The organism is Flavobacterium sp. UGB4466 (assembly GCF_903469665.1).
GTDB classification, from domain to species: domain Bacteria; phylum Bacteroidota; class Bacteroidia; order Flavobacteriales; family Flavobacteriaceae; genus Flavobacterium; species Flavobacterium lipolyticum.
This window is the reverse complement of sequence record NZ_CAGKLC010000012.1, coordinates 3,727-61,397: the sequence shown is the minus strand read 5'-3', so window position 1 is coordinate 61,397 and position 57,671 is coordinate 3,727. Positions and strand designations below refer to the sequence as shown.

The window sequence follows — 57,671 nt, the reverse complement described above, 5'->3', positions numbered from 1 at the left end:
AATGGAAATTTCGTAAATACGGAGATCGTTGAGGAAGAACCGGAGGAATTAATGACTTATTTTAATTCAGATGTTTCGGTTAATTATATTATGACTAAGCCTGAGACAAAGCAGGATAGGTAATGTTGGGCTTAGGATGTTTATTTGCCCGTAGCTTAAAGGTGTAAGTAACACTACTACAATTAAGCTACAGGTTTTAAGAAAGAATAGTTTTTGAGGATATTTGGAAGACATTAATTTGTTTTTAATTTGTCATCGTAATTCTCAATTCTATATATTATTTAACTTCTTTGGCGAACAGCTTCATATAAAAATGCACCGCAGGCAACAGAAACATTCAAAGATCCAATGGATCCAAACATAGGTAATTTTGCTTTTTCATCAACAATTTTCAGAACAGAAGGATTTATACCTCTGTCTTCAGATCCCATTATGATGGCTACCGGTTCATTTAAAGTTACGTCGTATATATTTTGGTCTGTTTTTTCGGTAGCAGCCACTGTTTTGATACCTGACCCCTGAAGGTAAAAAATGGCATCTTTGATATGTTCAACTTTGCAAATTGGAACATTGAATACCGCTCCTGCCGAAGTTTTAACCGTGTCTCCGTTTACTGGAGCAGAACCCGCTTTTTGTACAATGATTCCATTTACACCGGTACATTCAGCAGTTCTGATAATAGCACCAAAATTTCTGGCATCTGAAATCTGATCCAGTATTAAAAATAAAGGTTTTGATCCGGATTCGATTGTCGATTCAACCAAATGTTCCAGTTCAATAAAACCAATAGGGGAGATGGTCGCTACCGCTCCCTGATGATTATTTGGAGTTAATCGATTAAGTTTTTCTACAGGTACATAAGAGAAATTAATGTTAGCGCGTTTCATCACTTTCATTAAATCTTTCATTAATTCTCCGGAAATTTCTTTTTGAATAAATACTTTATCCACTTCTTTTCCTGCCTGAATGGCTTCTATAATGGCTCTAATTCCAAATATTTGATGTTCTTTTTCCATGTGACAAATATAGGTATATTGTTGGTATAAAAAAAAACCACTCTGAGTGAACAGAGTGGTTTAGTATATTTATAAAGGTTTAAGGATTAATTATCCCACCATACTTTTGTTAAAAATGTTACATAAGGAACGGGAACACCAGGACCAGCAGCTAAAGAAGCACCGTTAACATTAATTTCTTTTTGAGGATATGGTAATCTTCTTGGAGTAACTCCGTTAGTACGGTTAGTTGTAGGGGGAGTTAAAACAGGGAATCCAGTTCTTCTCCAGTCTACAAAAGATTCATAAGAAGCTTGATACATCGTGATCCATTTTTGTTCCATAATTCTTTGCAATGTATTGTTGTAAGCAACTAATGGGTTAGCAGTGTAAGTTGCTAAACCTGTAGCTCCTATTGCAGCAAAGTCATTTGTTATAGCTTTGTCATAAGCTATTTTTGAATTTACCAAATCGTTGGCTCTAAAATAAACTTCGGCTTTAACAAATTCTACTTCTGCAGCACTAATAAGAGTAACGGGAGAGTTAATTGAAGCATAAGCTGATCCTACGCGTGAAAATAAATTCTCTCCTGCGTCGTCTAAATCCTGCCCTGGAAGGTTACCAAGGTATTGCCCCTGTAGTCCTGCAAGGTTGTTTTTAACAGGTAAGAAGTATAGGGTTAGTCTAGGATCATTTAGTGCTTTCATATTGTTGACAATCGTACTACATACGGCCTGATCTTTTCTACCCGATAAAACATCAAATTGGTAGATTGGATTTGCATTATTTGCAGTAGTTCCAAACACTACTTTAGCATTGTCTGTATTTGTGCTAATTAGTTTTGGGTTAGTTTGTAAAAATGCCAACGCTTGTCCTGGATTTCTTTTACTAAGGTGATTTAATAATCTTAGTTTTAAAGAGTTTCCAAAGGCTTCCCATTTTGTAGCATCGCCACTATATAATAAGTCGGCAGTTCCTGGTTTGGCACCAGTATTGCTTTTCACGCTTACGATTGCCTGATCTAATATCGTAAGTAAAGAAGTGTAGATTGCTTCTTGTTTGTCGTAAGCAGGAGTAATATTTGATGCCCCCTTTAAACTTTGGGTATAAGGAATGTCTCCAAAAAGATCTGTTGCTACGCTGAAAGTGTAAACTTGAAGAATTTGAGAAGCTCCAAGGTAAATATTGTCCCCTGTGATTTTAGTTTGATCTTCAATTGATCTCAAGTCGATTAATATGTCATAGATGCTTGCCCATAAACCATCAGTATCACCTGAGGTGATGTTGTATTGTCCGTAATTTAAAGGCTGTCCTCTATGTCCGGAATAATGCTGTACAATACTTGCAGGCATTCTTGTTCCGTCTCCACCAAGAGTATAAGCTAAATTAACTTCTGCAGCTGATAATAAGGTTGCAAATGGAACTACTGTTGGATTGTTTGGGTCATTGTTTATGTCTAACTCATTTTCACAAGATACAAATACCGCCGCCAATGTAATTAAGCCGATATGAAATATTCGCTTAAAATATTTGTTGTCAATTTTTTTCATTTTCATTAATTTTAGTATTAGAATTGCGCTTTTAGGTTGAAACCAAAAGTTCTTGTAGTTGGGAATGCAAATCTGGACACACCTTGTGCATTACCAGTTCCAAATGAGCTTGATTCCGGATCGATATGAGGAACATCTGTCCAGATAAATAAATTACGTCCATATACTCCCAAATCCAAAGAACGAATATATTTATCTTTTAACTTGAAAGTGTATCCAAGAGTAACTTCTCTTAGTTTAACCCAATTGTTTTCATAAACATATTGTTCATTAGGATAAGCGCCTAATCCATACCAGTTTGCATCACGTTTCACCACAACATTATTTGGAGCTCCTGTGGTAGCATTTACTCCAGGGAAAATATAGTCGTCATTACGTGTTAAGGTTTGCTCACTAACACCATAAAAATCTAATAATTCACCTGTTCCACTGTATAAGTAACCACCTTGTCTTATGTCGGCAAGTGCTGTGAAATAAATATTTTTGTAGTTAATAGCTGTACTTAGACCTCCAGTCCAATCGGCTTCAGTATGACCAAGAATTTGTCCGTCTAATACAGAAGGAATACCATTGTCGTCTACTAATACCTTTCCGTTTGCGTCTCTTTCGTAGCCGGTTCCGATTATTGTTCCTAATCTTTCACCTTTTACAGCAAAAATAGCTGGGTTTCCACTAAATCCACCAAGATAAATTCTATCTACACCTGGATAAGTTTCGTCAACATGTGATCTAATTCTACTGAAGTTGAAGGACACATCCCATCTGAAATCTTTTGTTTGAATAGGTGTTGTTCTTAACATAAGTTCAAAACCTTTCGAGCTAGTTTGTCCACTATTGATGATTGTTGCATTAGCACCTGCTGCAGGAGAAATGTCTAACGGGATAATACCATCAGTATTTACGTTTCTAAAGTAGGATGCGTCAATACCTATTCTGTCTTTGAATAATTTTAATTCAACACCCACTTCGTATTCTGTTGTGAATTCAGGGGTTAAGTTTGGATTACTAATTGTATTTTGGATGGTATATCCGGCAAGGTTATTAAATGGGAATTCTACACCTGGTGTGAAACCATCTCCAAATATTGCTTTTCTGTAAGCAGGTTGTGTTAAATATGGATCAGCATCTCTACCTGTCTTCGAAACACCTACACGTAGTTTACCGTAAGTAAGTATGTCAGATTCGATTTTGAATGCATCAGTGAAGATAACAGAAGCACTTACTCCAGGGTAGAAGAAACTTCTATTGTCTTTAGGTAATGTTGAGCTCCATTCGTTTCTGGCAACTACATTTAAGAAAAGATAGTCGTTGTAGCTAAGAGACAGGTCACCAAATACTCCAAACAAGGTTCTTCTTGAATTGTATAAATAGGCAGGAGAGAATGTCTTGATATTGTTTGTATTGATAATTCCAGGAAGTATTAGTTCAGTACCAATAGTTTGTGATTGTTCAAAAGTTCTATTATTGTAATCTTGCCCGGCTGTTAAAATGGCTTTGAATTTCTCAGTAATATCTCTCTTGAATGTAGCGGCTAATGTAGAAGTTGTTTCTTGACGAGTAACATTATCGTAAGTCAAGTTTCCTAATGGATTACCTCCAGTGTTAATGTCTTTAAAGAGAATTCTTTTGTCGGCTAAATAGTCATTACCAAGACGATAAGATATTTTGAAATCTTTAGCTACGTCAAAGGCGAAGTTTAAACCTGTAATATATCTTTGGCTATCCGTACGTGCTGAGTTTTTGTTAGCAGTCCAGTATGGGTTGTCAAAGGCTCCTCCACGGAAGTTAATTTGTGTTCCGTTCGGTCTTTGATATCCGTAGCCTTTTAAATCCCATGAAACAGGAGCGTGGAATAAGGCGAAAAATGGATTTGATCCGTCTTGTCCTGCATAGGCAAGATCTCCTTTAGAAGCATTGTAGCTTAGGTTAACTCCGGCAGTAAATTTACTACTGAATTTATAGTTACTGTTAAAACGACCATTGAATTTTTGGTATCCCTGATTAGGAACAATAGAAGTTTGTTTTGATTGTCCGATAGATACAAACATATCGTAGGCATCTGTTGAATTTGAAAGAGATATGTTATTGTTGTAGGTTACTCCCGTTTGAAGAAATTGTTTTCTTGGATCAAATACTTTTAACTGAATTTGTTGTGGGCCTAATCCTAATGCAGCACCTGCAGCAGGACTTGTCACAGTTTGTCCTGTAATTCTAGGTCCAAAAGATCTAGATCCTCCTTCTTGGTATACACCATTCGCTCCCTGTGCATATTCAGTTTGAAAATCAGGTAAAACAAGAGCGTTATCCACACCTACAGAACTAGTGAATTCGATAACAGGTTTTCCTGCTTTATCAGAACCTGTTTTTGTGGTAATTAAGATAACACCATTCGAACCACGATTTCCATATAATACGGCTCCGGCAGCACCTTTAAGTACTGTTACAGTTGCAATATCATTTGGGTTGATATCGGCTGCTCTGTTGGGGCTGTTAAATCCTGTTACAACATTTTCGTTACCGTCGTTGGCATTACTCATTGGGATTCCGTCAATAACATAAAGAGGTTCATTGTTTCCTGTTATTGATTTGTTTCCTCCTCTGATTACTAATCTACTTGCCTGACCTGGAGCACCTCCTGAAGCAGTTACTTGTAGACCAGAAACTTTTCCGCTAAGACCATTTACAAGGTTTTGACTGTTTCCTTTATTAAGGTCATTTCCGGATACCTTTGTTGTGGCGTAACCAATAGCTTTATCTGCTTTTTTTATACCTAACGCTGTTACTACAACACTTTCAAGTTCCACCGAATTATCGGCCAACTTTATGTTAATAGAAGTTGAAGTAGCAGCTAGTTCCTGAGATTTCATCCCAATGTAGCTAAATACCAAAACCTGGTTTGAAGAAGCTTTGATAGAGTATTTACCATCAAAGTCTGTTTGTGTTCCTGTTTTTGTTCCTTTAATCAATACACTAACACCTGGTAAAGGCATTCCTGTATTGTCAGAAACTGTTCCAGAAACAGCTCTTTCTTGCGCAAAAGTAAGTTGCGCTACTAGTACTAATAAAAGTACTAGGAGTCCATTGAACTTTAGTTTCATTTTTATGTGTTTTGGATTAGTCTGGTAAAAATCTTAATTATTTGTTAATCTACCTAATATAAAAAGCTTTTTTTTTGTTCATTTTGCAGTTTTGTTGTGAGATGTGTTTTTTTAATGTTAAAAAGTAAGGGTTAATATTGTCTTGTTTGTTTTTTATTTAACATGTGTTAATGCTTGATTTTGCTAGGGTTTTCATGATTTTTATCCATGTTATAAGATGCTTTTTTGAGTGTACTTTTGCCTTTGTCATTTTGAAAATAAAAAAGAGGTCATCCTGATATGAACAACCCCAAAAAGTTAGACGCTATTTTGTTGCAATAGTCTGATAAAGCAAAAAAAATGAATCTTTGATTTTTTTTATATTGAGAAGTAAGTTGTGAAAATTAATTTGTAGAAAGATCTCTTGTCAAATAAGTTATTGTGTTTTAAGGGACTAGCTGTTTGAGTTTTGTTTTTTTATAGTTTTAGCAAAGTTATTCATGACAAAAAGGGCGCTCATCATATGATAAGCGCCCTTTTTAGGAGTTGTTTTGCAAGTGAAAAATACTATTATCTAGTACCTCCAGCCCACCAAACTTTTTCTTTGTATACGTAAGTACCGTCTCCGTATAGTTCTTTAACGTTTGAATTCGAAACAACGTCAGATTGGCCGTAAGCAAATCTTTGTGGGAATAATTCCGGTTTAGGATTTACCATAGGAATAAAACTTCCGTTACCCATTGCTTGTAGACGTCTAATGTCGTTATAAGATTCGATACCTTCATTTTCATAGAAAGAAATATGTTTTTCTACCATTATCTTTTTCAATAAAGCATCACCCGTTAAAACTCCTATAGAAGCAATATACGTATTAGCCTGACCTGCTGTAAAAGTAACTACTTGTTTTTTAGTATAAGCCGCTGTAATGGCATCATTCATAGTAGCCTGTGCTTCAGGTAAACCTAATCTAGCCTGAGCTTCAGCTTTCAGGAATAGTAATTCATGGTAGCTTAACAAGTAAATAGGGTTTCTTTCGTTTATGAAAGCCGAGATAGAATATAATCTTTGCCCATCTTTGTCTATGATTGAATTATTAAAAGGCTTGACAGCACCGCTAATTCTTGTGAAAGAAGCAGCAGTACGAGCATCAGCTGGTCCATTTGCAAGCATGGTGTCATAGAAGCTTTTTGCTACACTTATAGCAGCTCTGTCAGTATTGAATCTTGCATAAGGATTTGGGACACTGCTGTTTGTAACTTTAAATTCGTTGTCAGCATCTGCAAAAGAAGCATTTACATAGTCAATTACACCTTGATAATCTGCTTTTCTAAGAGATAATCTCATCGTGTATCTTGCCATTAACCCATTAGCAGCTTTGATCCATTTTGAAGAAACTCCACCGTAAATTACGTCTTGTGATCCTAAACTTGCGTAAGCTGAGGTTTTGTTTAGATTGGCAATCCCTTCTTTTAGATTTTTAAATACTTCTGAATAGATAGCTTCTTGTTTGTCAACTTTAGGTTGAAAGATTACTCCTGGTTTTAATGCCTCAGTATAAGGGATATCTCCAAAAAGATCTGTAAGAACTGCTAAATTATAAGCTAATAATATTTGAGCTACACCAAGAGTCTGATAGTTATCTTTTTCATTTCCTGTAGTACATTTCTCAACGATTACCTTCAATGCTCGTAGTTGTTCGTAGCTGTTATTCCAGTTATTGTTATAAGTGGAAGCTAGTTGTGGGTCGTTTCTTCTAATTTGTGCTTCATACATTTGGCCATGGCTTCCTGCATTTAGCTCAGAATATATTCCTCCGTAGAATGATGCATCCGATCCGGTTACAGCAAAAGCAGAGTTTACCATTACATCAGTAATGATGAAACGGGCAGCAACTTCAGTCGGATTGTTTATATTCTTATTTATCTCATCCATTTTGTCTTCGGAACAAGATTGGAATAAGAATAAAGCCATTACGGCTGTTATTGTTATTTTTAAATTTTTCATTTGATTTTTTTTAGATTAAAATGTAAAGTTCAGTCCAAAACCAATACTCTTAGTTTGTGGCATTGTCCATTGCTCAAATCCACCAGAGAAATTGTTGTTTCCTTGTGTTGCTTCAGGATCAAGGTTTGGCATTTTAGACCAAAGAAGGATGTTTCTCGCAAAAACAGAAGCTTTAAGATCTACTGTGTTGTTTAGTAATTTAGGGAATTGGTATCCTAATGTAACTTCTCTTAATTTTACAAAACTTGCATCAAAAATACCAGCTTCAGCAATTCCGCTTAAAGTTGAATATAGATCTTGTTGTGTTTTAGCTCTTGTACCACCTATAACAATATCATTTTGAGTTCCGTCATCTTTAACTCCAGGGTATACAAATTCTGTAGTTCTGTCTGCAGTTCTCGCATCTACACCGTAAGTGTTCATCGTATTGTTTGATCCGCTATACATTTTTCCACCGTTTTTCCAATCAACAACAGCTCCCAATGAAACTCTTTTGTAGGTAAACTGAGTAGAACCTCCTATGATGAATTTAGGAGCAACTTCTCCTAATGCTTTTATAGCACCAGCTCTAGGAAGACCATCTTTGTCGACTACAATATTGTTGTTAGCATCTCTAAGGTAACCTGCACCGTAAATAACCGGGAAACGATCTCCTACACTAGCTCTAAGTTGTGGAGTAGTAAATCCTCCTAAAAAGATGTTGTCTACACCTTCTTTTAAAGATAGAACGTAAGAATCTATTTTAGAGAAGTTTGCGTTAAATGTCCAGTTGAAATCTGCTGTACGAATTGGATTAGTGCTTAAAGTTATTTCGTGTACTTTGTTAAGCATTTTTCCACCATTTGTTACTTGAGCACTTGCTCCAGTAGAACCAGCTAATGGTACGTTAAAGATTTGGTTTGTTGAATTTTGTTCAGAGTACGTATAATCAAGTCCAACTCGGTTGTTGAAAAACTTCAAATCAACTCCAACTTCGTATGATTTTGTGTTTTGCGGTTTTAAGTTTGGATCATATAATAAATTGCTTGGTACATATGAGCTAGTACCTCCTGATAATGGATAATTGATTGGTGATCCTGACCAGAAACCTCCACGGTAATCAGGTGCATCATAATAATTACCTACGTAATTTCCTGCTTGTCCTACTTCTGCAATCGATCCTCTAAGTTTAGCATATGAAAGGAAAGATTTTCCTTTTAATCCTTCTAGTTCTGTTAGTACAAATCCTAAAGAGGCTGATGGGTAAATAAAAGATCTGTTTCCTCTTGGCATGTTAGAAGCAATGTCTTTACGGATAGTACCACTTAAGAAAACCATGTTTTTGTAAGAGAATTCAGCATTACTAAAGAAGCCTACTGTACGGATTTGTCTACGGTATTCGCTTGCAGTTACTGTTCTTGCGTTACCAATTGTTGGCCAACCACCAAAGTTTAGAGCAGTTCCAAGATCGTCATATTCTTTAGTGTTTTGATGATTGTATTCATTTCCAACTAATACATTCAAATTGAAATCATCTGTAATGTTTAAGTTGTAATTTACTGTTAGTAAAGAGTTGATTACATCGTTAGTTGTACCACGAAGTCTTGCACTACTACTTTGACCTGTTAAATCTTGTTTGTTTCCGTATTCAAAAATATCTCTGTAATTGGTAGTCCAAGAATCTATACCAGCTTGGTATTTAACGGTTAACTTTTGGCTTCCGTTTTCACTAATAACTGGAGAGTATTGAATGTAAGTATTTCCGTAAACACGGTTTGTTTTTTCGCTGAACTCGTTGTTTTTAGCAGCCCAGTAAGGATTGTTAAAAGTAGTTGGTCTGAAGTGAATTTGATCATAAGCATTTAGTGGATTAGCATAACCAATTCCCTTTAAATCATAACTTCTTGGAGCTCCAAATACACCAACAATAGCACCGTCATTTGCAGATGTACTTTTGTTGATTTTAGTTTGCACATAGTTGAAAGAAAAACCAGTTTTCCATTCATTGTTTAGTTTAGTGTCAACAACAGCTTTTGCTGTGTATCTGTTCATTCCTGTTTCAGGGATGATACCATCTTGTTTAGAATTTCCAATACCAAAAGAATAATTTGTTTTTTCTGTTGACTGAGAAATGTTTAACGTATTATTGATTGTAAATCCTGTGTTAAAGTAATCATTGATGTTGTCATAAGCCTGAGGAGTAACCCATGGGTCTAGTCCAGCTTTTGCTCTTTGAGGCACATAGTATTTACCAGGTCTAAGAACTCCACCATTGATTGCGTTGGCAACGTTTCCTCCATAAGTAAGGTCGTTTGGTAATTCTGAGATTTTTGGTCCCCAGTTCAAAGATTGAGTTGGATCGTAAACTCCTCTTGAACCTTGAGCGTATTCATTTTGAGTGCGCGGTTTTTTTGAAATGGTTTCAAAACTTGTTGAAGTATTGAAAGTGATAGTTGGCTTACCGCTTTGCGCTAAGTTCTTTCCACTTTTTGTAGTGATTAAGATCACACCATTAGAGGCTCTAAGACCATATAAAGCTGATGCAGCTTGTCCTTTAAGAACGTTGATAGACTCAATCTCATTTGGATCAATGTCGACAGCTCTGTTGGCAACGTCTGCTCCACTAACTCCATTTCCAGTGCTGAAGTCCGCTTGTGAAGCAACAGGCATACCGTCAATAACGTATAGAGGTGTATTGTTTCCTGAAAATGAACGGGCACCACGAATTACAATTTGAGAAGAAGCTCCAGGAGCACCACTTGAAGGAGTAATTTGTACACCAGCTAGTTTACCTTGTAAAGCTCCAGCAAGACTGTTGTTGTTTGCTCTTGTAATGTCTGCTGCTTTTACTTCCTGAGTTGCATATCCAAGTGCACGTGCGCTTTTCTTTACACCTAATGCCGTTACCACAACACTTTCCAATTCTACTGAATCGTCTTTTAATTTTGTGTTAACAGTAGTAGAACTAGCGGATACTTCTTGGGCTTTCATCCCAATGTAGCTAAAAACTAATACTTGATTTGGTGCTGCTTTGATAGAGTATTTTCCATCAAAATCTGTTTGCGTTGCTGTCTTCGTTCCTTTAACTAATACACTAACACCCGGTAAAGGTATTCCTGCATTGTCAGAAACTGTTCCAGAAACAGCTCTTTCTTGCGCGAAAGTAAGTTGCGCAACTAGTACTAAGAAAAGTACTAGGAGTCCATTGAACTTTAGTTTCATTTTTAAATATTTTGAATTAGTCCGACAAAAATCTTAATAATTAGTTAATATACCTAATCAAAAAAGTTTTTTTTTCAGTGAAACGGCATTTTTGCTGACAGGAGTTATTTTTTTATCGTTAAAATGCATTCAAAAATAGTGAATTATCAATTTTTTACTTAAAAAGCAATGGATAGTTTAGTTTGTGTCTGCTGAATTAAATGTTAAATTTTATTGGAAGGATGATGAATTTCAGTTTTTTCTGCGTTTTCAACAAAAAAACCACCCCGAAAGGAGGTGGTTTTGTGTTAAATTATGTTATTTTTTGGTATTTCCTATTTATCCCAAAAAATCTTTGTGCTTAGTTTGTCTCCTCCAATCGAAGTTGATGCAGCAGTATAGTTTGTTGCATTTAATGTTTGTTCTCTAATTGGATATGCCATTCTGGATGGTACTTTACCTTCGGCAGCTGCATCTGCACTTGCTGGTGCTGTTAGAACAGGGAAGTCTAGTCTTCTTGTGGATGTCCAACCTTCAAATCCTCTGTTGAACAATGCATACCATGCCTGTTCTCCTACTTTTTGCTGCCAGGTTCCTGTAGCTGTTGCATAAGCTATGGCTGGTTGAGCAAGATAGGCGTTTGCATCTGCCGGCGAAACTCCCCAGTCTTCCATAGAAGCTAGAATTGCTGCATTGTAATGTGAAGCAATAGTGCCTCCAACAGCTACACCTCTACCTACTGCTTCTGCCAGTAAAAATTGTACTTCGGCATAATCCAATAAAGTACCACTAAAGTCCGGAGCTTTAATTTTGTCACTTGCATGAGTGTATCTTGATTGAGAGTTTTTTATTCCAACAATTCCGCCTCTGTAACCTGTTACAGTGATTAAGTCACCTGCGGCATTTGTATCTTTATAAGTTGGTCTGAAGTAAGGTGTTTTTCTTGGATCATTTAATGCGACCAATTTGTCTACAAAGGGTTTTGCTACAACAAAGTCATTTCTTCCTGAGAATACCATATCTACATAAAGAGGGTTGGTGTTTGGAAGATTTAACATATAAGGAAGTTTTGCATTATCAGCATTTGATGAAAATCCGCCCGCTGCGCCGGAGATGATTGCTGCGTCTGCAATTGCTGATTCAAGTCCAGATGATTTTAAGTTGATCCCTAGTTTTAGTTTGATGCTATTGGCAAACTTAATCCAGGCAGTTAGATTGTCTTTGTAGATAACTTCGGCAGAGCCAAAGGCTGGTTTTGAGGTGTCTAATCCAGCGATGTCTTTGTTTAAACGTACGATTAAGTCTTTGTAGATATCTACGGCTTTATCGTATTTAGGCAGATAATCTTCCGATCCTTTTAGGGATTCTGAGTAAGGGACATCGCCAAAAGTGTCTACTAAAATTTGGTACGTATAAACCATTAATATGTCAATAAGGATCAATTGATTCTTTTTGATTATAGTTTTTTGTGCAAATTCCGGATCTGTAGGTGAGATTACATCTTTTTCCAGAAAGCCCTTCGCTTGAGATAAATCAGCAAGTGGTCCTGCATAAAGTCTGTCCCAGTGGTTGTCTGAAATTTTACGGGTTACCCAGTTGTAATTAGATTCATCCAGATAGGTGGTTTCAGTCCATTGTTGGTTTACTAGTCTGAATATGTTTCTGTTTACATTGGTGTTGACAAGTTGCTCTGTTAAGTTTTTTTCAGCATTTGTAAATAAAGTGCTAGGGGGTACTACAGAAGGGTTTTTTACATCTACATTTAAGTCTGTTAGGCTGCTGTCGTCACATGAAACTGTGAGAAGCATGATTCCTAATGCATATAGTATTTTTTTCATTTTGTTCTGTATTAAAATTTGAATGTTAAGTTAAAACCAATATCTCTGGTAGTTGGAAGAGATCCAACTGAATAGCCTCTTGAGCTGTTTCCTGATGATAGTCCACTTTCTGGGTCTGCGTATGGTAGGTTTTTATGAATGATCCATAAGTTAGAACCAACTAAACTTGCTGATGCCGCGTTTATGAATGTGTTTTCAAACATGCTTTTAGGGAAGTTGTAGGTGATAGATACCTCTCTAAGTTTAACAAACGAGGCATCGTATATAAAAGCTTTGTTTGGCGCAGCTTGATATCCCATGCTGTTTGCAATTGATCCGCCTTTTGTTTTTACAGTGTTTGGAGTTCCGTTAGGAGCTACTCCAGGATTTAAAAGACCATTTTCTCTAATGTCTCCTACAGCTGTTTCTTTGTATAATCCGGATGCAAGTCCGTAGTACATATCTAAAGAGAAGATATCTCCGCCTTTTTGAGTGTCAATTAAGAATCCAAAAGTTAAATTTTTATAAGTAAATTTGTTTCTTACTCCACCAATCCAATCCGGTGTAATGTTTCCGATTGTGTTGCTTGAAGATGTAGTGATCATGTATTTACCTGTGGTTTGATCTATTGTTGGCTGTCCGTTTGTGTAAACGAAATCAGTTCCTTTTAGGGCGCCATAAGCTTCACCGGGAGCTGCATTGACTGTAACACCACCTTGGAATGAACCTAATTGAAGATTATCTAGTCCATTTGGTAATGTGATAACTTTACTTCTATTGTTTGACCAGTTAACGATTATTTCCCAGCTAAAGTCTTTTGTTTTAATTGGAGTTCCGTTTAATTGAATTTCAAAACCTTTGTTTTCTATGTTTCCACCGTTAACAAGTGCGTTTGTGAATCCTGATCCTGAAGAAACAGCAGCTGCCACAATTTGATCAACTGAGTTTGTTTTGTAGTAGGTAATGTCAAACCCTAGACGTCTGTTTAATAAACTTGTTTCTAAACCAACCTCGAAAGATTTTGTTCTTTCCGGTTTAAGGTCTGGATTTTTGTTGATGCTACGGAATGGAAGCAATAAGGAGTTTGTATAAAGAGGTTGTCCTTGAAAGTTAGGAACTCTTGTATAGGTATTGTTTAGTTGAAGTGCATCGGCGTCATTTCCTACTTCAGCATAGTTTACTCTGAATTTTCCAAGATTTAACCAGTCTGCCTTTACTACGTTTGAGAAAAGGAATGATCCGGAAACTGCAGGATAAACATAAGAGTTGTTATTGTCAGGTAATGTAGAAGAAACATCTCTTCTGATAGAGGCATCTACAAAATAAGTATCTAAATAGCCAACAGATGCTTGAGCGTAGATACCATTAACACCTGAGGATATTTTGGCTTCTCTTGGGAATGGTAAGTCTAAACGTGAGTTAGATAAGGCATAAATTCCAGGGGTAACTAAACCTCCGATGGTTGAAGAAAGTACATTGTCTCTTTTGTTTCTTCTGATATTGGTTCCAATTACTCCATTTAAACTAATGTCTTCGCCAATTTTTTTGTTGAAGTTTAACATGAAATCATAGTTGATTTCCTGGAAGTCGATTTCGTTTCTTTGGTATCCTGATGATTCATTAACGGGAGAAAGACCAAATCCTGAAGCAATTGATCCGACAGCTCTTCTTTCTTCCTGAAGTTGTTTATAGGTGTCAAGTGAGACTCTTCCTAATGCACTTAACCATGGAGCGATCTCGTAATTTAGGGAAGCGTAGCTGAATAAACGGGTTCTGTCATCAGAAGAGTAATTTTGATAACGTGTGAAATAAGGATTGTCCCAGTATGCTGGTGTCAGACCTGAAGGATCTGTCGGGTCAGTCCAGTTCCAGGTTACGTTTTGACCGCCTGATGCAAAGTAAACATCTTTTTGCGCTTGAACGTCAGTGTTGGTTTGCCACCATTGTCTGAAGTTACCCATAACGTTATCGTTATAACCGGTTGAGTTTCTACCTACAGTGCTTTGAAGGGTAACGGCTGCATAGGCATTAGCGGTAAGTTTATCAGTAACTTTTTGGCTAAATCTTGCACTTATCTGATTTTTTTTCAATTCACTGTTTGGAAGAATGCCAGTTTGATTGGTGTTTACATAGGTTAGAGATAAACTGGATCTGTCAGTTGATTTCTCTAATGCGATACTGTTAACGAATGTATGTGCATTATTAAAGAAAGTTACAGGGCCATTTTTTGCAGCCGTCCATGGAGTAGCTTTTCCGTAGTTTGGCGAGAAAGGAGTAAAAGCATCCCATTGGTAAACTGGTTGGTTATCGAAGGCGTCTCCGTCAGAGGCATCATTTGATGTGTCTACCGTATCAGGTGTGCCTGTTCCTAAAAATGAGGAGCCAATGCCATATCCTGATCCATATCTGTTTTGGTATTTAGGAAAAGTTGATTTGTCTACACTTCCATTTGTGAACCCGCTTGAGAACGAAAATCCAATTTTGTTGTCTGATTTACCTTTTTTGGTAGTAACCATTACAACTCCATTTGCAGCTCTGGATCCATATAATGCTGTTGCAGCTGCTCCTTTTAGGATGTTGATGCTTTCAATATCTTCCTGGTTGATATCCGAGGCATTGTTACCGTAATCGTAACCACCTCCGCCAACTTGTTGCGAAGAAACGTTGGAGTTGGAGTTGTCAATTGGCACCCCGTCAATAACCCAAAGCGCCTGGTTGTTTCCGGTAAGAGATTTGTTCCCCCTGATTACAACGTTTGTAGAACCTCCAAAGTTGTTGTTTCTTTGAACTTCCACACCTGCGGCTTTACCTGATAGTAAATTGGCAACGTTAGTGTTTCCGGCTCCACCATTAACGTCTTTGCCTGAAATCTGTTGAGAAGCATATCCAAGAGATTTTTTTTCTCTTTTGATACCCATCGCTGTAGTTACGACAACTCCTTCCAGTTGCTGGGCGTCTCCGGATAGCTTTGTGCTTACTTGTGATGAGCTGGCGGCAATTTCCTGAGTCTTCATGCCGATGTAGCTAAATACTAAAATTTGACTTGTTGTTGCTTTGATGGAGTATTTACCATCAAAATCGGTTTGCGTGCCGGTTTTTGTTCCTTTGATTTGTACGCTTACACCTGGTAGGGGCATACCTGCGTCATCGGTAACAGTTCCCGAAACGGCTCTTTCCTGCGCAAAGGTTAGTTGCGCGAATAGTACTAAAAGTAGTACTAAAAATCCATTGAACTTTAGTTTCATTTTTATAATTATTTTGAATTAGTCTTACAATATTCATAATAATTTGTTAATAATCCTAGTATTGTGTTGTGGAATTTTCTCACAATGTTAAAATTTAACATTGTAACATATTGTAATTATTGTGTTAAATAATTGGGTTTATTGGGTCTTTTGCCTGTTATTGCTGAGATTAATCTGATATATTCGGCTTTATTATTTGGAATTTTCCGGTAGTTTTAATTTCTTAATACTTTGTTAACAATACGAATGTTGATTTGGTGAATTTTCTCACAAGGTTAAAATTTAACATTGTAGCATATGTTGACAATTGTGTTAAATAATTTAATTTCCTGAAGATTTTCCCCGCCATTGCTGAGATTAATTCGGAGTAGCCCGCTTGTTGTCTGGATGGTTGTGCCGATTCCGACTCCTGATAATTTTTGTAATTTATTAAGATTTTGACTGTTGGTTAAATCCTGGTAAATGGCAAAATCAATAATGGAATTGATATACAGGTTGTTAGAGACTTTGTACCTGTATTCAGTGATTAACATAGAGGCGAAATTGCCCTGAAGACTGTTTTCTGCAAAACCTCTAATAGAGTTTGTTCCTCCAAATCGGAACAATTCGTTGGTAATGTAGTTTTTACTTTTCAGATAAAGAATTTGTGGATTTATGTAGATGAAGTTTTTCTTGTTTAGTTCAAAATTATAAGAGAGGTTAAGGGTGGTGTAGAATTGTTTGCTGGATTCGACGATGTTAGGGCTGTTGTTGGTGTTTCTTTTTCCATAGCCCAAAAGAAGGTTAAGAGAGGCTTTTTTGGAGAATAAACTTTGGAGATAATCTGTTTTTTTATACTCAAGTGTAGAAGTGATGTAGGAATTTTTGTAGTCGCTTATTGTGGTGTTGTTTGTGTTTTGAATGTCGCTCGATTCTGTCGATTGATAGCCTAGGTATAATCGTGTATTGTAGTTTAAAAAATAACCCAGATCAATAGCGGTTTTGGTGTTTTGAAAAGTACTGTCCTGTTTGAAAATGTTTAATTGTGCTTTGATGCCCAGTGAGGATTGAAATATGTAGGGGATTTCAATTTTAGTATTGAAGGTTTTTTGCTGATTTCCGTCACTTTTCCAATATAGTGAAAATTGTTCTCCTGCGTGAAGAGTGTTTAATAAGGATAAGTCCAGATAACCATTCAGGGTTGTTTTTTTATTTTCGTCATTAGAAAAACCAACGTAGCCATCAAAAGTGTTCGCTTGTCTTTTTTCTACATAAGTGTATATTTTTGTAGAATCAGTTGTGAATAATACTTCAGGATATTTGGTTTGAGAGGTGAATTCAAATGCATTGATGTCGTTATACAATTGTTTTATGGTTTCCTGATTGAAAGTCTTGTTTAGGTATTTCTTTTTAAGCTGTTTTAGATGCCCTTTTGGAAAATAATCTCTTTTTGTCAGGTCAGTCTGAGTTAGAATAATGGAATTTACGATGCGTTTTTTTTCGGATTTATAGTTTAACTCCGCGTAAATAATTGAATTCTTTTTTTGTAGGTTTTCAAGTTTTAGTTTGTTTAAGGCGAAACCTGCTTTTTCGGCGTCTAATGTTTTTTGGTTTAGATAGCTTTCCAACTCTTCATATGCTAGAATTAAAGTGTCATTTTTGATTTTTGCTTCATCAAAAAAGCTGTGATTGGTTCCTATATATATATGGACTTCTTTTGTTTTGCTTTTTAAATCGATTTTGGAGATAAAAGTACTATCGTTTGTTTTTTTTGTTTCAAGTATAACATGGTCGAGATATCCCTGTCTGGTTAATTTTTTAGATACATTTTTAACTTCTTCGAAAAGTGATTTTATGTTAGTGTGGTTTTCTGAGTAATTCAGTGAATCAATAATTTGCGTTTCGGTTTGGTTTGTTCCTTTAATTTGTAAATGAAGATTTTGAGCATAAGAAGAGATGCCGACTAGAAAAAATAGGAGGGGTAAAAGTTGTTTCAAAAGCAATTGTTTCATTAAATTAAAAGTATTACAAATATCTATTGTTTGTTTGTAAAATCATATGCTTAAATAATGTTATTGAAAATTAATGAATTAACGTTTGTATAGTGAAAAATATTTTATACATTTGCAACCCCGTAAAAAGCGGGAATTTAATATACATAATAAATTTTTAGTATTAATTATGCCAACAATTCAACAATTAGTAAGAACAGGAAGAACTCAGATCACTAAGAAGAGTAAATCGGTTGCTTTAGATTCTTGTCCTCAAAGAAGAGGGGTTTGTACGCGTGTTTACACTACTACACCAAAAAAACCAAACTCTGCAATGCGTAAAGTTGCGCGTGTACGTTTGACAAATGGTAATGAAGTGAATGCTTACATCCCTGGAGAAGGACACAATTTACAAGAGCACTCGATAGTATTAGTGCGAGGTGGAAGGGTAAAAGATTTACCAGGTGTTAGATATCATATCGTTCGTGGAGCGCTTGACACGTCAGGAGTTGCAGGAAGAACGCAAAGAAGATCTAAGTACGGTGCTAAACGCCCAAAAGAAGCAAAAAAGTAATTTAAAACGTTAAGAGTTGGAGGTTAGGAGTTAAGGGTTGGGGCTTTAAGCATGTGCTTGAAATCTGTAACACATAACATTTAACGGATAACCTATAACTTTTTATTTAAAAAAAAGACATGAGAAAAAGAGCGGCAAAGAAAAGACCACTTTTACCAGATCCAAGGTTTAATGACCAATTGGTAACACGTTTCGTGAACAACTTAATGTGGGATGGTAAGAAATCTACAGCTTTCAAAGTATTTTATGATGCAATTGATATCATCGAATCTAAAAAGCAAAATGATGAGAAAACTTCATTAGAAATTTGGAAAGATGCTTTAACAAACGTTATGCCTCACGTAGAAGTACGTAGCCGTAGAGTAGGTGGAGCTACATTTCAAATTCCAATGCAGATTCGTCCAGACAGAAAAATTTCTATGGCAATGAAGTGGTTAATACTTTATTCAAGAAGAAGAAATGAAAAATCTATGGCACAACGTTTAGCGTCAGAATGTTTAGCAGCTGCTAAAGAAGAAGGTGCTGCGGTTAAGAAAAGAATGGATACTCACAAAATGGCAGAAGCTAATAAAGCATTCTCTCACTTTAGATTTTAATTCGTAAAGAAATGGCTAGAGATTTAAAATATACAAGAAATATCGGAATTGCTGCTCACATTGATGCTGGTAAAACAACAACAACTGAGCGTATTCTTTTTTATACTGGAAAGTCACACAAAATTGGTGAGGTACACGATGGTGCTGCAACAATGGACTGGATGGCTCAAGAGCAAGAAAGAGGTATTACAATTACTTCAGCAGCTACAACTTGTGAGTGGAATTTTCCAACTGAGCAAGGGAAATCGTTGCCTGAAACATTGCCTTATCACTTTAATATTATTGATACTCCTGGACACGTTGACTTTACGGTAGAGGTAAACCGTTCTTTGCGTGTATTGGATGGTTTAGTATTTTTATTTAGTGCTGTTGATGGTGTTGAGCCTCAATCAGAAACTAACTGGAGACTTGCTGATCAATACAGGGTTCCACGTATGGGGTTTGTTAATAAAATGGACCGTCAAGGATCTAACTTTTTGGCAGTTTGTCAACAAGTTCGTGATATGTTGAAATCTAATGCTGTTGCGATCACTTTGCCAATTGGTGAAGAAAACGATTTTAAAGGTGTTGTTGATTTAGTAAAAAACCAAGCTATTGTTTGGCATGATGCTACTCAGGGAGCTACTTTTGATATCGTGCCTATCCCTGAGGATATGGTTGCAGAAGTAAAAGAGTACAGATCGATTCTTATTGAGGCAGTAGCTGATTATGATGAGAATTTGTTGGAGAAATTCATGGAGGATGAAAACTCTATTACTGAGGAAGAAATTAATGTGGCGCTTAGAGCTGCTACAATTGATATGGCTATCATTCCTATGATTGCTGGTTCTTCTTTCAAAAATAAAGGGGTTCAGTTCATGTTAGATGCAGTATGTAAGTATTTGCCATCTCCAATGGATAAAGAAGGTATCGAAGGGATTCATCCTGATGATGCTGAATTATTAGAAGAAGATCAAACTAAAATCTTGCGTAAGCCAGATGTTAAAGAGCCATTTGCAGCTTTAGCATTTAAAATTGCTACTGACCCGTTCGTTGGTCGTTTAGCTTTCTTCCGTGCTTATTCTGGTCGTTTAGATGCTGGTTCTTATGTGTTGAATACACGTTCTGGTAGTAAAGAAAGAATTTCTCGTATTTACCAAATGCATGCTAACAAACAAAATCCAATCGAATATATTGAGGCTGGAGATATTGGAGCTGCTGTTGGATTTAAAGATATTAAAACCGGAGATACATTGTGTGATGAAAAACACCCAATTATTTTAGAGTCTATGAAATTCCCTGCACCGGTAATTGGTATTGCTATTGAGCCAAAAACAAAGGCTGACGTAGATAAAATGGGTATGGCTTTGGCTAAATTAGCTGAGGAAGATCCAACTTTTACAGTTAGAACTGATGAGGCTTCTGGTCAAACAATTATCTCGGGTATGGGTGAGCTTCACTTAGATATCTTGGTAGATCGTATGAAACGTGAATTTAAAGTTGAAGTAAACCAAGGTGAGCCTCAAGTTGAGTATAAAGAAGCGTTTACAAGATCTGCAACACACAGAGAAACTTACAAAAAACAATCTGGAGGTCGTGGTAAATTCGGTGATATCGTATTTACACTTGAGCCTGCTGATGAAGTTGATGGTAAGGTTCCAAAAGGATTACAGTTTATTAATGCTGTAAAAGGTGGTAACGTTCCTAAAGAATATATTCCATCTGTAGAAAAAGGTTTCCGTGAAGCTATGAAAACTGGTCCTTTGGCTGGTTATCAAGTGGATAGTTTGAAAGTAACTTTGACAGACGGATCTTTTCACCCTGTCGATTCTGATGCGCTTTCTTTTGAGTTAGCTGCCAGAATGGGTTATAGAGAAGTAGCTAAAGCTGCTGGTGCAATTGTTCTTGAGCCAATCATGAAAATGGAGGTTATTACTCCTGAAGAAAACATGGGAGATATCGTAGGTGATATCAACCGTCGTAGAGGTCAGGTTAATGATATGGGGGATAGAAATGGTGCAAAAACTATTAAAGCTGATGTGCCGTTATCAGAGATGTTTGGATATGTTACGACATTGAGAACATTGTCTTCTGGTAGAGCTACTTCAACAATGGAGTTTTCTCACTATGCAGAAACGCCTTCTAATATTTCAGAAGCGGTAATTAAAAAAGCAAAAGGTAACGCTTAATTCTTAAGAAAATGAGTCAAAAAATCAGAATAAAACTAAAGTCTTACGATCACATGTTGGTAGATAAATCTGCTGAAAAGATCGTGAAAACAGTAAAAACTACTGGTGCAGTTGTAACAGGTCCAATACCGTTGCCAACTCACAAAAAACTTTTCACTGTGTTGCGTTCTCCGCACGTTAACAAAAAAGCGAGAGAGCAATTTGAAGTAATGTCATACAAGAGATTGATTGATATTTATTCATCTTCATCTAAAACTATTGATGCTTTAATGAAACTTGAATTGCCAAGTGGTGTTGAAGTAGAGATAAAAGTATAATTTTTTTATATTTTTTATATAAAAAGCGAGTCAGAAATGTCTCGCTTTTTTTTGTTTTAAAATAATGCTTTTTTACGATGTGATTTTGAGGTTTTTTTATTTTTAATTTTTCTGCAAATTTTCATAAAGTCCTTTGTTTTAAGGGGATTCGAGTGTTTTTTGTTGTGGTTTTATTAATTAATTGTTAAGTGTGAAAGAGTTGAAAATGTAAAAAATGATTTCAGTATTGGAAAAAAACAAGGTTGTTTTTGAGGTTGTTTTGAAGCTTGGTTTTTGATAATGAGCTATTTAATTTTTCTAACTGTTTGGTATATTCAATTTTAATATCTACTTTTGCACTCCCTGTTTGGAAATTTCTGTTATTTTCAAATTGAAGGGAATTTTAGTAATTAATAATTAATATTTATGTCTGGGTTAATTGGTAAAAAAATCGGCATGACTAGTATTTTCGACGAAAACGGGAAAAACATTCCTTGTACAGTAATCGAAGCTGGTCCTTGTGTTGTTACCCAAGTCAGAACCAAAGGTGTTGACGGGTACGAAGCGTTGCAACTTGGTTTCGATGACAAAAACGAGAAACATTCCACTAAAGCGGCTTTAGGTCACTTTAAAAAAGCTGGAACTGTAGCTAAGAAAAAAGTCGTTGAATTTCAAGATTTTGCAACTGAGCAAAAATTAGGAGATCTTATTGATGTTTCTATTTTTTCTGAAGGAGAATTTGTAGATGTACAAGGTGTATCTAAAGGTAAAGGTTTTCAAGGGGTTGTTAAGCGTCACGGATTTGGTGGTGTTGGACAAGCAACTCACGGTCAACACAACCGTTTAAGAGCGCCAGGTTCTGTAGGAGCATCTTCTTATCCATCTAGAGTATTCAAAGGAATGCGTATGGCTGGAAGAATGGGAGGAGACAATGTAAAAGTTCAAAACCTTAGAGTTTTAAAAGTAGTGGCTGAAAAGAACCTACTTGTTATTAAAGGATGTGTTCCTGGACATAAAAACTCTTATGTAATCATTCAGAAGTAATGGAAGTAAAAGTATTAGATTTCAACGGAAAAGATACTGGAAGAAAAGTTCAACTTTCTGATTCAGTATTCGCAATTGAACCAAACAATCACGCTGTATACCTTGATGTTAAGCAATATCTTGCTAATCAAAGACAAGGGACTCACAAAGCTAAAGAAAGAGCTGAAGTGACAGGAAGTACACGTAAGATTAAAAAACAAAAAGGAACTGGTACAGCTCGTGCGGGAAGTATCAAAAATCCATTGTTTAAAGGTGGTGGAACAATTTTCGGACCAAGACCAAGAAGTTATTCATTTAAATTGAATAAAGGCTTGAAAAGATTGGCAAGAAAATCAGCTTTCTCAATCAAAGCAAAAGAGTCGAATATTATCGTTCTTGAAGACTTTAATTTTGAAGCGCCAAACACTAAAAATTTCATTAACGTTTTGAAAGCTTTAGGGTTAGAGAATAAAAAATCCTTATTTGTGTTGGGAGAGTCGAATAAAAATGTATATTTGTCGTCACGCAATTTAAAGGCTTCTAATGTCGTAACTAGCTCAGAATTAAGCACTTACGCTATTTTAAACACTAACAATTTAGTGCTTTTAGAAGGTTCTTTGGAGTTAATTGAAGAAAATTTAAGTAAATAATAGGAATATGAGTATCATAATTAGACCTATAGTAACGGAAAAAGTAACCAAAGAAAGTGAAGTTTTAAACCGCTTCGGATTCGTTGTTGACAAAAAAGCAAACAAAGTTCAAATTAAGAAAGCTGTTGAAGCTGCTTATGGAGTAACTATCGTTTCAGTTAACACGATGAACGTAAGACCGGATAGAACTACAAAATACACTAAAAGTGGTTTAATCAGTGGAAAGACAAATGCTATTAAAAAAGCAATTGTACAAGTACAAGAAGGAGAAACAATTGATTTTTACAACAATATCTAAGATAGAAAAATGTCAGTAAGAAAATTAAAACCTATTACCCCAGGTCAGCGATTTAGAGTTGTGAATGGTTATGACGCCATTACAACTGATAAGCCGGAACGCTCTTTGATAGCGCCGATAAAAAACTCTGGAGGTAGAAATAGTCAAGGAAAGATGACCATGCGTTATACGGGTGGTGGTCACAAGCAGAGATATCGTATTATTGATTTCAAAAGAACTAAAGTTGGAATTCCAGCTACTGTGAAATCAATCGAATACGATCCAAATCGTACTGCATTTATCGCTTTATTAGCTTATGCTGATGGAGAGAAAACTTATATTATCGCTCAAAACGGATTGAAAGTTGGTCAGAAATTAGTTTCTGGTCCAGAATCTCAACCAGAGATTGGTAATACATTGCCTTTAAGCAGAATTCCTCTTGGAACTGTTATATCTTGTATTGAGTTACGTCCAGGACAAGGAGCAGTTATTGCTCGTTCAGCTGGAACTTTTGCTCAGTTAATGGCAAGAGACGGAAAATACGCTACAATTAAAATGCCATCAGGAGAGACAAGATTAATCTTGTTAACATGTTCGGCTACAATTGGAGCTGTTTCTAATTCTGATCACCAATTAGTTGTATCTGGAAAAGCAGGTAGAACAAGATGGTTAGGAAGAAGACCTAGAACTAGACCAGTAGCGATGAACCCAGTTGATCACCCTATGGGAGGTGGTGAAGGACGTTCTTCTGGAGGGCACCCACGTTCAAGAAACGGATTGCCAGCTAAAGGTTACAGAACTCGTTCTAAGAAAAACCCGAGTAACAAGTATATCGTAGAACGTAGAAAGAAATAATAAGATATGGCACGTTCATTAAAAAAAGGACCTTTCGTTCATTATAAGTTAGACAAGAAAGTTCAGGAAAACATTGAAAGCGGAAAAAATGGAGTAGTAAAGACTTGGTCTAGAGCTTCCATGATTACTCCAGACTTTGTTGGACAAACTATCGCAGTTCATAACGGTCGTCAATTTGTACCGGTTTACGTAACAGAAAACATGGTAGGTCACAAATTAGGAGAGTTTTCACCAACTAGATCTTTTAGAGGTCATGCTGGAGCAAAAAATAAAGGTAAAAAATAAGAAGCAATGGGAGTTCGTAAAAGAGAAACAGCAGATGCGAGAAAAGAGGCTAATAAGTCTATTGCTTTCGCAAAATTGAATAACTGCCCTACTTCACCTAGAAAAATGCGCTTAGTAGCGGACTTGGTAAGAGGTCAGAAGGTAGAAAGAGCACTTAACATCTTAAGATTCAGTTCTAAAGAAGCTTCAAGAAAATTAGAGAAACTATTATTATCTGCAATCAACAACTGGGAGCAAAAAAATAGTGAAGGTAATTTAGAAGAAGCTGGATTATTTGTTAAAGAGATCAGAGTAGATGGTGGAATGATGTTGAAAAGACTTCGTCCAGCTCCACAAGGTCGTGCACACAGAATAAGAAAACGTTCTAACCACGTTACAATCGTGCTTGGAGCTATCAATAACACACAAAGCAATTCTTAAGCAGCATGGGACAAAAGACAAATCCAATTGGAAATAGACTTGGTATCATCAGAGGGTGGGACTCAAACTGGTATGGTGGAAATGACTACGGTGATAAACTTGCCGAAGATCACAAAATCAGAAAGTATATCCACGCTCGTTTATCAAAAGCTAGTGTATCTAAAGTAATCATCGAGAGAACTTTGAAACTTGTAACCGTTACTATCACTACTGCTAGACCTGGTATCATTATCGGAAAAGGTGGACAAGAGGTAGACAAGTTGAAAGAAGAACTTAAGAAAGTTACTGACAAAGAGGTTCAAATCAACATCTTTGAAATTAAAAGACCTGAGTTAGATGCTTATCTTGTGGCGACAAGCATCGCTCGTCAAATCGAAAGCCGTATTTCTTACAGACGTGCAATCAAAATGGCTATTGCTGCTTCTATGCGTATGAACGCTGAAGGTATCAAAGTTTTGATTTCTGGTCGTTTGAATGGTGCTGAGATGGCGCGTTCAGAAGGTTTCAAAGAAGGTAGAATTCCTCTATCAACTTTCAGAGCTGATATTGACTATGCTTTGGCTGAAGCTCACACTACTTACGGTAGAATGGGTATCAAAGTATGGATCATGAAAGGTGAAGTTTATGGAAAGAGAGATCTTTCTCCACTTGCAGGAATGGATAAAAAACAATCTGGAACTGGTGGTGGTAAAGGTGGCGATTCTCCAAGAGGAGACAGAAAGCCTTTTAATAAAGGTGGAAAACCAGACGCTCGTAAAAGAAAGTAAATTTTTAAACTAAAGAAAAATGTTACAGCCTAAAAGAACAAAATACCGTAAGGTACAAAAAGGTAAGATGAAAGGTAACTCTCAAAGAGGGCATGAACTTTCTAATGGAATGTTTGGTATTAAATCTGTACATGAAGATGGAATGTTCTTGACTTCTCGTCAAATCGAAGCTGCACGTATCGCTGCAACTCGTTACATGAAGAGAGAAGGACAATTATGGATTAAAATATTTCCAGACAAGCCTATTACTAAGAAACCTCTTGAAGTACGTATGGGTAAAGGTAAAGGAGCAGTTGAGTATTGGGCTGCTGTTGTTAAACCAGGAAGAATTATGTTTGAAGTTGGAGGAGTTCCATTGTCAGTTGCAAAAGAGGCTTTACGTCTTGCAGCGCAAAAACTTCCAGTAAAAACTAAATTCGTCGTTGCTAGAGATTTCGAAGCATAATTAAATTTATATTATGAAACAATCAGAAATAAAAGATCTTTCTGCAGCGGAGTTGCAAGAAAAACTTAGTCAAACTAAGAAAATATATGCTGACCTAAAAATGGCTCACGCTATTTCTCCAATTGAAAACCCACTTCAAATTAGAAGTGTAAGAAGAACAGTTGCAAGATTGGCTACAGAGTTAACTAAAAGAGAGTTACAATAATTGTATTCTGCTGAAAGATGGAAGAAAAAAGAAATTTAAGAAAAGAAAGAATAGGTGTTGTTACTTCAAATAAAATGGATAAGTCTATTGTTATTGCTGAAGTAAGAAAAGTAAAACACCCATTATACGGTAAGTTCGTGTTGAAAACTAAGAAATATGTTGCACACGACGAAACAAACGACTGTAACATTGGAGATACTGTAAGAATTAGCGAAACGCGTCCTTTAAGTAAAACAAAATGTTGGAGATTAGTTGAAATCTTAGAAAGAGCTAAATAATTATGGTACAACAGGAATCAAGACTAAAAGTAGCAGATAACACGGGAGCAAAAGAAGTTTTAACTATCCGTGTTTTAGGAGGTACCAAAAGAAGGTATGCCTCTGTTGGTGACAAGATTGTAGTATCTATTAAAGATGCAACTCCAAACGGTAACGTGAAAAAAGGAGCTGTTTCAACTGCAGTTGTTGTACGTACCAAAAAAGAAGTGAGAAGAGCTGATGGTTCTTATATCCGTTTCGATGATAATGCATGTGTTCTTTTGAACGCTGCAGGGGAAATGAGAGGAACACGTGTTTTTGGTCCGGTAGCAAGAGAACTTCGTGAAAAACAATTCATGAAAATTGTATCATTAGCACCAGAAGTGCTTTAATTCGTTTTAAGATGATAAAGCTAAAAATTAAATCAGGAGATATCGTAAGAGTTATTGCTGGGGACCATAAAGGTGCTGAAGGTAAAGTATTACGTGTTTACCGTGAGAAAAATAAAGCGATAGTTGAAGGTGTAAACATGGTTTCAAAACATACAAAACCAAGTGCTAAAAACCCTCAAGGTGGTATCGTTAAGAAAGAAGCTTCTATACAAATATCTAACATTTCACTAATTGATCCTAAAACTAAGGAAACAACTAGAGTTGGTATTAGAGTAGAAGGAGATAAGAAAGTAAGATTTTCAAAAAAATCTAATCAAGTACTATAGTAATGGCATATACACCTAGACTAAAAGAAGAATATAAGAGTAGAGTAATCTCTGCTCTTAAAGAAGAATTCGGATATACAAACGTAATGCAAGTTCCTAAACTTGAAAAAATCGTTTTGAGCCGTGGAGTTGGTGCAGCTGTATCTGATAAAAAACTTATTGACTATGCAGTTGATGAGTTAACAAAGATCACTGGACAAAAAGCAGTATCTACAATTTCAAAGAAAGACGTTGCGTCATTCAAATTGAGAAAAGGGATGCCTATTGGAGCAAAAGTTACTTTACGTGGAGAGAGAATGTATGAGTTTTTAGATAGACTTATTACTTCTGCTTTACCACGCGTTAGAGATTTTAGTGGTATCAAAGCTACTGGTTTCGACGGAAGAGGTAATTACAACCTTGGAGTTTTAGAGCAAATCATTTTTCCGGAAATTGATATTGACAAAGTAAACAAAATTTCAGGAATGGATATTACTTTTGTTACTACTGCAAAAACAGACAAAGAAGCAAAGTCGTTATTGGCTGAATTAGGTTTACCTTTTAAAAAGAATTAAGACATGGCTAAAGAATCAATGAAAGCCCGTGAGGTGAAAAGAGAGAAAACGGTAGCTAAGTACGCTGAAAAAAGAAAAGCTTTATTAGAAGCTGGAGATTATGAAGGCTTACAAAGATTACCTAAAAATGCTTCACCAGTTCGTTTACACAACCGTTGTAAATTAACAGGTAGACCAAGAGGTTATATTCGTCAATTTGGTATTTCACGTGTAACTTTCCGTGAGATGGCAAATAATGGATTAATCCCTGGAGTAAAAAAGGCTTCTTGGTAATCTCGCAATAAGTTATTACTTTTGCAAACCGAAAAATAATTTTAATTGATTAAAGGTTCGGGAGACGGGTGTCTCCCGAAAACCATAATCGCAATCAAATACATATGTATACAGATCCTATTGCAGATTATTTGACTAGAGTTCGTAACGCTGTGGCTGCAAACCACAAAGTTGTTGAAATTCCAGCTTCTAATCTAAAAAAAGAAATAACTAAGATCTTATTTGATCAAGGTTATATCTTGAGTTACAAATTTGAAGACAACTCTGTTCAGGGTTCAATCAAGATCGCTTTGAAGTATGATAAAGATACTAAAGAGCCTGTAATTAAAGATATCCAAAGAATTAGTAAACCTGGTTTACGTAAATACGCAGGTGCTGCCAAATTACCAAGAATCCTTAACGGATTAGGAATTGCTATTGTTTCAACTTCAAAAGGTCTTATGACTGGAAAACAAGCGAAACAATTAAATGTAGGTGGTGAAGTAATTTGTTACGTATACTAATTTTAAAGACTAAATAAGATGTCAAGAATAGGTAAAAGCCCAATTGTAATCCCTGCTGACGTAACTGTAGAAGTTAAAGACGGTATCATTACAGTAAAAGGAAAAAAAGGTCAACTAACTCAGGAGTTTTCGGACGTTACTGTAACAGTTGAAGGCGATCAAGTACAAGTTGAAAGATCGTCTGATCATAAAGACCAAAGAGCAAAACACGGATTGTACAGATCTTTAATCAGTAATATGATTGTTGGTGTATCTGAAGGTTTTACAAAAGAACTTGAATTAGTTGGAGTTGGTTATAGAGCTTCAAACCAAGGTCAAAAGTTAGATTTAGCTCTTGGATATTCTCACAATATTGTTTTAGAAATTGCTCCAGAAGTAGCTTTAGAAACAATATCTGAAAAAGGAAAGAACCCTATCGTAAAATTAACATCATTTGATAAACAACTTTTAGGTCAGGTTGCTGCGAAAATCAGAGGTTTCCGTAAGCCTGAGCCATACAAAGGAAAAGGTGTTAAATTTGTGGGTGAAGTATTAAGAAGAAAAGCAGGTAAATCAGCTTAAAAAATAAGATTATGTCATTAACAAAATCTGATAGAAGACAGAGAATTAGATTCAGAATTAGAAAATCGATTAGTGGTACTGCTGCTAACCCAAGACTATCTGTATTTAGAAGTAACAAAGAAATTTACGCTCAACTTATTGATGATGTAAATGGAGTTACTTTATTAGCTGCATCTTCAAGAGAAAAAGAAATAGGAAAAGGTACTAACGTTGAAGTAGCTGCTGCTGTTGGAAAACTAGTTGCAGAGAAAGCGTTAAAAGCCGGGATCGATACCATCACTTTTGACAGAGGTGGATATTTATACCACGGTCGTATTAAATCATTAGCAGAAGGCGCAAGAGCGGCTGGACTTAAATTCTAATATATTATGTCTAAATACAAAAATGTAGAATTGGTAAAACCAAGTGGTCTTGAACTTAAAGATCGTCTGGTAAGTGTTAATCGTGTTACTAAGGTTACAAAAGGTGGTAGAGCTTTCGGTTTTTCTGCTATTGTAGTTGTAGGTGATGAAAACGGAGTAGTTGGTCATGGATTAGGAAAATCTAAAGACGTTTCTGAAGCAATTGCGAAAGCAGTAGAAGATGCTAAGAAAAATTTAGTGAAAATTCCTTTGAACGGACAATCTGTTCCTCACGAACAAAAAGGTAAATTTGGTGGTGCACGTGTATTCTTAATTCCTGCTTCTCATGGTACAGGAGTTATTGCTGGTGGAGCTGTTCGTTCAGTTCTTGAATCAGTAGGTATTCACGATGTATTATCTAAATCTCAAGGATCATCAAATCCTCATAACGTGGTAAAAGCAACTTTTGATGCTTTATTACAAATGAGAAGCGCTCATACTGTTGCAAAACAAAGAGGTGTTTCTTTAGAAAAAGTTTTTAAAGGTTAATTCAAGGAAATTATGGCTAAATTATTAGTAAAACAAGTAAGAAGCAAAATCAACTGCCCTCTTTCTCAAAAAAGAGGTTTGGAAGCTTTAGGTCTACGTAAAATGGGACAAGTTGTAGAGCATGATTCAAATCCTGCAATCCTTGGGATGATAAACAAAGTTAAACACTTAGTTTCTGTAGAAGAAGCTAAATAACAAATACTGTTATGAATTTAAGTAACTTACAACCAGCTGAAGGGTCAACACACAATCAAAATAAAAGATTAGGTAGAGGAGAAGGTTCTGGAAAAGGTGGTACTTCTGCAAGAGGTCACAAAGGAGCAAAATCTCGTTCTGGTTATTCTAAAAAGATTGGTTTTGAAGGAGGACAAATGCCACTTCAAAGACGTGTGCCTAAGTTTGGTTTCACAAACATCAATCGTAAAGAATACGAAGGTGTTAATTTAGATACGCTTCAATTATTAGTAGACAATGGTGTGATTACTGATTCTGTTTCTATGACAGATTTCGTAGCAAATCGTCTAGCTACCAAAAATGAAATCGTTAAGATTTTAGGTAGAGGAGAGTTGAAAGCAAAATTAAAAGTAACTGCCCACAAATTTACCGCTACTGCAAAAGCTGCTATCGAAGCTGCTGGTGGAGAAGCTGTAACTATATAACTTATCTATTAAGATGAAGAAATTTATTGAATCAATAAGTAATGTTTGGAAAATCGAAGAACTGAAAAATAGAATCTTAATTACATTAGGATTGCTTTTAGTATATCGTTTTGGTGCACACGTTACGCTTCCTGGAATTGACGCAACTCAGTTAACAGGTTTAGCGGGACAAACTAAAAATGGTTTAGGATCTATCCTGGACATGTTTACAGGGGGTGCTTTCTCTAAAGCTTCAGTTTTTGCTTTAGGTATTATGCCTTATATTTCTGCATCTATTGTTGTTCAGTTAATGGGAATTGCGATTCCTTATTTGCAAAAACTTCAAAACGATGGAGAGAGTGGTAGAAAAAAGATTAATCAAATCACTCGTTGGTTGACTATAGCTATTACACTGGTTCAAGGTCCAACTTATATCTATAATTTGTACAGAACATTGCCTGGTAGTGCATTCTTACTAGGCTTTAATTCACCTGAATTTTTGTTCTCGTCAGTTATTATCTTAGTTACAGGTACAATTTTTGCTATGTGGCTTGGAGAAAAAATTACAGATAAAGGTATTGGAAATGGAATTTCATTATTGATTATGGTTGGTATTTTAGCGCGCTTACCGCAAGCTTTTATACAAGAATTCACAACCAGAGTTACCAATAACAATGGAGGTCCAATGTTGTTAGTTATTGAGATTATCGTGTGGTTATTAGTAATCATTTCTTGTGTATTGCTTACAATGGCAGTACGCAGAATCCCGGTTCAGTACGCTCGTCGTACGACAACTGGAGATTACGAGCAGGATTTAGCTGGTGGTAACAGACAATGGATTCCTCTTAAGCTTAACGCTTCAGGAGTTATGCCAATCATCTTTGCTCAGGCAATTATGTTTATTCCTGCAGCTGTAGCTGGATTGTCTAAATCAGACACATCACAATCTATTGTTGGTGCGTTTAGTAATATGTTCGGATTTTGGTACAATTTTGTATTTGCAACTTTAATTATTGTATTTACATTCTTTTATACTGCAATCACTGTTCCTACTAACAAAATGGCCGATGATTTAAAAAGAAGCGGTGGTTTTATTCCTGGAGTTCGTCCGGGAGCTGAAACTTCAGACTTCCTTGATAAAGTGATGTCTTTAATAACTTTCCCAGGATCTTTATTCCTTGCTTTGATTGCTGTGTTCCCAGCTATTGTTGTAAGTATTATGGATGTACAACAATCTTGGGCAATGTTTTTTGGAGGTACCTCATTAATAATTATGGTTGGAGTTGCAATAGATACTATTCAACAAATCAATTCGTACTTGTTAAACAAACATTATGATGGTTTAATGAAGACTGGTAAAAATAGAAAAGCGGTAGCTTAATATATTTATGGCAAAACAATCAGCAATAGAACAAGACGGATCAATCATCGAAGCATTATCAAATGCGATGTTCCGTGTAGAGTTAGAAAATGGACATATTGTAATTGCTCATATTTCCGGTAAGATGCGTATGCATTACATCAAGTTATTACCTGGTGATAAAGTGAAATTGGAAATGAGTCCTTACGATTTGTCAAAAGCAAGAATTACTTATCGATATTAAAAAGCTGTAAGCAATAGGCAATAAGCATTAAGCAATAAAACTTATGCCTAAAGCCTAAAGCCTAAAGCCTAAAGCAAATTCACTATGAAAGTTAGAGCATCAGTAAAAAAGAGAAGTGCCGAGTGCATTATCGTGCGTAGAAAAGGGAGATTGTACGTAATAAACAAAAAGAATCCTAGATTTAAACAAAGACAAGGATAATTATGGCAAGAATAGCAGGGGTAGATATCCCAAAAAATAAGAGAGGTGTTATCGCACTTACCTACATCTTTGGATTAGGAAAAAGTAGAGCTATTGAGATTTTAGAAAAAGCTCAAGTTAGCCAAGATAAAAAAGTTCAAGATTGGAATGATGACGAGATCGGAGCAATTCGTGATGCAGTTTCATTTTACAAAATTGAAGGAGAATTACGTTCTGAAGTTTCTTTAAACATCAAACGTTTAATGGATATTGGTTGTTACAGAGGTATCCGTCATAGATCTGGTCTTCCGTTAAGAGGGCAAAGAACTAAAAACAACTCTAGAACAAGAAAAGGTAAAAGAAAAACTGTTGCTAACAAGAAAAAAGCAACTAAATAATAAGTAATATGGCTAAAGCAACTGCAAAAAAACGTAAAGTTATCGTTGAATCAACGGGTGAAGCTCATATTTCTGCCACTTTCAACAACATTATCATTTCTTTGACTAATAAGAAAGGTGAAGTTATTTCTTGGTCTTCAGCTGGTAAAATGGGTTTCAGAGGTTCTAAAAAGAACACTCCGTATGCAGCTCAAATGGCAGCAGAAGATTGTAGTAAAGTAGCTCTTGAGGCAGGACTTAAAAAAGTGAAAGTTTATGTAAAAGGACCAGGAAACGGACGTGAGTCTGCTATCCGTTCTATTCATAACGGTGGAATTGAAGTTACTGAGATTATCGATGTTACTCCAATGCCTCACAACGGATGTCGTCCTCCAAAGAGACGTAGAGTTTAATTTTATTTATTCATAGTATAAACAAGGTAGAGCATAGATTATCGAAGGATTAGACCTGAATTCATAATCTCTACCTTAAATTTTTTTTAAAATGGCAAGATATACTGGTCCTAAAACCAAAATCGCTCGTAAATTTGGCGAAGCAATCTTCGGAGATGATAAATCATTCGAAAAAAGAAATTACCCACCTGGACAACACGGGATGGCTAAAAAAAGAGGAAAAAAATCTGAGTACGCTGTTCAGTTAATGGAAAAGCAAAAAGCTAAATATTCTTACGGAATTTTAGAAAAACAATTCAGAAATTTATTCGAAAAAGCATCAGCAACTAAAGGAGTAACTGGTGAAGTTTTATTACAATTATGTGAAGCAAGATTAGATAATGTTGTTTTTAGAATGGGAATTGCTCCATCTAGAAGAGGTGCGCGTCAAATCGTATCTCACAGACACATTACTGTTAATGGTGAAGTTGTAAATATTCCTTCTTACCACCTTAAGCCTGGTGATAAAGTAGCAGTTCGTGAAAAATCTAAATCTTTAGAAGCTATCGAACGTTCTTTGTCAAATTCAAGTCATGTTTATGAATGGATTACTTGGAACAATGATCTTAAAGAAGGAACTTTCGTTTCTGTGCCTGCAAGACTACAAATTCCAGAAAACATTAAAGAACAATTAATCGTAGAGTTGTACAACAAATAATAATTGACTTAGTCGAAATTTATGGCAATATTTAATTTTCAAAAGCCCGATAAAGTTATCATGATCGATTCAACCGATTTTGAAGGTAAATTTGAATTTAGACCTTTAGAACCTGGTTACGGATTGACAGTTGGTAATGCACTTAGAAGAGTTTTGCTTTCAGCATTAGAAGGTTATGCAATTACATCTGTTCGTATCGAAGGTGTAGATCATGAGTTTTCTACTATTTCAGGTGTTGTTGAAGATGTTACCGAAATTATCCTTAATCTAAAGCAAGTGCGTTTCAAACGTCAAATTGAAGATATCGATAATGAAGCAGTTACAATTTCTGTTTCCGGTAAAGATCAATTGACAGCAGGTGATTTTCAAAAATTTATTTCAGGTTTTCAAGTTTTGAATCCAGACCTTGTTATCTGTAATTTAGATTCTAAAATCAAATTGAACTTCGATTTAACAATCGAAAAAGGTAGAGGATATGTTCCTGCTGAGGAGAACAAAAAACAGAATGCTGCAATTGGAACTATTTTTACAGATTCTATTTTTACTCCGGTAAAAAATGTAAAATATGCAATTGAAAACTTCCGTGTTGAGCAAAAGACAGATTATGAAAAATTAGTTTTTGAAATTAAAACTGATGGTTCTATTAATCCTAAAGATGCTCTTACTGAAGCTGCTAAAGTTTTAATTCACCACTTCATGTTGTTCTCTGACGAAAGAATTACACTCGAGGCTGACGAAATTGCACAAACAGAATCGTATGATGAAGAGTCATTGCATATGAGACAATTGCTTAAAACTAAGCTTGTTGATATGGATTTATCTGTGAGAGCATTAAATTGCTTGAAAGCGGCTGAAGTTGATACACTTGGTGATTTAGTATCGTTCAATAAAAATGACCTAATGAAATTCCGTAATTTTGGTAAAAAATCTTTAACTGAACTTGATGAACTTGTTGCAGTGAAGAATTTAACTTTCGGAATGGATTTAGCTAAATACAAATTAGATAAAGAATAATTCAATCCGCTACGGCGGGTTAAATTTAAAATAGCAATGAGACACGGAAAAAAATTCAATCACTTAAGCAGACAGACTGGACATAGAAAAGCTATGTTGGCTAATATGGCTTGTTCTCTTATCGAGCACAAACGTATTAACACTACTGTTGCTAAAGCTAAAGCGCTTAAACAATTCGTTGAGCCTTTAATTACAAAATCGAAAGAAGATACGACTCACAACCGTCGTATTGTTTTTGCTTACTTACGTAGCAAATATGCGGTAACTGACTTGTTCAGAGACGTAGCTGCTAAAGTTGGTGACCGTCCAGGAGGATACACTCGTATCATTAAAGTTGGAAATCGTTTGGGAGATAATGCTGATATGGCAATGATCGAACTTGTAGATTTCAATGAACTTTACAATGGAGGTAAAAAAGAAGTTAAAAAAGCAAAAAGCCGTCGTGGTGGTAAAGCTAAAAAAGCTGAAGGTACTCCTGAAGCTCCAGCAGCTGAAGCAGAAACGACTACTGAAGCTTCTGAATAATTATGAAAGTAATGATTCTATAGAAATCAAGGATAAACTAATTTTTAGTTTATCCTTTTTTTTTTGATTTTTTTGGAGTGAAATTAAAATTTAACTTATCTGACTTTTTAGGTTTTATTTTTATAGAGGAAAGTTTTAAAAAATCTTGGAGGCACTCTTTTAAAGAAGTAAATTTGCAAAATATCTAATTACAAATGAAAAACCTATTGGGGATTTCATGAAACAATTAAAAAACAATACAAATTAAAGAATGAAATACACAACACGACAAAGCGCCATTTTATTACTTAGTGATGGGACTATTTTTCACGGAAAATCTATCGGAATTAGCGGTAAGACTTTTGGTGAAGTTTGTTTTAATACGGGAATGACCGGATACCAGGAGATTTTTACAGACCCTTCTTATTTTGGTCAAATAATGGTAGCGACTAATACTCATATTGGAAATTATGGTGTTAATGATTCTGAAGTTGAATCAGAAAGCATCAAAATTGCCGGTTTGGTTTGTAAAAATTTTAGCTTTAATTATTCCAGAGAAGATGCTTCCGGAAGTCTGGAAGATTATTTTACGAAACAAAACTTAATTTGTATTTCTGATGTTGATACCAGAGCTCTTGTAAGTTATATTCGTGACAATGGGGCTATGAATGCTGTTATTTGTACCGATGGTACTTCGATTGAAGATTTGAAAAAAGAATTGGCAAATGTGCCTAACATGGAAGGTTTGGAGTTGGCATCAAAAGTTTCAACTACTGAACCTTATTTTTTTGGTGATGAAAGTGCTACCTACAAAATATCTGCTTTAGATCTTGGGATAAAAAAGAATATCTTAAGAAATCTGGCTAAAAGAGATTGTTATATTAAAGTGTATCCATATAACTCAACGTATAAAGATTTGGCAGAATTTAATCCGGATGGATACTTTTTGTCTAATGGTCCCGGAGATCCGGATCCGCTTTTTGGAGCTATTGAAGTGGCAAAAGAAATTTTAGCAAATGATAAACCGCTGTTTGGGATTTGTTTAGGACATCAGGTAATTGCTTTGGCAAATGGTGTTCAAACGTATAAGATGTTTAATGGTCATCGTGGAATTAATCATCCTGTGAAAAATTTAATTACAGGTAAAGGTGAAATAACTTCTCAAAATCACGGTTTCGCTGTAAACAAAGAGCAGTTGGATAATCATCCTGAATTGGAGATTACACATCTGCATTTAAATGACGAAACGGTTGCAGGGATGCGTATGAAGAATAAGAATTGTTTTTCAGTACAATACCACCCTGAAGCAAGTCCGGGACCACATGATTCCTCCTATTTGTTCGATCAGTTTGTTGAGAATATAAAAGAAGCTGCTGCTAAAACGATGTAGTTAATAAATAAAGACGTTTATTGGTTAGAATACGTTTTTACTATTAAATATTTTTATAATTTCGAAAAAAAAATATAATTTATTAATAAAAAAATAAAAATAATGAGTATTATAATTAAAGTTCACGCTAGACAAATTCTTGATTCCAGAGGTAATCCTACTATTGAAGTTGATGTAGTAACTGAAAATGGTGTTTTAGGTAGAGCAGCTGTTCCATCTGGAGCATCAACGGGAGAGCATGAAGCTGTTGAATTACGTGACGGAGGTAAAGCTTATCTTGGAAAAGGAGTTTTAAATGCAGTGAACAATGTAAATACTGTTATTGCTGAAGAATTAGTTGGTACTTCTGTTTTCGAACAAAATACAATTGACCAGTTAATGATTGACTTGGATGGAACTCCAAACAAATCTAAATTAGGAGCTAATGCTATTTTAGGAGTTTCTTTAGCTGCTGCAAAAGCTGCTGCTAACGAATTAGGGTTACCATTGTACAGATATGTTGGTGGAGTTTCTGCTAACACTTTGCCAGTACCAATGATGAACATCATCAACGGAGGTTCTCACTCTGATGCGCCTATCGCATTTCAGGAGTTTATGATTTTCCCTGTAAAAGCAACTTCTTTTACACATGCTATGCAAATGGGAACTGAAATCTTCCATAGCTTGAAAAAAGTATTACACGATAGAGGTTTAAGTACCGCTGTAGGTGATGAAGGAGGTTTTGCGCCAAACTTGGCCGGAGGTACTGAAGATGCTTTGGATACTATCAAATTGGCAGTTGAAAAGGCTGGATATTCTTTCGGTGATGAAATTATGATTGCACTTGACTGTGCTGCTTCTGAGTTTTATGTAAACGGGAAATACGATTACACTAAATTTGAAGGAGAAACCGGAAAAATCAGAACTTCAGAAGAGCAAGCGGATTATTTAGCTGAATTGGCTGCTAAATATCCAATTATCTCTATCGAAGACGGTATGTATGAAGACGACTGGAATGGATGGAAATACTTAACCGATAAAATTGGAGATAAAGTTCAGTTAGTAGGTGACGATTTGTTCGTAACTAACGTAGCTCGTTTGTCTACAGGAATTGAAAAAGGAATTGCTAATTCAATTTTAGTAAAAGTAAACCAAATTGGTACTTTGACAGAAACTATTGCTGCGGTGAACATGGCTAAAAATGCAGGATATACTTCAGTAATGTCTCACCGTTCAGGAGAAACAGAAGATAATACAATTGCTGACTTAGCAGTTGCTTTAAACTGTGGGCAAATTAAAACAGGTTCAGCTTCACGTTCTGATCGTATGGCAAAATACAACCAATTGTTAAGAATTGAGGAAGAATTAGGAAGTACAGCTTATTTTCCTGGCTTAAATGCTTTTAAAATTAAATAATTGTAAGAGTTATATATATTCAATTTAAACCATCCGCCACGGCGGATGGTTTTTTTTTGGAGTTTTAACAAATTCATAGCAGGATTCTTTTTTTAATTAGTCTTAAATTCATTAGATTTGATAAATTATTATTTTATAAGATTTATTTCCGATATATTATGTCAAAAATAGCTACATTAGAAGTAGATGGTCAAAAAATTGAACTTCCGGTAATCACGGGGAGTGAAAATGAATCAGCTATCGATATTAACAAATTACGTGATTTAACTGGTATTATTACTTTAGACCCGGGATACAAAAACTCTGGTTCTTGTAAGAGTGAAATCACCTTCTTAGATGGAGAATTAGGGATTTTGCGTTACAGAGGATATTCAATTGAAGATTTGGCTGAAAAAGCAAGTTTCTTAGAAGTATCTTACCTTTTAATTTTTGGGGAATTACCAACTGCTAAGGAATTAGAGCAATTTGAAAATGGTATTAAAAAGCATACTTTGGTAAACGAAGAAATGAAAAATATCATTGACGGTTTTCCAAAAACAGCTCATCCAATGGGCGTTTTGTCTGCTTTGACTAGTGCTTTAACGGCATTCAACCCAAAAGCAGTAAATGTTGAAAATGAAAAAGAGATGTACGAGGCCATTTGTAAAACAATGGGTAAATTTCTTGTAATTGCAACATGGACTTATAGAAAATCTATGGGGTACCCGTTGAATTATTACGATAATACAACTGGTTACGTAGAGAATTTTATGCAGTTAATGTTTAAACTGCCTACAGGACCATACTCTGCAAATCCAATTGTAATTGATGCATTAGACAAACTATTTATTCTTCATGCTGATCACGAACAGAATTGTTCTACTTCAACAGTAAGAATGGTTGGTTCTTCTCATGCTGGTTTATTTGCTTCTATTTCCGCAGGTGTTTCTGCGCTTTGGGGACCTTTACACGGTGGTGCAAATCAGGCTGTACTTGAAATGTTGGAGGAAATCAACAAAGATGGTGGAGATACGGATAAATTTTTAGCAAAAGCTAAAGACAAAAATGATCCATTCCGTTTAATGGGATTTGGTCATAGAGTTTACAAAAGCTTCGATCCTAGAGCGAAAATAATCAAAAAAGCGGCTAAAGAAGTATTAGATACATTAGGTGTTGAAGATCCTATTTTAGAAATCGCTAAAAAATTAGAGTCAGCAGCTCTTGAAGACGAATACTTCAAATCAAGAAATTTATATCCTAATGTTGATTTCTACTCTGGAATTATCTACAGAGCATTAGGGATACCAACAGATATGTTTACTGTAATGTTTGCTATTGGAAGACTACCAGGCTGGATTGCGCAATGGAAAGAAATGCGTGAAAACAAAGAGCCAATTGGCCGTCCAAGACAAGTTTATACTGGACATCCATTGAGAGACTTTAAGTCAAACAAATAAAAAAAAATTAAAGCTTCACTTAACCTGTGAAGCTTTTTTTATCTTTGCCCAAAATACAATATAGTTATGTTGCAATTAAATATAAAGAACGAAACGTCTAGACTGCGGGCAGTAGTTTTGGGTTCTGCAGTTCATAATGGGCCAACTCCATCTTTAGAGGAAGCTTATGATCCTAAATCATTGGAACATATTAAAGCCGGGACTTATCCAATCGAAAAAGATATGATTGTCGAAATGGATGCTTTTAATGCCGTTTTTCAAAAATATGATGTAAAAGTATATCGTCCGGAAATGATTGAGAGTTACAATCAGATTTTTGCCCGTGATATAGGTTTTGTGATAGATGATACTTTTGTGAAATCTAATATTCTGCCAGACAGAGAACGTGAGTTGGATGCAATTCAATACGTAATCGACCAGATGGATCCGTTAAAAGTAGTTCGTCCACCGGAGGAAGTTCATATTGAAGGTGGAGATGTAATGTTGTGGAATGATCATGTGTTTATTGGAACTTATAAAGGAAGTGATTATAAAGATTACATTACGGCAAGAACTAATATGCATGGTGTTGAATATTTAAGAAAAATGTTCCCGAATAAAATTGTCAAAGAATTTGATTTGGTAAAATCTAAATTAGAAGCTCGTGACAATGCCTTACACCTTGACTGCTGTTTTCAGCCTGTTGGAAAAGATAAAGGAATTATCTACAAGAGAGGCTTCCGTGAAGAAGCAGATTATTTGTATCTGGTGAATCTTTTTGGAAAAGAAAATTTGTTTCATATCGAAAGAGACGAAATGTATAATATGTTTTCAAACGTATTTTCGATCGACGATAATGTTGTAGTTTCCGAAAAGAATTTTACCCGTCTGAACAATTGGCTGCGTGCTAATGGTTTTATGGTAGAGGAAATTCCATATGCAGAAATTGCAAAGCAGGAGGGATTGTTGAGATGTTCCACTTTACCATTAATAAGAGACTAAAAAAGTTTCAGGTTTCAGGTTTCAGGTTCCACAAACTTGAAACCTGAAACTTGAAATGAAAAAAAAAACATATAAAATGAAACAAACTACAAATGCGATCGTAATGATTCGGCCAGTAGCTTTCAGAATGAATGAGCAAACGGCAGTAAATAATTATTATCAAAAAGTATTAGACGGACTTTTACCAAGTACGGTAAATGCAAAAGCACAACAGGAATTCGATACTTTTGTTGAGAAACTCAGAGCAGTTGGAGTTGATGTCACTGTTATTGAAGATACTTTAGAAACCGATACCCCGGATAGTATTTTTCCAAATAACTGGATTTCATTTCATGAAAATGGAGATGTGGCACTGTATCCGATGTTTGCAGAGAATCGTCGTCAGGAGCGCCGTGAAGATATTTTAGATACGCTTGAAGAGAATGGCTTTGAGATCTCAAATATAGTTGACTATACATCGGCAGAAGAAGATGGCTATTTTTTAGAAGGAACCGGAAGTCTGCTTTTGGATAGAGCAAATGCAAAAGCGTACTGCGCTTTGTCTCCTCGTGCAGATGAAGAGCTGTTTATCGAATTCTGTGAAGATTTTGATTATGCCCCGGTTATTTTTGAAGCTTTTCAAACGGTTGACGGAGAACGTAAATTGATTTATCATACGAATGTAATGATGTGTCTGGGTGAAACATTCGCTGTTATCTGTGCAGATAGTATCGATGATAAAAAAGAACGTAAAATGGTTCTTGAAAATCTAAAAGCGGATAAAAAGGAAGTTATTCTAATCACCGAAGCACAGGTAAATAATTTTGCCGGAAATATGCTGGAAGTTCGAGGTACAAATGATAAGAGATATATTGTAATGAGTGCATCGGCACATCAGAGTCTGACTCCGAAACAAATTGCACAATTAGAAAATCATGCGGAAATTTTAAGTTCCAGTTTGGATACTATCGAAGCTTGTGGAGGTGGAAGTGCCCGCTGTATGATGGCTGAAGTATTTTTGCCAAGAAGCTAAATAGGTTTTTAAATATAAAAAAAGGGGATAAAACTATGTTTTATCCCCTTTTTTATTAGATGTATGTTGATCGTGTTTACATCAGGTTTCCTTTAACAATATTGATGATGGAGCTAACGATATATTGAATTCCAATTGAAATTACAATAAAACCGACAATTCTGGAAATAGCTACGATTCCTGAAGCACCAAGTATACGCGCTAAATAATGAGCACTTTTAAGGATTGCAAAAATTGTAAATGCAATTGCCAGGATAGCGGAACATGAAATTATAATTTCGTTTATTCCGTGGTGCTCCTGATAAAAAGCAATTAATAGAGACATTGATCCCGGTCCTGCGAGCATTGGTATTGCCAAAGGCGTTAAAGCGATGTCGTTTCTTTGTTGTGCGTCCGTTTCGATTTTTTTATTGATTCCTCGTTTTTTATTGAATTTTCCTGAAAGTAAAGAAAAACCGGAATTTACAATTACGATTCCCCCCGCAATTCTTAAAGCATCAATGCTTATTCCAAAAAAAGTCAAAACATACTGACCGATAAAATAGGAGACCAATAAAATGATTCCAACATTAATAGCGGTCCAAAGTGAAATTCGGGAACGTTCTTTTTGAGAATCGTGTTGTGTCAGTCCAACAAAAATAGGCACGGTGCCGATAGGGTTTAATACTGAAAACAGTGCGGCAAATAAATAAATGAATAAATCCATAGAGTTTAGGTTAGTGCCGTAAAAATAGACATTTTTTAAAACTTCGAGCTAAGATCATGTAAGGATATTGTTTTTTACTGCTTTTAATTCTAAAAAGATAACCTAAAATAAGCTCATTCTTTTTGATTACTTTTGCAGTATATTTAAAAATAATGAGAAATAAGAAAACACTTGTTCTTGGTGCTACTACAAAACCGGAACGTTACGCTTTTAAAGCTATAAATATGCTGGTTGAAAAAGGACATACTGTATTGGCAATTGGTCAGAACAAAGGCGAAGTTGCCGGCGTGAAGATTCATACAAAAACAATTCCGGTAAAAAATATTGATACTGTTACGTTGTATTTAAATCCTGCCCGTCAGCGCGAATATTACAATTATATTATAGAAGCACAGCCTAAAAGAGTTGTTTTTAATCCAGGGGCTGAGAATCCGGAATTTTATCAATTGTTAGAATTAAATAATATCAAGGCAGAAGTGGCCTGTACTTTAGTTTTATTGGCTACAAATCAGTATTAAGTTTTTTGTTTTTGACCTCAGAAAATTGAGGAATTCATTTTTAATCGGATCAGAAAAGAAACATTAATGTATTACTTTTGTCGTCATGGAATTTTCATCAAAATTAATAGAAAAAGCAGTAAGTGAAATGTCGCAATTGCCCGGAATTGGTAAACGTACGGCGTTGCGATTAGTGCTGCATTTGTTAAAACAGCCTAAAGAACAAACCGGTTTTTTATCTCAGGCTCTATTGAATATGCGTGAGAATATTAAATTTTGTCAAAATTGTCATAACATCTCAGATACCAAAGTCTGCGAAATTTGTGCTAACTCATCAAGAAACCATCAAACGATTTGTGTTGTCGAGGATATTCGTGACGTTATGGCGATTGAAAACACGGGTCAGTATAAAGGAATTTATCATGTACTTGGAGGGAAAATTTCTCCAATTGAAGGAGTTGGCCCCAGTCAATTGAATGTTTCAAGTCTGGTCGAAAAAGTAAAGGCAGGAAAGGTGGTGGAAATTATTTTTGCACTCAGCTCTACAATGGAAGGGGATACCACTAATTTTTACATCTATAAACAAATTGCCGAATCGGAAATCATAATTTCTACCATTGCAAGAGGAATTTCAGTGGGAGATGAATTGGAATATGCGGATGAAATCACCCTTGGCCGAAGTATTTTACATCGGGTTCCATTCGAAAAAACTTTCAAAAACAATTAAATAAACCCAAATAACGCTTAGATTTTCTGAAGATTAAAGGAAAAGCTATATTTGCGATAAAATTTTACTAATGACAAAAAAAGGCTTTTATATCCTGCTATTGATTAGCATACTATTTACATCTTGTATTCCTGTTAAAGACATGGTTTATTTACAGGATAAAAATAATTCCGGAGAGCAGAAAAATATTGCTGCTGTGGAGTCTAAGCCTTACAGGCTGCAGGTAAACGATGTTTTGAGTATTGATATAAAAGCAATTGATCCTAAGTTAGTTTCGATTTTTAATACTACGGAGAGTGCTTCTTCGGGAACAGGAAAATCGGAATCAGGGTTATATTTTAATGGATTTACGGTTGACGATCATGGTAATATCAGAATGCCGGTTTTAGGAGAAATTAATGTTATTGGGTATACCCTTGAAGAGATTCGTGTTCGAATTGAAAAAAAACTACTGGAAGAATATTTTAAAAGTGAAGCGAATATTTTTGTTACGGTAAAATTGGCAGGTTTTAGATATACCATAAATGGAGAAGTAGGTAGTACCGGAACTAAAACGCTGTTTCAGGAACATGTAAATATTATGGAAGCTATTGCAAATGCTGGAGATATCTCCATTACAGGTAATAGAAAAGCGGTAACTGTAATTCGTCAAACTCCAACAGGTGTTCAGATGCAGGATATCGATTTGACGGATATAAATGTGATGAAATCGCCTTATTTTTATTTACAGCCTAACGATTATATTTATGTAAAACCAGTTAAGCAAAAATCTTGGGGAACAGGAAAAACGGGGATAGAATCTATTACTACAATTATTACGGTTTTGTCTTTGGCGACAACGGTATATTTGTTGCTTAAAAACTAAAATTAAATTCAAAAGATGTTAGATATTAAAGATTTTTCCATTTTTGAAAATCATTCAAATTTTGATTTTAAGGGATTCTTACTGAAAATCGCCAGTTACTGGAAATTGTTTTTAGTCAGTCTGATAATAGCTTTTGCTATTGCTTATCAGGTAAACATTCGTAAAGAAAAAATTTACGGAATGCAGACTATGGTTTCAATTAAGGAAGAACGAAATCCTTTTTTTACCTCCAATACAAGTTTAGTCTTTAATTGGGGTGGTGTTTCAGATCAGGTAAACGGAATCACAACTGTTATACAATCAAGATCACACAACGAGCTGGTTGTGGATAAATTACAGTTTTATATTGATTATCTTGTTCAGGGAAAATACAATTTAGTTGATGCTTACGGTGCGGTTCCTTTTTACGTGAAAATTGACAAAACAAAAGCGCAGCTCGCTAATACATTAATTGGGATTAAGTTTTTGAGTCCAACTGAATATGAAATTCGAATTCCATTTGAAAGTAATTCAGTTTCATTAATTACGTATTCCAATAAGAGTTATAGTAATACAACCGTTCAGCCTAAAGAGTATGTGAGAAGGTGTAAAGCTGGAGAACAAGTCACGCTTCCTTTTTTAAACTGGAATTTACAGATAAATGATAATCCGGGATTTTATACTGGAAATGAGTATTTTGTTAGATTTAATGATTTTGACGGAACAGTATCGGGTTATAGAGGTGTGAGTGTCAACGCTGATGAAAAAGGAGGATCAATATTGACTCTGGGGATGCAAGGTACCAATAAAGCCAGGATGGTTGAATATTTGAATTCGACAGTAAAAATGTTAATCAAAATTCAGCTGGACGGAAAAAATCAGTTTGCAACAAATACTATTCGATTTATTGATAGTACTCTTATTGCTATGGAAACGCAATTGAAGCAAACAGGTAATGAGTTGAAATCGTTTAGAAAAGATAAAAATATTTACGAAATTGAAGCTGGAGGAGCTAAGGTTTCGGATAAAATAATGGATTTTGATGTTGAAAAAGATCAGGTCACAAGAAAAATTGCGTATTATAATTCTTTAAAATCGTATTTAAATAATAGCAACGACTATTCAAGACTACCGGCTCCTACAGTAGCAGGGATTGAAGATCCAAATGTTGTTGTGAATGTGTCGAAACTTATTGCGCTATCTACACAAAGATCAGAAATGGCTTACGCCGTAAAAAGCGATAAGATTTTCAAGGATTTTGATAATCAAATGCAGGCTATAAAAAGTGTTTTATTAGAAAATATAGCTTCTGCGAAAGGATCGTTACTGACAGATTTGGCTATGGTAAATGCAAAAATAGGTCAGGCAGAAAGTACTGTAAAAAAACTTCCGGAAGAACAACAGGAGTTGCTGAAAATTCAAAGAAAATATGACTTAAGTGACAATATTTATACTGAATTTTTGAAAAAAAGAAACGAAGCTGAGATCGTAAAAGCATCCAATTTGTCGGACATTCATTTTATTGATCCTGCAAAAGATATCGGAGGAGGATTAATTGGCCCGAAAACTTCTGTAAACTACGTATTGGCATTGTTTTTAGGGATGTTAATTCCTTTGCTGTTTGTTTTTGGAATTTTCTTTATCAACAACTCGATCCAGAATACTGAAGATATTAGTAAATTGACACAAATACCGTTAATTGGTATCATCGGAGTAAATAAAGATTCGTTAAGTTTGGCGGTATTAGACAAGCCAAAATCGGCATTATCGGAAGCATTTAGAGCTATACGTTCCTCTTTACAGTTTTTATACAAGAAACAGCAGGTGAGTGGTTCGAAAACTCTTATGATTACGTCGTCAATAAGTGGTGAAGGAAAGACATTTTGCTCCATAAATATTGCTACAGTATTTGCTTTAAGCGAAAAGAAAACGGTAATTCTTGGTTTGGATTTAAGAAAACCGAGATTGGCAGATGAGTTCAATTTGAAAAATCAAATCGGTGTTGTGAATTACCTCATAAAGCAAAATAGTTTAGAAGAAATTACACACCATACAGGAGTTCCAAATCTTGATGTTATACTTTCGGGGCCAATTCCGCCAAATCCTTCAGAGTTAATTTTGAGTGATGTGATGAGAGAGATGATCCTAGAGCTGAAGCAAAAATATGATTATATTATTCTGGATACACCTCCGGTTGGGTTAGTTTCGGATGCGTTAGAACTTGCACAGTTTGCAGATGTAACTCTTTATATAGTAAGGCAAAATTATACCAAAAAGGATATGATTACATTGCTAAATACCAGAGTTAAAAGAGGGGAACTGAATAATGCCAGCATTGTGTTAAATGGTTATGAGAATAAGGCAAAATATGGAGCGGCTTATGGATACGGTTACGGAGCTTATGCAAACGGTTATCACGATGAAGAGAAAAAACATGGTGTTTGGAAGACGATTTTGAGTAAATTCAATAAAAAATAAGTGGAAGCAAATGAGTACATCAAAACAACATACAATTTTGATTACAGGTGGAGCTGGATTTATCGGATCAAATTTATCGGAATATTTTTTAGGACTTGGGTATAAAGTGGTTTGTCTGGATAATTTTTCGACAGGTCATCGTCATAATTTAAAGGATTTTATTTCAAATTCAAATTTTAGATTAATTGAAGGAGATATTCGAAATTTTGCCGATTGTGTGTCAGCTGTTGAAGGCGCTGATTATGTTTTACATCAGGCCGCTTTAGGTTCTGTTCCAAGATCAATTAATGATCCTATTACGACAAACGATGTGAATGTTTCCGGTTTTTTAAATATGCTGACCGCTTCTCGTGATGCCAAAGTTAAAAGGTTTATTTATGCAGCAAGTTCTTCAACTTATGGGGATTCTCAGGGATTACCGAAAGTTGAGGATGTAATAGGAAAGCCTTTGTCTCCATATGCCATTACAAAATATGTAAACGAACTCTATGCCGAGATTTTTAGTAAAACTTATGGATTAGAGACTATCGGATTGCGATATTTTAATGTTTTTGGTAGAAAGCAGGATCCTAATGGAGCTTATGCTGCTGTAATTCCGAAGTTTGTTATGCAGTTAATGAAATATGAAAGTCCTGTGATTAATGGGGATGGAAATTATTCAAGAGATTTTACTTACATAGACAATGTAATTCAGATGAATGAATTGGCTATGACGAGTCAGAATCCGGAAGCCATAAATACAGTTTATAATACCGCTTTTGGTGATCGAAACACTTTAAATGATTTAGTAGGTTATTTAAAGGAGTACTTAGTAACATTTGATTCTAAAATTTCTGACGTGGAAATAGTTTATGGGGCAAATCGTCCAGGAGATATTCCACATTCATTAGCAAGTATTGATAAAGCAAGAAAAATGCTGGGATATGACCCTAAATATTCTTTACAGGAAGGATTGAAGGAAGCTGTGGGCTGGTATTGGAAGAATTTGAAATAAATTAAAGATCAAGATAATAGTATAGTAAATGAAAATTACAAAAATTTGTTGCATTGGTGCTGGTTATGTTGGAGGTCCAACTATGGCGGTAATTGCTCAAAAATGCCCACATATTCAAGTGACTGTTGTCGATTTGAACGAACAAAGAATTATAGACTGGAATGACCCAAATACGGATAATATTCCGATTTATGAACCGGGGCTTTCAGAAATAGTAGCGGAGGCCAGAGGAAGGAATTTATTTTTTTCGACAGAAGTTGAAAAAGCAATTGATGAGGCTCAGGTGATTTTTATTTCAGTAAATACACCAACCAAGACTTATGGTAAGGGAAAGGGGATGGCAGCCGATTTAAAATACATTGAATTATGCGCCCGACAAATTGCAAAAGTAGCCAAGGAAAACAAAATTGTTGTTGAGAAGTCAACTTTGCCAGTACGTACAGCGGAAGCTATTAAAAGCATTTTGGATAATACAGGAAATGGAGTTCAGTTTCAAATTTTATCGAATCCTGAATTCCTGGCTGAAGGGACTGCGGTTACTGATTTGTTGAATCCGGATCGAATTTTAATTGGTGGAGATACAACACCAGAAGGTGAAGAAGCAATTAAAGCATTGGTTGATGTTTACGCAAACTGGGTAGACAAAGAAAAAATTTTGACGACTAATGTGTGGTCGTCAGAATTATCAAAATTAACGGCAAATGCATTTTTGGCGCAACGTATCTCGTCTATAAATGCAATGTCAGAATTGTGTGAAAAAACAGGTGCTGATGTTAATGAAGTTGCCCGTGCCATTGGAATGGATAGCAGAATTGGACCAAAATTCTTAAAAGCATCAGTTGGTTTTGGAGGTTCTTGCTTTCAAAAAGACATTCTTAATTTAGTGTATATTGCAAAATCTTACGGATTAAATGAAGTAGCAGATTATTGGGAACAAGTAATTATAATGAACGATCATCAGAAGAAAAGATTCTCAAGTAAGATTGTTCAGACTTTATACAATACTGTAGCCGATAAGAAAATTGCATTTTTAGGTTGGGCTTTCAAAAAAGACACCAATGATACAAGAGAATCTGCAGCAATTTATGTTGCGGATGATTTGATTAATGAACAGGCAAGGATCTCAGTTTACGATCCGAAAGTTTCAAAGATTAAGATATTAAATGATCTAAATTATTTAGAGACGAGGTCAGTGGAAGAGAACAATCTGGCAGTTTCAAACTTTGCTAGCGCTTACGACGCATGTAAAGATGCTCATGCAATTGCTATTTTAACAGAATGGGACGAGTTTACAACATACGATTGGCAAAAGATATACGATTCTATGCATAAGCCGGCCTTCCTTTTCGATGGTAGAAATATCTTGGATGCAAAAAAACTAGAATCAATTGGTTTTATTTATAATGGGATTGGTTCCTAATTGAAAAAGATATTGAAGTGAAATTCAATAGAAAATAGGAAAGTGAGGATGTTGGAGATTTTAGTCATTGTAAAGGAAAATTATGAATTGGTATGTTGTTTATACAAAACCGAAATGGGAGAAGAAAGTTGCGGATAGGCTGATTCAAATGGGGATTGAATGTTATTGCCCATTAATTACGAAAGTGAAAGATTGGTCAGATAGAAAGAAGAAAGTTGAAGTCCCTCTTTTTAATTCTTACGTATTCGTTCAATTGAAAGATATTGATCGAAATTCAGTTTTTCAGATAGCCGGGGTAGTCCGTTATTTGTTTTGGTTGGGGAAACCGGCCATAGTTCGCGATGAAGAAATTAATAGTATAAAAGCAAGTCTGAAAGCTCCAAATATAAGCGATATATCAGTAACTTCAATTCAGGCTGGAGATCGAATTAAAATAGAATCCGGCGCTTTTAGTAATCAGGAAGCGATAGTTCAGGAAGTGTCAAATACACATTATATATTGGTTTTGGAATCTTTGGGATGTGTGCTTAAAATAAAATACAAATAAAATAGTTATAGTTTAACTATTTCATTTAAAACAGAGGGTAAAATTCTTTAATTTGAGATTTTATTTCTCTGTTTTTTTTATAATATAATTTTTTGCATGCTGATTGATAGAGGATTGTTGAATTAAGTTTTTTTTAATAGTCCGTTTTTTTAGTATTACGAGAAACCGTATTGATTAACTTGACTTAATATACTATATTTGCCGAAAATAAATGTAGGGTGTCTGGGGCAAAAAAATGTGACTCAGAAGGGCGGAGCCGTGAATTGAAATGACTGAAGTGGATAAAAAAGAATACAAATTGGATGAAAACATAAAGATAGCCGTTATAGGCTTAGGTTATGTTGGTTTACCTTTGGCCAGATTATTTGCTACAAAATTTGCCGTTGTAGGTTTTGATATCAATGAAGGGCGAGTTGCTTCTCTGAAATCAGGTACAGATACTACATTGGAAATAGATGACGAGACTTTACAGAAGGTTTTGGTCGATAATTCTGATGACAAACCAGGGTTGTACTGCACAACTTCTATAGAAGATATCGCAGATTGTAATTATTTTGTGATAACAGTTCCTACTCCGGTAGATAAAAATAATCGTCCTGATTTAACTCCGTTATATAAATCTAGTGAAACAGTTGGTAAAGTGTTAAAAAGGGGGGATATTGTGATTTACGAATCGACTGTATACCCTGGTGTAACGGAGGAAGAGTGTGTGCCAGTTTTAGAAAAGGTTTCGGGATTAAAATTCAATGAAGACTTTTTTGCAGGATACTCGCCTGAAAGAATAAACCCTGGTGATAAAGAACATACTGTTGAGAAAATTCTAAAGGTAACCTCAGGGTCTACTGCGGAGATCGGTCAAAAAGTAGATGCGCTTTATAAAAGTGTAATTACTGCTGGAACACATTTGGCTCCTTCAATAAAAGTTGCGGAGGCAGCTAAAGTGATCGAGAATTCACAACGAGATATTAATATTGCCTTTGTAAACGAGTTAGCTAAGATATTCAATCTTATGGATATTGATACTCAAGAAGTATTGGCGGCAGCTTCTACAAAATGGAATTTTTTACCTTTTAAACCCGGATTGGTTGGAGGACACTGCATTGGTGTAGATCCTTATTATCTGGCACAGAGAGCTCAAGAATTTGGATATCATCCTGAAATAATTTTGGCAGGACGACGTTTAAACGACAGTATGGGAGAGTATGTAGCTGCTCAGGTGGTAAAACTGATGATAAAAAAAGGAATTTCTGTTAATGGAGCTAATCTGTTAATGCTTGGAATTACTTTCAAGGAAAATTGTCCGGATGTTAGAAATACAAAGATTGTTGATGTAATCAAAGCGTTAAAAGAATACGGAATAACAGTCACATTATATGATCCTTTAGCCAGTATAGAGGAAGTTAAAGAAGAATACAAATTACAAACTATTAATTCTGTACCAAAAGAAAAATTTGATGCTATTGTACTTGGAGTAGCACATGCTGAATTTTTAAATCTGGATTTTTCAGAGTTGCAGAAAGAAAATAGTTTATTATACGATGTAAAAGGAGTCTTAGGTACTATAGCTGATAGCAGGCTATAGTGCATAAATTCCTTTTTTTATTTAAAAAAGAATGAAAGACAACAATTCAATTATACATGTAATTCTAACAGGAGGAGTAGGAAGTAGGTTATGGCCACTTTCTCGTAAAAGTCAGCCAAAACAATATCTAGAAATATTTGAGAATAAATCTTTGTTTGAAATTACTGTTGAACGCAATAGCCATTTAGCGGATAAAGTTATGGTTGTTGGTAATGTTGATAACCACCATCTGAGTGGAAAAGTAATGAATAAAACTAAAACGAATTATCTAAACATTGTTGAAGCTACACCGAGAAATACTGCAGCGGCAATTGCTTTTGCTGCTTTCGCATCTAATCCTGATGATATTTTAATTGTAACTCCGTCTGATCATATTATTGATAAAATGGATGATTATAATAATGCTATTCAGAAAGCGATTGCAAAAGCAAATGATGGGTTTATCGTGACGTTTGGAATTATACCTACAAAACCTGAAACTGGATATGGTTATATCGAGTCAAAAGACGATAATGTTTTATCTTTTAGAGAAAAACCAAATGAAACAACAGCGAAAGAATTTATTGCAAGAGGTAATTTTCTGTGGAATAGTGGAATGTTTTGCTTTAAATCAGGGGTGTTGTTAGATGAGTTAAAACAATTTCAACCTGATGTGTACGAAAAATCAAAAGCAGTTTGGGAGGCTTCTAAAGAGGGATTTCTAGATCTAGACTTGTCAATGCAGATACCATCAATAAGTATAGATTATGCCGTTATGGAACGCAGTAAGAAGATAAAAGTAGTTCCTGCTTCTTTTTCTTGGTCTGATTTGGGATCTTTTGAGTCGGTATATGAATACCTGGTGTCAAAAGGACATCCAGTAGATGTAAATGGCAATATGGTAATTGGATGTGATAGTTATACAACTTTTTTAGGATTAAAAAACACAATTTTCGTTCACACAGATACTGCGAATCTGATTCTTCAAAAGGAGAATTCTCAAGATGTGAAAGACATATACAGCGCATTAGAAAGGCAAAATTCAGAATTATTAAATTAATCAGAAAGCAAAATGAAGAAAATTCTTATAACTGGCGGTGCTGGTTTTATTGGTTCACACGTAGTAAGACGTTTTGTAAATAAATATCCTGAGTATCAAATTTTTAATTTAGATGCGTTGACTTATGCAGGAAACCTTGAAAATATCAAAGATATTGAGGATAAGTCTAACTATACATTTGTAAAAGGAGATATTGTAAACGAAACTTTTATAAATGAACTTTTTTCGGCACATAATTTTGACGGTGTTTTGCATTTAGCTGCAGAATCCCATGTTGATCGCTCTATTGAAGATCCTTTAGCTTTCGTTAAAACTAATGTAATTGGAACAATGAATTTATTAAATGCAGCGAAGAATCAATGGAAAGGGAATTTTGAAGGGAAGCGTTTTTATCATATCAGTACAGACGAAGTTTATGGCTCACTTGGAACTGAGGGACTTTTTACAGAAACAACTTGTTACGATCCTAATTCTCCTTATTCTGCTTCTAAGGCAAGTTCAGATCACTTTGTGAGAGCTTATGGAGAGACTTATGGTTTGCCTTATGTGTTGACAAATTGTTCTAACAATTATGGCTCTTATCATTTCCCAGAGAAATTAATTCCTCTTTTTATAAATAATATTATCAATAATAAAGCTTTACCAGTTTATGGAGATGGTAATTATACCCGTGATTGGTTATTTGTGGAAGATCATGCGATTGCAATAGATTTGGTTTTTCACGAAGGTAAAAATCATGAAACTTACAATATCGGAGGTTTTAATGAATGGAAGAATATAGATCTGGTTAAACTATTATGCCAGATTATGGATCAGAAACTAGGTAGATCAGAAGGGACTTCACAAGAATTAATTACTTATGTGAAAGACAGGCCTGGACATGATTTGCGTTATGCCATAGATGCGTCAAAAATTAATAAAGAATTGGGATGGAAACCATCTGTAACTTTTGAAGAAGGCTTAGAAAAAACGATTAATTGGTATCTGAATAATGAAGAGTGGTTACAGAATGTGACTTCCGGTTCTTATAAAGATTATTATCATAAACAATACTCATAAAATAAACATTTCGCTTCAACCAAACTTAAGGTTAAATTTAAATTTAAATATGAAAAAGATACTATACGTTCTTATTTTGTTTTTTACTTTACTTGTGTCTTTTAATGCAAGTGCTCAGGATATAATAAAGTCGAAGGATTTAAGCACTGTAAAAGTCGATTATTTATCGGATGACGAAATCGGTAAGATTGTTACTCAGTTAAAAAGTAATAATGCTACCATTAACGATGTTCAGTCAATGGCTTTGTCAAAAGGAATGACTCAGAGTGAATTCGATAAATTAAGAACACGAGTAACAGAGTACGAGAAAAAAAACGTTAAAGACAAAGATAAGAACTCGAAAGATAAGGATAAAAAGAAAGACGATAAGTCAAAAGAGCTTGATAAAGATTCTGAGTTTGGAAGAAAACAAGAGAAGATTAAAAATGAAAAAATAAAAGATTCATTAAACGCTTTGATTTTTGGATCTGAATTATTTGATAATCCAACTTTAAATTTTGAACCGGATTTGAAAATGGCAACACCGGTAAACTATATTTTAGGGCCAGGTGATAAATTAGAAGTTAGTATATATGGTATTCAACAGTTTGATGATACAGTTCCGGTTAATTTTGAAGGTAAAATTTCAATTCAAAATGTTGGACAAATAGCAGTATCCGGAATGTCAATTGAAGCTGCTTCACAAAGAATAAAAGCGGCGATCGCAAGAGTTTATAGTACGGTTCGTTCCGGACAATCTCAGGTTAGTGTTAGTTTAGGTGATATTAGAACAATTAAAGTAACAATTGTTGGAGGGAAGCAACCGGGTAATTACTCTGTTTCCTCTCTTGCTTCTGTATATAATGCACTTCATTTAGCGGGGGGGCCAGGTAAGAATGGCAGTTATAGAAATATAGAATTGATTCGAAATAACAGAGTTTATAAGAATGTTGATATTTACAAGTTTTTGGTAAAAGGCGATCAGTCGGATAACGTTAGTTTAAAGGATAATGATGTTATTAGAATCCCTGCTTATACTCAAAGAGTGACAGTTGAGGGAGAGGTGAAACGACCAGGAATTTTCGAGATGAGAAAAGGAGAAAAATTTTCTGATCTTTTGAATTTTGCATCAGGATTCAATGAGTTTGCTTATACCGCTTCAGTAAATGTACTTCAGAAAACTGGAAAGGAGTTTAAAGTTCATGATATCAACGAAAGTGAATATGGTTCGTATCTTCCGCAATCTGGAGATGTGTTCAAGGTTACAAAGATTTTGAACCGATTCGAAAATCGTATTAAAATTGAAGGAGCTGTTTTCAGACCGGATTATTACTCTTATAATGAAGGAATGAGAATTTCAGATCTTATCACAAGAGCGGAAGGACTTAAGGAAGATGCTTATACCAAAAGAGCAAGAATTATTCGTTTGAAGACCGATTTAACAACTGAGATAGTTAATGTAGATTTAAGTGCTGCTTTGTCTGGAGATTTAAATGCTGATTTGGAGCTTAAAAGAGAAGATATTGTTACGGTGTATTCTATTTTAGAGTTTAGAGAGGAATATAAAGTAACTATTGATGGAGAAGTTAAAAATCCTGGTGAATACGAGTATTTCGAAAATCTAACTTTAAATGATCTAGTAGTACAAGTTGGTGGTTTGACTGGATCGGCATCAAAAAGAGTTGAAATAGCCCGAATGGTAAAATCTGATGTAATCGATGATGCTGACCCTAAAAAAATTGAATTGGTTGAGCTTGAAATTACCGCTGATAACAACGAACAGATTAAAAACTTTGTGTTAAAGCCTTTTGATGTGATTAACATAAGAAGAATGGCAGTTTACGAAAAGCCTGAAATGGTTAAGGTAAGTGGAGCTGTTACCTATCCGGGTAAATATGTTCTAGCCAATAAAAAGGAAACTGTTTACAACGTTGTAATGAGAGCAGGAGGTTTAACATCTATTGCGAATCTGGATGGTATGAAAATAAAAAGGCCAATAAAGCAAGAGCAAATAGAGCAATTAGAAACTGTAAATCTTAATTTGGATAAAAAACTGACTGCGGAAGAAGAAGCGATGAAACCAAAACAGGAAGGTCTAAATTTAAAAGAAAAAGATACACTTAGTTCTAAATTATCTAAAAAACTTAGAGACGAGTTAAAATTTGCTACTATTCCTGTAAATTGGGAAAAGATCGTAAAAGATAAGAATCACTATTCAAACGTTACTTTGTTCCCAGGTGATGAGATCGAGGTGTCAGTTTACAATGAAGGAGTTAAAGTTACTGGCAATGTATTGTTGACATCGGAGATTCCATATAGAAGTGGTAAAGGGTTTAAGTATTACATAAATTCTGTAGGAGGTGTCGATAGCAAAGGATGGAAGAAAAAGGCTTATATTATTTATCCAAATGGAAAAGCTTCTGTAACGACATCTTTTTTGTTTTTTAGATCTTATCCTAGAGTAGAACCTGATTCCCAAATTGTTGTTCCTGAAAAACCTCAAACCAAAAAAATGACAGCAGGGGAATGGGTTGGTATTGGTAGCGTGATTTCTAGTTTAGCATTATTAATAGTAACGGCTTTTAAATAGATAGGTATAATGGAAAGTAGGAATATTGCAAAAGATGAAATTTCATTAAAAGATTTATTAGTAAAAGTTAAAAATTGGATCGATTACTTATTGTATCGCTGGAAAATTATCTTTCTAGGGGGAGTAATTGGGGCAATTTTAGGAGTTACATATTCATTTATGACAAAGCCAGTATACACTGCTACACTTTCATTCGCATTAGAAGATGAGAAAGGAGGTGGAGGTGGAGGTCTCGGGAGTGCTTTAGGTTTGGCAAGTTCATTTGGACTAGATTTAGGAGGAAGTGGAGGAGGTATATTTACAGGGGCTAACTTAACTGAATTGTTCAAATCTAGGTATATGGTAGAAAAAACGCTCTTATCTCCAGTTAGGTTTAAGGGGAAAGTAACTTCTCTTGCTGAAATGTATATTCAAAACAATGAGTGGAGAAAGAAATGGAATGATGATTCTGCATTAGTTAATATGAGATTTTTAGCAAATGCTGATCGTAGAACTTTTACACGTGCTCAAGATAGTGTATTAGGGAAAATTTATGAAAATTTATCAATGAAAGGGCTTAGTGTTATTCAAAAAGATAAGAAAATATCTATAATTAATATTGATGTAAAATCTACTGACGAGCTTTTTTCTAAGTATCTATGTGAAGCTTTAGCTAAAGAAGTAGGGGAATTTTATGTTGAAACAAAAAGTAAAAAAGCTAGAACGAACATGTCTATTTTGGAACATCAAGTCGATTCTATTAAAAGAGAACTTAATAGCGCAATTACTGGTGTAGCTATCGCTAATGATAATACTTTTAATTTAAATCCGGCGCTTAATGTAAGAAGAACTCCTTCATCTAGAAGACAAGTTGATGTTCAGGCAAATTCGGCTATACTTACTGAATTGGTTAAGCAAAGTGAATTAGCGAAAGTAACGTTGCGTAAAGAAACACCTTTAATACAAGTTATTGATAAACCAATTTTACCATTACGAAAAGAGAGTTTTGGAAAAATTAAAGGTTTTGTTTTTGGAGGTGTTTTAGGTACTATTTTATTTCTATTTGCTTTAGTTGTAAATAGAGTCTTTAAAAAGTTATTAGCATAAGGTTGACTAATAATTAAATTGTAAAAGTAGAATAGTCGTTTTTTAATTTTATGGTTAACAACTAAATAAATTTGAAAAGCTAAACAAGATTTTGATTATTTAATCTTGCTTATTATTACTTTTTTTTATAAAAATAATTAGCTATGTAAATTTCAATGAGAAATTACTCCTTATATACAATAAATAGACAAACTATTAAAAAAAAAATCAATTTAACTAATTAGATATTGTTTTACAAAAATTAAAAAATAATAGTATAGTAAATGAAAATTACAAAAATTTGTTGCATTGGTGCTGGTTATGTTGGAGGTCCAACTATGGCGGTAA

59 protein-coding genes (1 of these 59 running past the window's edge) are annotated in these 57,671 nt (G+C 35.1%); 50 read left to right on the top strand and 9 right to left on the bottom strand.

All coding sequences use genetic code 11. The features are described 5' to 3' along the window. Nucleotides 1–123, top strand: partial view of a rhomboid family intramembrane serine protease gene (locus JO950_RS05530; protein WP_202701697.1) — the final stretch only. It extends 642 nt beyond the left edge of the window; 123 of the gene's 765 nt are visible here — the last part of the coding sequence; its start codon lies beyond the left edge, outside the window; its stop codon occupies nucleotides 121–123. 158 nt (nucleotides 124–281) lie between these two features. Here JO950_RS05530 and rlmB read toward each other — a convergent pair whose 3' ends face one another. From rlmB to JO950_RS05490, 8 genes are all read right to left on the bottom strand, one after another. Beyond that, the gene (rlmB, locus tag JO950_RS05525) at nucleotides 282–1,016 is read right to left on the bottom strand and encodes a 23S rRNA (guanosine(2251)-2'-O)-methyltransferase RlmB (protein ID WP_017495032.1); all 735 of its coding nucleotides are present in this window, start codon (nucleotides 1,014–1,016) and stop codon (nucleotides 282–284) included. A gap of 86 nt (nucleotides 1,017–1,102) precedes the next feature. Then, on the bottom strand, nucleotides 1,103–2,545 hold the full coding sequence (locus JO950_RS05520) for a SusD/RagB family nutrient-binding outer membrane lipoprotein (RefSeq protein WP_202701695.1): 1,443 nt from the start codon (nucleotides 2,543–2,545) through the stop codon (nucleotides 1,103–1,105). A 17-nt stretch (nucleotides 2,546–2,562) separates the two neighbouring features. Continuing rightward, nucleotides 2,563–5,643 (bottom strand): SusC/RagA family TonB-linked outer membrane protein, encoded by a 3,081-nt coding sequence (locus JO950_RS05515; RefSeq protein WP_202701693.1) that lies wholly within the window; start codon nucleotides 5,641–5,643, stop codon nucleotides 2,563–2,565. Nucleotides 5,644–6,192: 549 nt separating this feature from the next. Continuing rightward, nucleotides 6,193–7,626, bottom strand: coding sequence for a SusD/RagB family nutrient-binding outer membrane lipoprotein (locus JO950_RS05510; protein WP_202701692.1), 1,434 nt, complete (start codon nucleotides 7,624–7,626; stop codon nucleotides 6,193–6,195). A gap of 15 nt (nucleotides 7,627–7,641) precedes the next feature. Further along, nucleotides 7,642–10,827 (bottom strand): SusC/RagA family TonB-linked outer membrane protein, encoded by a 3,186-nt coding sequence (locus tag JO950_RS05505; RefSeq protein ID WP_202701691.1) that lies wholly within the window; start codon nucleotides 10,825–10,827, stop codon nucleotides 7,642–7,644. A gap of 314 nt (nucleotides 10,828–11,141) precedes the next feature. Then, complete coding sequence (locus JO950_RS05500) at nucleotides 11,142–12,644, bottom strand: SusD/RagB family nutrient-binding outer membrane lipoprotein (RefSeq protein WP_202701690.1); 1,503 nt, start codon at nucleotides 12,642–12,644, stop codon at nucleotides 11,142–11,144. 11 nt (nucleotides 12,645–12,655) lie between these two features. Further along, nucleotides 12,656–15,868, bottom strand: a complete 3,213-nt coding sequence (locus tag JO950_RS05495) for a SusC/RagA family TonB-linked outer membrane protein (RefSeq protein ID WP_202701689.1) — start codon at nucleotides 15,866–15,868, stop codon at nucleotides 12,656–12,658. A 275-nt stretch (nucleotides 15,869–16,143) separates the two neighbouring features. Next, nucleotides 16,144–17,859, bottom strand: a complete 1,716-nt coding sequence (locus JO950_RS05490; protein WP_202701688.1) for a hypothetical protein — start codon at nucleotides 17,857–17,859, stop codon at nucleotides 16,144–16,146. 169 nt (nucleotides 17,860–18,028) lie between these two features. On the opposite strand from JO950_RS05490, the gene rpsL reads away from it, so the two are divergent. The 37 genes from rpsL to ctlX all read left to right on the top strand — a co-directional run bounded on the left by rpsL (nucleotide 18,029) and on the right by ctlX (nucleotide 41,796). Further along, nucleotides 18,029–18,412, top strand: coding sequence for a 30S ribosomal protein S12 (rpsL, locus tag JO950_RS05485; protein ID WP_007136570.1), 384 nt, complete (start codon nucleotides 18,029–18,031; stop codon nucleotides 18,410–18,412). A gap of 119 nt (nucleotides 18,413–18,531) precedes the next feature. Beyond that, complete coding sequence (gene rpsG / locus JO950_RS05480) at nucleotides 18,532–19,008, top strand: 30S ribosomal protein S7 (protein WP_017495022.1); 477 nt, start codon at nucleotides 18,532–18,534, stop codon at nucleotides 19,006–19,008. A gap of 11 nt (nucleotides 19,009–19,019) precedes the next feature. Beyond that, nucleotides 19,020–21,176, top strand: coding sequence for an elongation factor G (gene fusA / locus JO950_RS05475; RefSeq protein WP_202701687.1), 2,157 nt, complete (start codon nucleotides 19,020–19,022; stop codon nucleotides 21,174–21,176). A gap of 11 nt (nucleotides 21,177–21,187) precedes the next feature. Continuing rightward, nucleotides 21,188–21,493 carry a 30S ribosomal protein S10 gene (rpsJ, locus tag JO950_RS05470; RefSeq protein WP_007803605.1) on the top strand — a complete coding sequence of 102 codons (306 nt, stop codon included), beginning with the start codon at nucleotides 21,188–21,190 and terminating at the stop codon, nucleotides 21,491–21,493. Between the two features lie 405 nt (nucleotides 21,494–21,898). Beyond that, complete coding sequence (gene rplC, locus JO950_RS05465) at nucleotides 21,899–22,516, top strand: 50S ribosomal protein L3 (protein ID WP_017495020.1); 618 nt, start codon at nucleotides 21,899–21,901, stop codon at nucleotides 22,514–22,516. Then, nucleotides 22,516–23,145 carry a 50S ribosomal protein L4 gene (gene rplD / locus JO950_RS05460; protein WP_089055327.1) on the top strand — a complete coding sequence of 210 codons (630 nt, stop codon included), beginning with the start codon at nucleotides 22,516–22,518 and terminating at the stop codon, nucleotides 23,143–23,145. Before rplC ends, rplD begins: the two co-directional genes overlap by 1 nt. A gap of 7 nt (nucleotides 23,146–23,152) precedes the next feature. After that, entirely contained in the window at nucleotides 23,153–23,443 is a 291-nt protein-coding gene (gene rplW, locus JO950_RS05455; RefSeq protein WP_017495018.1) for a 50S ribosomal protein L23, read from the top strand. 9 nt (nucleotides 23,444–23,452) lie between these two features. Continuing rightward, nucleotides 23,453–24,277 (top strand): 50S ribosomal protein L2, encoded by an 825-nt coding sequence (gene rplB, locus JO950_RS05450; protein WP_017495017.1) that lies wholly within the window; start codon nucleotides 23,453–23,455, stop codon nucleotides 24,275–24,277. A gap of 6 nt (nucleotides 24,278–24,283) precedes the next feature. Then, complete coding sequence (gene rpsS / locus JO950_RS05445; protein ID WP_031456039.1) at nucleotides 24,284–24,562, top strand: 30S ribosomal protein S19; 279 nt, start codon at nucleotides 24,284–24,286, stop codon at nucleotides 24,560–24,562. 6 nt (nucleotides 24,563–24,568) lie between these two features. Further along, entirely contained in the window at nucleotides 24,569–24,982 is a 414-nt protein-coding gene (rplV, locus tag JO950_RS05440) for a 50S ribosomal protein L22 (RefSeq protein ID WP_007803631.1), read from the top strand. A 5-nt stretch (nucleotides 24,983–24,987) separates the two neighbouring features. Beyond that, entirely contained in the window at nucleotides 24,988–25,749 is a 762-nt protein-coding gene (gene rpsC, locus JO950_RS05435) for a 30S ribosomal protein S3 (protein WP_007803635.1), read from the top strand. 19 nt (nucleotides 25,750–25,768) lie between these two features. Then, nucleotides 25,769–26,194: a 50S ribosomal protein L16 gene (gene rplP, locus JO950_RS05430; protein WP_017495016.1), complete on the top strand. Its 426-nt coding sequence runs from the start codon at nucleotides 25,769–25,771 to the stop codon at nucleotides 26,192–26,194. Between the two features lie 13 nt (nucleotides 26,195–26,207). Continuing rightward, entirely contained in the window at nucleotides 26,208–26,399 is a 192-nt protein-coding gene (gene rpmC, locus JO950_RS05425; RefSeq protein WP_007803639.1) for a 50S ribosomal protein L29, read from the top strand. A gap of 17 nt (nucleotides 26,400–26,416) precedes the next feature. Further along, a complete protein-coding gene (gene rpsQ / locus JO950_RS05420; protein WP_007803646.1) occupies nucleotides 26,417–26,677 on the top strand; it encodes a 30S ribosomal protein S17 in 261 nt (86 codons plus the stop codon). A 2-nt stretch (nucleotides 26,678–26,679) separates the two neighbouring features. Then, nucleotides 26,680–27,048, top strand: coding sequence for a 50S ribosomal protein L14 (gene rplN, locus JO950_RS05415; protein WP_007803649.1), 369 nt, complete (start codon nucleotides 26,680–26,682; stop codon nucleotides 27,046–27,048). 11 nt (nucleotides 27,049–27,059) lie between these two features. After that, on the top strand, nucleotides 27,060–27,374 hold the full coding sequence (gene rplX / locus JO950_RS05410) for a 50S ribosomal protein L24 (protein ID WP_007803650.1): 315 nt from the start codon (nucleotides 27,060–27,062) through the stop codon (nucleotides 27,372–27,374). A 2-nt stretch (nucleotides 27,375–27,376) separates the two neighbouring features. Further along, entirely contained in the window at nucleotides 27,377–27,928 is a 552-nt protein-coding gene (rplE, locus tag JO950_RS05405) for a 50S ribosomal protein L5 (RefSeq protein WP_017495015.1), read from the top strand. A gap of 3 nt (nucleotides 27,929–27,931) precedes the next feature. Further along, nucleotides 27,932–28,201 carry a 30S ribosomal protein S14 gene (gene rpsN, locus JO950_RS05400; protein ID WP_008464305.1) on the top strand — a complete coding sequence of 90 codons (270 nt, stop codon included), beginning with the start codon at nucleotides 27,932–27,934 and terminating at the stop codon, nucleotides 28,199–28,201. 104 nt (nucleotides 28,202–28,305) lie between these two features. Then, nucleotides 28,306–28,704, top strand: coding sequence for a 30S ribosomal protein S8 (rpsH, locus tag JO950_RS05395; RefSeq protein ID WP_017495014.1), 399 nt, complete (start codon nucleotides 28,306–28,308; stop codon nucleotides 28,702–28,704). 18 nt (nucleotides 28,705–28,722) lie between these two features. Continuing rightward, complete coding sequence (rplF, locus tag JO950_RS05390; protein WP_202701685.1) at nucleotides 28,723–29,265, top strand: 50S ribosomal protein L6; 543 nt, start codon at nucleotides 28,723–28,725, stop codon at nucleotides 29,263–29,265. A gap of 11 nt (nucleotides 29,266–29,276) precedes the next feature. After that, entirely contained in the window at nucleotides 29,277–29,627 is a 351-nt protein-coding gene (gene rplR, locus JO950_RS05385; RefSeq protein WP_017495012.1) for a 50S ribosomal protein L18, read from the top strand. A 3-nt stretch (nucleotides 29,628–29,630) separates the two neighbouring features. Next, complete coding sequence (rpsE, locus tag JO950_RS05380; protein ID WP_085950926.1) at nucleotides 29,631–30,155, top strand: 30S ribosomal protein S5; 525 nt, start codon at nucleotides 29,631–29,633, stop codon at nucleotides 30,153–30,155. A gap of 12 nt (nucleotides 30,156–30,167) precedes the next feature. Then, nucleotides 30,168–30,350 (top strand): 50S ribosomal protein L30, encoded by a 183-nt coding sequence (rpmD, locus tag JO950_RS05375; RefSeq protein ID WP_017495010.1) that lies wholly within the window; start codon nucleotides 30,168–30,170, stop codon nucleotides 30,348–30,350. Between the two features lie 11 nt (nucleotides 30,351–30,361). Next, nucleotides 30,362–30,814 carry a 50S ribosomal protein L15 gene (rplO, locus tag JO950_RS05370; RefSeq protein WP_017495009.1) on the top strand — a complete coding sequence of 151 codons (453 nt, stop codon included), beginning with the start codon at nucleotides 30,362–30,364 and terminating at the stop codon, nucleotides 30,812–30,814. A gap of 13 nt (nucleotides 30,815–30,827) precedes the next feature. Further along, nucleotides 30,828–32,174: a preprotein translocase subunit SecY gene (gene secY, locus JO950_RS05365; protein WP_017495008.1), complete on the top strand. Its 1,347-nt coding sequence runs from the start codon at nucleotides 30,828–30,830 to the stop codon at nucleotides 32,172–32,174. A 7-nt stretch (nucleotides 32,175–32,181) separates the two neighbouring features. Then, nucleotides 32,182–32,397, top strand: a complete 216-nt coding sequence (gene infA / locus JO950_RS05360) for a translation initiation factor IF-1 (protein ID WP_007136545.1) — start codon at nucleotides 32,182–32,184, stop codon at nucleotides 32,395–32,397. An 84-nt stretch (nucleotides 32,398–32,481) separates the two neighbouring features. Beyond that, on the top strand, nucleotides 32,482–32,598 hold the full coding sequence (ykgO, locus tag JO950_RS05355; protein ID WP_002987490.1) for a type B 50S ribosomal protein L36: 117 nt from the start codon (nucleotides 32,482–32,484) through the stop codon (nucleotides 32,596–32,598). Nucleotides 32,599–32,600: 2 nt separating this feature from the next. Then, nucleotides 32,601–32,975 carry a 30S ribosomal protein S13 gene (gene rpsM, locus JO950_RS05350; protein WP_012022478.1) on the top strand — a complete coding sequence of 125 codons (375 nt, stop codon included), beginning with the start codon at nucleotides 32,601–32,603 and terminating at the stop codon, nucleotides 32,973–32,975. 8 nt (nucleotides 32,976–32,983) lie between these two features. Then, nucleotides 32,984–33,367 carry a 30S ribosomal protein S11 gene (rpsK, locus tag JO950_RS05345; RefSeq protein ID WP_007803677.1) on the top strand — a complete coding sequence of 128 codons (384 nt, stop codon included), beginning with the start codon at nucleotides 32,984–32,986 and terminating at the stop codon, nucleotides 33,365–33,367. 91 nt (nucleotides 33,368–33,458) lie between these two features. Then, nucleotides 33,459–34,064 carry a 30S ribosomal protein S4 gene (gene rpsD, locus JO950_RS05340; protein ID WP_008464326.1) on the top strand — a complete coding sequence of 202 codons (606 nt, stop codon included), beginning with the start codon at nucleotides 33,459–33,461 and terminating at the stop codon, nucleotides 34,062–34,064. Between the two features lie 21 nt (nucleotides 34,065–34,085). Continuing rightward, nucleotides 34,086–35,078, top strand: coding sequence for a DNA-directed RNA polymerase subunit alpha (locus tag JO950_RS05335; RefSeq protein WP_026109818.1), 993 nt, complete (start codon nucleotides 34,086–34,088; stop codon nucleotides 35,076–35,078). A gap of 36 nt (nucleotides 35,079–35,114) precedes the next feature. Beyond that, nucleotides 35,115–35,603, top strand: coding sequence for a 50S ribosomal protein L17 (rplQ, locus tag JO950_RS05330; RefSeq protein ID WP_202701683.1), 489 nt, complete (start codon nucleotides 35,115–35,117; stop codon nucleotides 35,601–35,603). A gap of 250 nt (nucleotides 35,604–35,853) precedes the next feature. Further along, nucleotides 35,854–36,972, top strand: a complete 1,119-nt coding sequence (gene carA / locus JO950_RS05325) for a glutamine-hydrolyzing carbamoyl-phosphate synthase small subunit (RefSeq protein WP_202701681.1) — start codon at nucleotides 35,854–35,856, stop codon at nucleotides 36,970–36,972. A gap of 102 nt (nucleotides 36,973–37,074) precedes the next feature. Continuing rightward, nucleotides 37,075–38,367, top strand: a complete 1,293-nt coding sequence (gene eno, locus JO950_RS05320) for a phosphopyruvate hydratase (protein WP_017495005.1) — start codon at nucleotides 37,075–37,077, stop codon at nucleotides 38,365–38,367. Nucleotides 38,368–38,525: 158 nt separating this feature from the next. Beyond that, nucleotides 38,526–39,803: a citrate synthase gene (locus JO950_RS05315; RefSeq protein ID WP_017495004.1), complete on the top strand. Its 1,278-nt coding sequence runs from the start codon at nucleotides 38,526–38,528 to the stop codon at nucleotides 39,801–39,803. A 66-nt stretch (nucleotides 39,804–39,869) separates the two neighbouring features. Then, on the top strand, nucleotides 39,870–40,784 hold the full coding sequence (locus tag JO950_RS05310) for a dimethylarginine dimethylaminohydrolase family protein (protein ID WP_202701679.1): 915 nt from the start codon (nucleotides 39,870–39,872) through the stop codon (nucleotides 40,782–40,784). 76 nt (nucleotides 40,785–40,860) lie between these two features. Continuing rightward, the gene (gene ctlX, locus JO950_RS05305; RefSeq protein WP_202701677.1) at nucleotides 40,861–41,796 is read left to right on the top strand and encodes a citrulline utilization hydrolase CtlX; all 936 of its coding nucleotides are present in this window, start codon (nucleotides 40,861–40,863) and stop codon (nucleotides 41,794–41,796) included. Nucleotides 41,797–41,872: 76 nt separating this feature from the next. Here ctlX and JO950_RS05300 read toward each other — a convergent pair whose 3' ends face one another. Then, a complete protein-coding gene (locus tag JO950_RS05300; RefSeq protein WP_173967247.1) occupies nucleotides 41,873–42,502 on the bottom strand; it encodes a MarC family protein in 630 nt (209 codons plus the stop codon). A gap of 152 nt (nucleotides 42,503–42,654) precedes the next feature. On the opposite strand from JO950_RS05300, the gene JO950_RS05295 reads away from it, so the two are divergent. The 12 genes from JO950_RS05295 to JO950_RS05240 all read left to right on the top strand — a co-directional run bounded on the left by JO950_RS05295 (nucleotide 42,655) and on the right by JO950_RS05240 (nucleotide 57,344). After that, nucleotides 42,655–43,020, top strand: a complete 366-nt coding sequence (locus JO950_RS05295; protein WP_202701675.1) for a CoA-binding protein — start codon at nucleotides 42,655–42,657, stop codon at nucleotides 43,018–43,020. 85 nt (nucleotides 43,021–43,105) lie between these two features. Beyond that, nucleotides 43,106–43,726 (top strand): recombination mediator RecR, encoded by a 621-nt coding sequence (gene recR, locus JO950_RS05290; RefSeq protein WP_202701673.1) that lies wholly within the window; start codon nucleotides 43,106–43,108, stop codon nucleotides 43,724–43,726. A gap of 70 nt (nucleotides 43,727–43,796) precedes the next feature. Continuing rightward, a complete protein-coding gene (locus tag JO950_RS05285) occupies nucleotides 43,797–44,591 on the top strand; it encodes a polysaccharide biosynthesis/export family protein (protein ID WP_202701671.1) in 795 nt (264 codons plus the stop codon). A gap of 15 nt (nucleotides 44,592–44,606) precedes the next feature. Continuing rightward, nucleotides 44,607–47,048, top strand: coding sequence for a polysaccharide biosynthesis tyrosine autokinase (locus tag JO950_RS05280; protein ID WP_202701669.1), 2,442 nt, complete (start codon nucleotides 44,607–44,609; stop codon nucleotides 47,046–47,048). Between the two features lie 10 nt (nucleotides 47,049–47,058). After that, the gene (locus JO950_RS05275) at nucleotides 47,059–48,042 is read left to right on the top strand and encodes an SDR family oxidoreductase (protein ID WP_202701667.1); all 984 of its coding nucleotides are present in this window, start codon (nucleotides 47,059–47,061) and stop codon (nucleotides 48,040–48,042) included. 28 nt (nucleotides 48,043–48,070) lie between these two features. Then, on the top strand, nucleotides 48,071–49,462 hold the full coding sequence (locus tag JO950_RS05270) for a UDP-glucose 6-dehydrogenase (protein ID WP_202701665.1): 1,392 nt from the start codon (nucleotides 48,071–48,073) through the stop codon (nucleotides 49,460–49,462). 82 nt (nucleotides 49,463–49,544) lie between these two features. Then, the gene (locus JO950_RS05265) at nucleotides 49,545–50,009 is read left to right on the top strand and encodes a UpxY family transcription antiterminator (protein WP_202701663.1); all 465 of its coding nucleotides are present in this window, start codon (nucleotides 49,545–49,547) and stop codon (nucleotides 50,007–50,009) included. Nucleotides 50,010–50,277: 268 nt separating this feature from the next. Beyond that, a complete protein-coding gene (locus JO950_RS05260; RefSeq protein WP_202701661.1) occupies nucleotides 50,278–51,591 on the top strand; it encodes a nucleotide sugar dehydrogenase in 1,314 nt (437 codons plus the stop codon). A 31-nt stretch (nucleotides 51,592–51,622) separates the two neighbouring features. Continuing rightward, nucleotides 51,623–52,630, top strand: a complete 1,008-nt coding sequence (locus tag JO950_RS05255) for a mannose-1-phosphate guanylyltransferase (protein WP_202701659.1) — start codon at nucleotides 51,623–51,625, stop codon at nucleotides 52,628–52,630. A gap of 12 nt (nucleotides 52,631–52,642) precedes the next feature. Next, nucleotides 52,643–53,689, top strand: a complete 1,047-nt coding sequence (gene rfbB / locus JO950_RS05250; RefSeq protein WP_202701657.1) for a dTDP-glucose 4,6-dehydratase — start codon at nucleotides 52,643–52,645, stop codon at nucleotides 53,687–53,689. A 49-nt stretch (nucleotides 53,690–53,738) separates the two neighbouring features. Further along, on the top strand, nucleotides 53,739–56,258 hold the full coding sequence (locus tag JO950_RS05245) for an SLBB domain-containing protein (RefSeq protein WP_202701655.1): 2,520 nt from the start codon (nucleotides 53,739–53,741) through the stop codon (nucleotides 56,256–56,258). 9 nt (nucleotides 56,259–56,267) lie between these two features. Next, nucleotides 56,268–57,344, top strand: coding sequence for a Wzz/FepE/Etk N-terminal domain-containing protein (locus tag JO950_RS05240; protein ID WP_202701653.1), 1,077 nt, complete (start codon nucleotides 56,268–56,270; stop codon nucleotides 57,342–57,344). Nucleotides 57,345–57,671: the final 327 nt, after the last annotated feature.

Bases quoted from the DNA above. Each gene is read 5' to 3' on its own strand.
- fusA (WP_202701687.1), top strand. From the start codon at position 19,020: ATGGCTAGAGATTTAAAATATACAAGAAATATCGGAATTGCTGCTCAC.
- recR (WP_202701673.1), top strand. From the start codon at position 43,106: ATGGAATTTTCATCAAAATTAATAGAAAAAGCAGTAAGTGAAATGTCG.
- rpsQ (WP_007803646.1), top strand. From the start codon at position 26,417: ATGGAAGAAAAAAGAAATTTAAGAAAAGAAAGAATAGGTGTTGTTACT.
- JO950_RS05495 (WP_202701689.1), bottom strand. From the start codon at position 15,868: ATGAAACTAAAGTTCAATGGATTTTTAGTACTACTTTTAGTACTATTC.
- carA (WP_202701681.1), top strand. From the start codon at position 35,854: ATGAAATACACAACACGACAAAGCGCCATTTTATTACTTAGTGATGGG.
- JO950_RS05510 (WP_202701692.1), bottom strand. From the start codon at position 7,626: ATGAAAAATTTAAAAATAACAATAACAGCCGTAATGGCTTTATTCTTA.
- JO950_RS05490 (WP_202701688.1), bottom strand. From the start codon at position 17,859: ATGAAACAATTGCTTTTGAAACAACTTTTACCCCTCCTATTTTTTCTA.
- rlmB (WP_017495032.1), bottom strand. From the start codon at position 1,016: ATGGAAAAAGAACATCAAATATTTGGAATTAGAGCCATTATAGAAGCC.
- JO950_RS05260 (WP_202701661.1), top strand. From the start codon at position 50,278: ATGACTGAAGTGGATAAAAAAGAATACAAATTGGATGAAAACATAAAG.
- rplE (WP_017495015.1), top strand. From the start codon at position 27,377: ATGGCATATACACCTAGACTAAAAGAAGAATATAAGAGTAGAGTAATC.
- rplC (WP_017495020.1), top strand. From the start codon at position 21,899: ATGTCTGGGTTAATTGGTAAAAAAATCGGCATGACTAGTATTTTCGAC.
- JO950_RS05240 (WP_202701653.1), top strand. From the start codon at position 56,268: ATGGAAAGTAGGAATATTGCAAAAGATGAAATTTCATTAAAAGATTTA.
- JO950_RS05500 (WP_202701690.1), bottom strand. From the start codon at position 12,644: ATGAAAAAAATACTATATGCATTAGGAATCATGCTTCTCACAGTTTCA.
- JO950_RS05285 (WP_202701671.1), top strand. From the start codon at position 43,797: ATGACAAAAAAAGGCTTTTATATCCTGCTATTGATTAGCATACTATTT.
- rplO (WP_017495009.1), top strand. From the start codon at position 30,362: ATGAATTTAAGTAACTTACAACCAGCTGAAGGGTCAACACACAATCAA.
- JO950_RS05335 (WP_026109818.1), top strand. From the start codon at position 34,086: ATGGCAATATTTAATTTTCAAAAGCCCGATAAAGTTATCATGATCGAT.
- JO950_RS05255 (WP_202701659.1), top strand. From the start codon at position 51,623: ATGAAAGACAACAATTCAATTATACATGTAATTCTAACAGGAGGAGTA.
- JO950_RS05245 (WP_202701655.1), top strand. From the start codon at position 53,739: ATGAAAAAGATACTATACGTTCTTATTTTGTTTTTTACTTTACTTGTG.
- JO950_RS05280 (WP_202701669.1), top strand. From the start codon at position 44,607: ATGTTAGATATTAAAGATTTTTCCATTTTTGAAAATCATTCAAATTTT.
- rplD (WP_089055327.1), top strand. From the start codon at position 22,516: ATGGAAGTAAAAGTATTAGATTTCAACGGAAAAGATACTGGAAGAAAA.
- rpmD (WP_017495010.1), top strand. From the start codon at position 30,168: ATGGCTAAATTATTAGTAAAACAAGTAAGAAGCAAAATCAACTGCCCT.
- rplV (WP_007803631.1), top strand. From the start codon at position 24,569: ATGGGAGTTCGTAAAAGAGAAACAGCAGATGCGAGAAAAGAGGCTAAT.
- rpsG (WP_017495022.1), top strand. From the start codon at position 18,532: ATGAGAAAAAGAGCGGCAAAGAAAAGACCACTTTTACCAGATCCAAGG.
- JO950_RS05270 (WP_202701665.1), top strand. From the start codon at position 48,071: ATGAAAATTACAAAAATTTGTTGCATTGGTGCTGGTTATGTTGGAGGT.
- rpsC (WP_007803635.1), top strand. From the start codon at position 24,988: ATGGGACAAAAGACAAATCCAATTGGAAATAGACTTGGTATCATCAGA.
- JO950_RS05295 (WP_202701675.1), top strand. From the start codon at position 42,655: ATGAGAAATAAGAAAACACTTGTTCTTGGTGCTACTACAAAACCGGAA.
- rplP (WP_017495016.1), top strand. From the start codon at position 25,769: ATGTTACAGCCTAAAAGAACAAAATACCGTAAGGTACAAAAAGGTAAG.
- JO950_RS05515 (WP_202701693.1), bottom strand. From the start codon at position 5,643: ATGAAACTAAAGTTCAATGGACTCCTAGTACTTTTATTAGTACTAGTA.
- rpmC (WP_007803639.1), top strand. From the start codon at position 26,208: ATGAAACAATCAGAAATAAAAGATCTTTCTGCAGCGGAGTTGCAAGAA.
- JO950_RS05275 (WP_202701667.1), top strand. From the start codon at position 47,059: ATGAGTACATCAAAACAACATACAATTTTGATTACAGGTGGAGCTGGA.
- secY (WP_017495008.1), top strand. From the start codon at position 30,828: ATGAAGAAATTTATTGAATCAATAAGTAATGTTTGGAAAATCGAAGAA.
- JO950_RS05310 (WP_202701679.1), top strand. From the start codon at position 39,870: ATGTTGCAATTAAATATAAAGAACGAAACGTCTAGACTGCGGGCAGTA.
- eno (WP_017495005.1), top strand. From the start codon at position 37,075: ATGAGTATTATAATTAAAGTTCACGCTAGACAAATTCTTGATTCCAGA.
- rpsL (WP_007136570.1), top strand. From the start codon at position 18,029: ATGCCAACAATTCAACAATTAGTAAGAACAGGAAGAACTCAGATCACT.
- rplN (WP_007803649.1), top strand. From the start codon at position 26,680: ATGGTACAACAGGAATCAAGACTAAAAGTAGCAGATAACACGGGAGCA.
- rplF (WP_202701685.1), top strand. From the start codon at position 28,723: ATGTCAAGAATAGGTAAAAGCCCAATTGTAATCCCTGCTGACGTAACT.
- JO950_RS05315 (WP_017495004.1), top strand. From the start codon at position 38,526: ATGTCAAAAATAGCTACATTAGAAGTAGATGGTCAAAAAATTGAACTT.
- rpsK (WP_007803677.1), top strand. From the start codon at position 32,984: ATGGCTAAAGCAACTGCAAAAAAACGTAAAGTTATCGTTGAATCAACG.
- rplR (WP_017495012.1), top strand. From the start codon at position 29,277: ATGTCATTAACAAAATCTGATAGAAGACAGAGAATTAGATTCAGAATT.
- rpsD (WP_008464326.1), top strand. From the start codon at position 33,459: ATGGCAAGATATACTGGTCCTAAAACCAAAATCGCTCGTAAATTTGGC.
- JO950_RS05505 (WP_202701691.1), bottom strand. From the start codon at position 10,827: ATGAAACTAAAGTTCAATGGACTCCTAGTACTTTTCTTAGTACTAGTT.
- rplX (WP_007803650.1), top strand. From the start codon at position 27,060: ATGATAAAGCTAAAAATTAAATCAGGAGATATCGTAAGAGTTATTGCT.
- rpsH (WP_017495014.1), top strand. From the start codon at position 28,306: ATGTATACAGATCCTATTGCAGATTATTTGACTAGAGTTCGTAACGCT.
- JO950_RS05300 (WP_173967247.1), bottom strand. From the start codon at position 42,502: ATGGATTTATTCATTTATTTATTTGCCGCACTGTTTTCAGTATTAAAC.
- ctlX (WP_202701677.1), top strand. From the start codon at position 40,861: ATGAAACAAACTACAAATGCGATCGTAATGATTCGGCCAGTAGCTTTC.
- rpsN (WP_008464305.1), top strand. From the start codon at position 27,932: ATGGCTAAAGAATCAATGAAAGCCCGTGAGGTGAAAAGAGAGAAAACG.
- rpsS (WP_031456039.1), top strand. From the start codon at position 24,284: ATGGCACGTTCATTAAAAAAAGGACCTTTCGTTCATTATAAGTTAGAC.
- rplW (WP_017495018.1), top strand. From the start codon at position 23,153: ATGAGTATCATAATTAGACCTATAGTAACGGAAAAAGTAACCAAAGAA.
- rplQ (WP_202701683.1), top strand. From the start codon at position 35,115: ATGAGACACGGAAAAAAATTCAATCACTTAAGCAGACAGACTGGACAT.
- JO950_RS05520 (WP_202701695.1), bottom strand. From the start codon at position 2,545: ATGAAAAAAATTGACAACAAATATTTTAAGCGAATATTTCATATCGGC.
- infA (WP_007136545.1), top strand. From the start codon at position 32,182: ATGGCAAAACAATCAGCAATAGAACAAGACGGATCAATCATCGAAGCA.
- rpsJ (WP_007803605.1), top strand. From the start codon at position 21,188: ATGAGTCAAAAAATCAGAATAAAACTAAAGTCTTACGATCACATGTTG.
- rfbB (WP_202701657.1), top strand. From the start codon at position 52,643: ATGAAGAAAATTCTTATAACTGGCGGTGCTGGTTTTATTGGTTCACAC.
- ykgO (WP_002987490.1), top strand. From the start codon at position 32,482: ATGAAAGTTAGAGCATCAGTAAAAAAGAGAAGTGCCGAGTGCATTATC.
- rpsM (WP_012022478.1), top strand. From the start codon at position 32,601: ATGGCAAGAATAGCAGGGGTAGATATCCCAAAAAATAAGAGAGGTGTT.
- rplB (WP_017495017.1), top strand. From the start codon at position 23,453: ATGTCAGTAAGAAAATTAAAACCTATTACCCCAGGTCAGCGATTTAGA.
- JO950_RS05265 (WP_202701663.1), top strand. From the start codon at position 49,545: ATGAATTGGTATGTTGTTTATACAAAACCGAAATGGGAGAAGAAAGTT.